This is a genomic window from Pseudoalteromonas sp. SD03 (assembly GCF_040937955.1).
GTDB lineage: Bacteria > Pseudomonadota > Gammaproteobacteria > Enterobacterales > Alteromonadaceae > Pseudoalteromonas > Pseudoalteromonas tetraodonis.
The window spans coordinates 2,189,879-2,247,549 of record NZ_CP162514.1; the positions used below are offsets into that span (position 1 = coordinate 2,189,879).

The window sequence follows — 57,671 nt, forward strand, 5'->3', positions numbered from 1 at the left end:
TGTGTAACATGGGTGTGTATATGCTCTACAGAAAATTTTTCTTTTGCATTACAAGCGAGTAGCTGTGCAAACTTGCCTGCATTAAAATGATACGCGTAAGCCAACTCCCCTTCATATTGAGCATTAGTGATATTTTTAGGTGCTAAGCCTGCCTCACAAATAACATGCTGAGAAGATAAGCCCTGCGCATAACTTTGACTTTCCTCTTTGTTATTTAACCAATAAGAAGTTAAATGCTTGGCATCATAAGGGCTTGGCACATCAAATAAATGATGAAAAAAGTTGCCTTCGCCATGTTTTTTCTTATCCATCCAGTTAATAAACTTTATAGACTGCTTGAACGTTGCATCACATTGCCTAATAAATTCATCTTCACGAATACCAAAGCTTTTTAGGGTATTCCTAATATCGGGGACTGTGCCTTCACCTACACCAATTGGCGGTATATCTGGGGACTCTATTAAAGTAACAGATATACCTTTACGATTGAGCATCTCTTTGCCAATGTGGTTTGCAGCTAACCAACCGGCTGTTCCACCACCTACAATTGCAACTTTTTTTATATCCATAAATCACCAATAAAGTTTAACCTCGCAAAAAAGCCCAGCAATGCTGGGCTTAGGTTATTTTTACTCATTTAGCGTATTAAAAACGCATTGTTACACCAAGTTTGTAACGTGCTTCACCTTCAAAACTCCACACTGGAAAATCATTCAGTAAATCAGGGTTTGGTAATGAGGTAGATGCATCATTGTTACCCAGCTGAACGCTGTCTTCCTCTGTTAGGTTAATCCCTTCGAAAGTGACATCTAAGTAATCAGTTACAGAGTATGTTGCACTGAAATCTAGCTGTCCGTAGTCTTGATGCTCGCGGTTACCGTACCAACCTGGTGCTTCACGAATAATAAACTCTGAACGCCAGTTATATGCTAAACGAGCAGAGAAATCATCATTTTCATAAAAACCAACTACGTTATAGCTGTTTTTCGATGAATCAGAGAATACCCCAACACGGTCTGGGTAGTTTTCTGCTGGTGCTTGCGCATCTGAATAGGTGTAGTTAAATGAATAACCAAAGCCGTTATCGAATGAATCTTGAATTTGGAACTCAATACCTTCGATTGAACCACCCGTACCATTTGTTGATGAGCTTACTGTCCAACAGTCATATTGCTGAGCACCACACGGTGGCTCGCCGGCATCTGGGTTAGTCGTATAAACGGGGATGTCGATACCAATTTGTTGGTTTGTTTGTTGTTGGGTAGAAATAAATGAGCTTACTTCTTTAGTGAAGTAAGTGACGCTTAACATAGCATCGTCATCAAAATACCATTCAACACCAATGTCTGCCTGGAACGCTTTAAATGGGCTTAAACCTACATTACCCGTATTTAACACTTCATTTAAAGGACGGTTATCTGTATAACCCGCTAGATTACGCGTTGCAAATAAATCTGCGTAATTAGGGCGAGAGATAACTTGCGCTGCTGAGGTACGTAAGATTAAGTCGTCAGCTAAGTCCATAACCACGTTTAAGCTTGGTAAGAATTCACTGTAATCGGCTTTGTCTGTAGATAACGTCGAGTCGTAAACACCTTCATCACTTAAATCATAGTAATCTGACGAAATATCAGTTGATATATAACGAACACCTAAATTACCGCGAATACCACCGGTGTCAAAATCAGCCATCGCATATAAAGCAAAGTTTTCTTCTTCTATGGTGCCGTATGCTTGTGGACGTGCTGTATAACCTTCTGTCATTGCTAATGAATCAGCAATCATTAGATCCATATCAGGTTCAGGTATTACAAAACCACCACCGGCAGTCACGGTACCTGGGTAGTATTCATTAGCATTACGTACAGGTACTAAATCGGCATTCACATTGGCTGCATTACCATCTTGTACAACTTTGTGATCGGCATATCTTAAGCCCGTTTTAATTGCGGTAATAACACCAAGCTCAACAGGAATTTCAAAGTCTAAATTTAAGTAACTTTCTTCATCTGAATCAGGGTTGTATTCAGGCGCCCAAGTTTGTGGGCTGATGGTATCAGGTAAAATGCTAGCATCGTATGATTGGTTAGCTAAATTAAATCTAGTCACGTCGCCAGTCATATCAATAGACCCATTTAAGTCGCTATTGTTATTTGCAAACATACCATAGTTTGCCGTTGTTACATCACTGTCTGCGCTTGTTTTACCTACACGACCTTTAAAGGTGAATAACTCTGAGTCATATTTCCAATCTAAGTCAATAGTATCAGACTTCATGCTTGCTTTACGCGCCCATGTTTGGAAAAAAGCCGTGCCATTGCCGTCGATATTACGCGAAACACAGTTACCTGAGGCGTTCGTTTGTTCACATGAACCATCACCTGGGAATATAATGATTTGCGAGTTAGCATTGTTAGCATCTAGCTCTAAACTTGTATAAGTTAGACCTAAAACTAGCGAATCTGATGGCTGATATTGCATAGCTACGTTATACGCAGTACGCTCACGAGCTTGCTGGAAGGTTGTGGGTGCCATACCGCCACTCCAACCACCTGACGATTCAATACCGTTACGTTGATAATCTACTTCTGATAATGAACCCGCAGCTAAGATACCAAATGTTTCACCATCATTTTTCCAGCTGTACAAGCCTGAAAGCTCAGGATCTGTCTCTTCAGATACTGTACCGTAATCAGCTTTAACACTAGCAAATACAGTGTTTGCATCTAAATCTAGCGGTTTACGAGTTTTAACAATTACAGTACCGCCGATACCACCTTCAACTAAGTTAGCTTGAGATGATTTATAAACTTCTAAGCCACCTACTAATTCAGAAGGTAGTAATGAATAATTAAAGCTACGATCGACCGCTTGTTGATCGAACCAGCTAGTTGAGGCAACAGTATGACCGTCAAGTAATGTGCGTGTTAATTGTGCTGATGCACCACGGATAGATACTTGCTGACCCTGTCCAAATTGACGAGATACACTGACACCAGAAATACGACCAAGAGATTCACCTACATCGCCATCAGGAAACTTACCAACGTCTTCAGCTGTTACAACATCAACAACGGCATTTGAAAAACGCTTGCCGTTTAAGTTTTCTTTATTTGAAGCGCGAATACCCGTAACTTGGATTACTTCAACATCTTCTTGAACTTTAGTTTCATCGGCTGCGAATGCAGCACCAGTGAACCCGGCTCCCATTACTAAGCCGATATTTACTGCTAATAAGCTTTTTTTAAAATTTTTAGCTAACACAGGATTCCCCTTGAATCATTTTGTTGGTTTTTGTTTATCATTTTGCCTACCGCCATGACAGCGCTGTCATAGTAGTAACAAACCATACATGCAAAATTACAATTTTGCTACATTTTTCCGCTCTTTTTGTATGAAAAATAGCTAATTCAACATTAAGCAAATGATTTTAAAGAAATTAATTATTGCATGAAAAAGCCGAATTAAATTTGTTTAATTCGTTCACATTTCCAGCATGTACTTGAAGCATTTTTAAATTGATTTTGTTTAAAACAACGTGGTGAGTAGGAATTTTCAAACCGTAAAACATGCTTGTGAGTTAGTGTTTAATAAATATAACCATTTGATTTTTGGCTATAAGTAAAATTTATTCAGTATTTACAATCGGTGTAAAAGCCTATTTTATACTGCTAATTGTGGAGGCAATACTCAGCATTTCATCTTTATCTCTGCGCTGCTTTTTATAATTCAGCAAAGAGTAAAACAGATCAGCAATAAAAAAGGTCAGTAGCAAAAGCGACTGACCTTTCATTAAACCATCAATACAAAGAGGTTTAGCGCACATCTAATTTATATTAAAATTAGGGCGCCCAATACACTTCAATGTTGATCTCAGGGTGATTTAATACCGCACGTAACGGCATGTCATTCACATCGCCCCCCGCTAAAGCTTGTTTATAAACAGCCAACTTTTCATCGCCACTAATTAGCAATTTAACCACTTTAGATTGTGCAATCGCATTTAACGTTAAGCTCATGCGCTCAGTAATACTGCCTGTTACGTCACTTTGTATCGCGTTGATAGCGCACACAAGTTGGCTTGAATCTAAGCCGTTTTTCAGGCCTTGTGCATGTGGGAATAATGACGCGGTGTGGCCATCTGGGCCCATGCCTAAAATAGTCACATCAAAAGGACGTTTTAATGCTTGAAACTGCGCTTCACAGGCATCAACCCCTTGCTCTGCAGTGGCTGCCGTATTTTTCATGCTAATAAAATTAGCCGCTGCACCATGGTTTTGTAACAAAGTACGCTTGATGAATGCTTCATTACTCTTTTCATGACTTGCCTCAACCCAGCGCTCATCAACCATAGCAACATCAATGTTTGCCCAATTTAAATCAAGGGTCGATAAATGTTTATAAGCCGGTTCTGGCGATGAACCGCCTGAAACCATTAATACTGCACGGCCATCACGTTCAATACCATCACGTAAAGCATGCTCTAGTGACTGAGATAATTCATCAGTCAGCGCAGCTTTATCGTCAAAAAACTTTTCTACTATTGTTGCCATCACTTATGCCTTATCGCCAGTATTAAACCAAACATGATTATTCTCTGCTAATAATTCATCTGCATCTTCAGGGCCCCAACTACCGGCTCTATACAGTGCTGGTTTACCTTTTTCTTGCCAACGTTCAATTATTGGATCAATCCATTTCCATGCTTGGCGTACTTCATCACGATGAATAAATAATGATGGATTATTCGCTGCAGCATCAAGCATTAAACGTTTGTAAGCATCTGAGTGAAAGCCATTACTATATGCTTGCGACAGCTCAATGTTCATCGTTACAGGTTCAAGTTGCATGTCTAAATTATCTAAACGCTTCGACATCAGCGTTAATTGAATACTTTCTTGTGGTTGTAAACGGATCACCAAACGGTTTGGCTCGATATTACCTACGCTGTCCTCATACACGTTATGAGATACTTTTTTATATTCAACCACAATTTCAGCGCAGCGCTTTGCCATACGTTTACCGGTACGCAGGTAAAAAGGCACACCTGCCCAACGCCAATTATCAATGTGCGCACGAATAGCCACGAAGGTTTCAGTTTTACTTGCCCCTTCGTTTAGCTCTTCTAAGTAACCTGGGACTATTTTACCGTTTAAATCACCCGGTACGTATTGCCCACGAATAATATTGTCATCAACATCGCTGCCCTCTAATGGGCGTAATGCTTCTAATACTTTTAACTTTTCATTGCGAATACTATTGGCTTTAAGTTTATGCGGTGACTCCATTGCGACTAAGCAAAGTAGCTGTAACAAGTGGTTTTGCACCATGTCACGCAAGGCACCGGCTTTATCATAAAAACCAGCGCGGCTCTCAAGCCCTACCGTTTCTGATAAGCTAATTTGGATGTTATCAATCGATTTAGCATCCCACATGTTTTCAAATAATGAATTTGAAAAACGCAATGCCATTAAGTTTTGAACGGTTTCTTTACCTAGGTAGTGGTCAATACGGAAGATTTGATCTTCGTCGAAGTACTGTGCAATTTTCGCATTAATAACTTCTGCAGACTCGCCACAATAGCCAATTGGTTTTTCTACAACAACACGTGAATTGGCTGTTATTAATTTTTTAGTGGATAGAATTTCACAACAAGTGCCATACACAGCTGGCGGAAGAGATAAGTAAAACACACGAGATTTATCGCTGTCGTCTTCATCAAGAATTTTTTTCAGTACATCCCAGTTATCATCCGCTTCGGTAACATTACTCACTACAGGCACTAAAAACGCTGAGAACGATTTCCAATCCTTAGCGTTATACTCGCCTTCGCTTAAAAATTCTTGTAATGCTTTGTGTGCGGTATCAATGTATTCATCACATTTACTTTGTTCGCGCACGGTAGGCAAAATACGTGAGCCTTGCGGTAAGTTACCTTCTTGATATGCTCGATACATTGCAGGAAGTAATTTGCGTAACGCAAGATCACCACCGCCCCCAAAAATTATAATATCAAAAGGATTAAGCATAGTTACTCTCTACGTTTATGCTACCTGCCACTACCGTATTGGTAATCAGTTATAGCGGTTTATTATCTGGATAATGCAGGCCTTAGCACAAAGCCTACTAATGTTGTTCGTTATATGCGCCATAAAAAATGGGTCTAGGGACACTGTAATTCCTCTCACAAAAATACAGGCCCTAGGACTCCAGCGCTACCCGTTCAAAGGTATTTGGTTACTTATTGTGTAATAAGTGAATGTGTTACTGCGTACGGTGTTGTTTGTAGTACGCCATCAAGCCCTGTGTTGAGCTGTCGTGCTCATTAACCACGTTATCGTCGGTTAATTCAGCTTCAATTTTAGAGGCTAAACCTTTACCAAGCTCAACGCCCCACTGATCAAACGAACATATTTGTAAAAGAATACCGTGGCAAAAAATCTTATGTTCATACAGTGCAATTAAACGACCCACCGCTTTTGCATCAACCGTGTCTAATAATATAGACGTTGTTGGGCGGTTTCCTTGATGAATTTTATGCTTTAGTAGCATTTCAATTTGCGCAGGCGTTTTGCCTTTGGCTGCTAAATCAGCGGTTATCTGCTGCGCATCTACCCCGTTCATTAATGCTTCGGTTTGTGCAAAAAAGTTCGATAATAAAATATTGTGATGCTTATCAACGTTAACCTGTGGTTTTACAGAGCCAATAAAGTCCGCAGGGACAATTACATTGCCTTGGTGCAAACATTGATAAAACGCATGCTGGCCATTTATTCCCGTCATGCCCCAAATAATAGGCACGGTAGTGTAAGGTACGGTTTGCCCGTCAAAAGTGACGTGTTTACCGTTACTTTCCATTTCACCCTGTTGTAAATATGCAGGCAACATATGCAATGCTTGGTCGTAAGGTAAAATAGCTTGCGAATCAAATCCTAAAAAGCTGGTATTCCATACACTCAACAACGCCATAATTAAAGGAATATTCTGCTCAAGCGGTGCCGACTTAAAGTGCTCGTCAACTTCAAACGCCCCTTCTAAAATAGCTTCAAATGCTTCAAAGCCGGCATAAAGTGCAATAGGTAAACCAATGGCACTCCAAAGTGAAAAACGACCCCCAACCCAATCCCACATGGTAAATACGTTTTCGTCACTAATACCAAATGCCGCGGTTTTTTCTAAATTGGTGCTTACTGCCACAAAATGCTTTGCTATGGCGCTTTTATCTTTGGCGCTATTTAAAAACCAATCAACCGCTGTTTTTGAGTTGGTCATGGTTTCTGAGGTAGTAAAGGTTTTTGACGAAATAACAAATAACGTTGTTTCAGGGTCAACTTTATTCAATACTGACGCAATTTGTACGCCATCAGCATTAGAAACATAATGAACGTTTAACGGCTTATCAACCACTGCTTTAAGTGCTTCAGTCGCCGTTTGAGGGCCTAGGTTTGACCCCCCTACTCCAATACTCACTACATCTTTCACCGCTTTACCGGTGTAACCTAACCACTGCCCGCTGCGTACTTTTTCAACAAAGGTTTTAATTTTAGCAAGTTCGCTATCGACCGCCTCAGTAATATTTTCACCGTCAACAATAAGCGGTGTATGGGCGCGATTTCTAAGTGCGGTATGCAATACGGCACGGTCTTCGGTGATATTTATTTTCTCACCGGCAAACATTTTTTCACGCCACGCTTCAATATCACACTCTTTAGCTAATGAGATTAATTGAGCGAAAACTTTCTCATCAATACGTTGTTTTGAATAATCAAACAATACACCAGGAATGTGAGTAGAAAATTGAGAAAAACGAGAATCGTCTTGTGCAAATAAAGTTTTCAGATGTGTTTGTGCCATCTTTTGTGCACTATTTTCTAGTGCTTGCCAACTTACTAACTCAGAACGGCTCGCCATGTAAACATCCCCTAATTTATTAATCTATTGATTTAAAGCGCTTTATTTAATTTCTTACGACGCAAAACAACCGAATTTTGTAAAAAGCAAAGCCCAATATTATAGCTTAAAAAGTCTAATTTGCGTTATTTTTATAAGCTTTGATGCAGATAATAGCGCAATTTTTTGCTTTTGACACCGGTATCATAAAATTAAAAATTGAATTTAACAACTGATCAGCCCCTCTCTTTAATGAAGATTTTATTAATTTCTAACTGATCCAAATTAAAGCGAGCAAAAAAAAGGCCGACAAATGTCGGCCTTTCCTCTAAATAAACAATTAACCGGTTAACGCTAAACCACCCGATAAGTTATAAACACTGCTGTAACCAAGCTCAGTCAAATTTGCTGCCGCAATTTTTGAACGGTTACCACTGCGACACACCAAAATATACTGGTTGTTTTTGTCCAATTGGCCTTGCGTAAGTGCATGAGCCATTCGACTTAAAGGAATATTTAAGGTTTTAGCTATGGGTACGTTTAGCAATGCGCTTAAATTATTAGCGCCGTGTTCATAAGGTTCTCGGGTATCAATTAAATACGCATTGCCCTCTACCAGTATTTCTTTTGCTTGGTTAAAACTTAATTGCGAAGTTTCTACAGCAGGCTTAGCATTAACATAACCACAGAGCGTGTTGGCTTGTGTGTGTTGTTGTAAATCTGCTTGCTGTTTTTGTGCGGTAAATTCAGCGTCATCAATATCACCTTTAAGTAAGGCTTGTAATAATGGCGTTTGCTGCTGTTGAACAGCCCAGTTCATTGCAAAGCACTGTTGGTAATCATGCCCTGAACACACCACACTTTGCGGATTAAGCTCTGCTGCTAACATCGTCAAGGAATGCGCCATTTTCATTGCATCCCCGCCATCAAGCGCGGTATTTCCAAGCCCTGCAGGTAAAATTAAATCACCACAAAAACAGTACTGAACATCTCCATTATTCGCTTTTAATAAATAACTCACGCTATCTTGGCTATGCCCTGGTGTGGCTAGCTTTTCGAGTACGTGAGTGGTTAATTGCAATTTGTCGCTATTCGTTGGCCAGCCTAATTTATCAACCTCTCCAGCGACTAAGTATTCTTTAAGTGCGCTGCGCATTAAATCAAGTGCGCAGTGACGTTCTTGATGCTCATGCGTATTTAAAATAGCGGTAATAGTTAAATTTTGCGTAGTTACTATTTTTTCAAAGCGAGGGATCAGTTCAATAATCGGATCGATAATAAATGCATGTTGATCATCTGTTACATACAACCAACTACATGCACCTTGGTGTCTAAATTGGGTAAGCCCTAAAGCACATAGTTCTTGCAAAGGAAAACTGCTATCAGAAATCACTAAACAGTTAGCTTGTAATACCGTTTTAAGCGCTCTAATTTGTTCACATGCATCATCTATTTGCGCCATCGTAGCAGCAGGGCCAAATGACAAACGAATAGCGTTTTCACTTTGCCACTGTGAGGCTCCCATCGCATCAAGTACAAAGCTCTGCGTAGCTCCCGTGCTGCATGCAGAACCACCGCTTACCCTAATACCTGCAGCGTCAAATAAATCAATAACTTCTTTACTGGTTAAATCGTTAACCGCAAAATTAAGCGTTGTGGGCACAGAGCAGGCAAAGTCATGATTAAAGGTAATACTTCCAAAAGTATCAACTAAGGCGCTATGCAGTTTATCCCGATACAAGTTAAGTACATCTATTGATTTAAAAGTCTCGTCTTGTTTATCTAGCAGCAAACTAAACAGCTTATTGAGCCCAGCTATACCAGGCAGGTTTTCTGTACCAGAGCGCATGCCACTTTCTTGGCCGCCACCGGCTATAAAAGGCGTGTATGGGCTGCCTTGACGAATATACAATAAACCTATGCCTTTAGGTGCATAAAGTTTATGCCCTGAAAAAGGCGCATAATCAATCGTTGTTTCACTTAGGTTGAGCTGTTGTTTGCCAAGCGCTTGTACACAATCAACCATCCAAGTGACTTGGCTATTACGACTACGAATCACCTTTTCTATGGCGCTTAGATCTTGGTAAACACCGGTTTCATTATTAACGGCCATCGTGCAAATCATCAAAGCGTTATCAATATGCTGAGCAATAAAGTCTAAATCTAAAATACCATCACGATTAACCGGAATTGCAATAATGTCAGCGTTAATCTCAAGCACTGTATTCCAATGCTTTAGCGTATTAGGCACCGCTTTATGCTCAGTTGCCCCATATAATAAAACGGGGTTTGGCTTTGTATGGTGTTTTGCATTAATGAGCGTCGATACGATGGCGGTTTGAATCCCCTCAGTGGCACCGGAGGTGAATAAAATATCACCTTGCTGCGCGCCAATGACGGTACGGGCTTTTTGCCTAGTTTGTTCTAATAAGTGCTTGGCTTGAATGCCGGTTATATGAGGACTTGAGGGATTACCAAAACAAATTTGCATAGCATGGCACACCACCTCTGCAATACAGGGCAATACAGGTGTGGTCGCATTTGCATCGAGATAAACTTGAGCTTTGGGTTCATCTGGCAATAAAAACTCTGACATTAAAAACGCACCTTATTACTAAAAAATATATCTTATTCCCAATAGTACATAGTTTTGACAGGAATGAGTAATAATCTTTCGTAATTAAAGTGCGTTTACTATACCTTTTAGTTACCGAGCTCTTGCGCGAGTTCTTCGTGTTTGGATGACCAAGCATTAATAAGTGCTTTGACTAATGATGCTAATGGAATGGCAAAAAACACTCCCCAAAAACCCCATAGCCCACCAAAAAATAGCACCGCAACAATAATAAATACCGGATTTAAATCAACCGCTTCAGAGAACAATAAAGGCACCAATACGTTGCCATCGAGCGCTTGAATAATGCCGTATATAATTAAAACGGTCCAAAATTGAGTTTCTAAACCAAACTGAAACAGCGCTACTGCGGCCACTGGTATAGTTACTAACGCTGCGCCCACAAATGGAATAAGCACCGAAAAGCCTACGAGAACGCCTAAAAGCGCGGCGTACCGTAAGTCCAGTATGGTAAAAGCAATAAACGACACAGAACCAACAATTAAAATTTCAAATACTTTGCCACGAATATAATTCATGATTTGCTGATTCATTTCATGCCACACTTGTAAAATTAAGCGGCGTTGGCGTGGGATCATTTTAGCAATGCTGGCACTGAGCTCTACTTTATCTTTGAGCATAAAAAACACCAGTAGCGGTACCAAAATAAGGTAAATTAACCATGCTACAGCGTCTTTTAATGAATTAAGCGACGCAGACAATACCACTTGGCCAAAGTCGAGTACTTTGGTTTCAACGGTTACTACAATTGACTGTACTTGCTCTGCGCTAATAAGGCTGGGGTATTTATCAGGCAGATCGAGTAAAAACGATTTACCTTGTTCGACCATATGCGGTGTTTCTTGGACTAGGTTACTGCTTTGCTGCCAAAGCACAGGGCCTATAACCAATATTAAAGTGAGCATAATGCCAATAAATATCAGCATTACTATGCTGGTGGCAGTAAAACGCTTAAGGCCAAACCGTTCTAAGTGAACCACAGGCCAATCTAATAAATAAGCTATGATCAGTGCCACTAACACAGGCACAATTAATGGGCCAAAAAAATACAACATGGCAACCAGTGCCAACAATAAAAAAAGTAAAGTGACTGAATCAGGATCAGAAAACTTTTTTTCATACCATGCTTTTACATATTCAAACACGTAACGGCTCCACTAATAACAATCCCTGTTGTTTATTTAACTTGTAATAATACGCTTTTTTTTGCAAATATCGTTCAATATCATCAGTGTTTTGTTCTTGTGAGATATTAAAGGTAATTGCTTGTTTTAACGATATTGCATCACGCAGCCCTAATTTAAACTGAATAAATTGCTGTGGGCATTTATAAGTGCGTAAATTTAGCTCTAGCATACTCGTTTCGCTACCTATTCACATTAATAATAAGTCCTATAACAGGGTCAATTGAGATTAACCGCAGTTAAATTTAACTTTTCCTTAAAACAACCTCTGCAATGGTTTATCCTTATAGCATCGTTAGCTATCAGGATACGTTAATGCCTAATTCGCATAATAAAGCGCAATTGCCTAGCAATCCAACTCTCAAAGAAATTAATTGGTTTAAAAAGCAAATTAATTGGGGGGAGCTGCCGCATTTTTATCATTTAGTGGCTTCATCGGTGAGTGAATGTGAAAGTATTTTAGATCACGGATTTGATAATGCCATCAAGCGTATTATCGACAAACGCAATTGGAATTTAGAAGCGCTGGGAATAGACCCCAACGAACTTTATGAAAAAGAAAGCAATAACAAACCACGAATTTCACTGCATCAAGTGTTTACCGAGCGTGGTTTTGAATTACAAGCCTTCCCTTTTTCTAATGATACCGCCATCGATAGGTACGCACGACATGATGAATCAATGGAGTTTAGGTTATGGGATCCATTGACGATGAAAACCGTTATTCGCATTAATCAGTTACATAAATTCATTGGCTTTTACTTAGACCAAGGTGATGAGGCAGATAAAGCGCTTATATTACATTCTCACAAAGTGGTTCATAAAATTATTGCTTTTTTACAAACTCAATTGAACATTGTTAAGGTTGATGGGGTCACAATAAAGGCGTTTTATCAACTATGTGAAAAGGACAGCCGTTTATACACAGATGATCCTTCAAGTGCTAGTGCCCCTGATAAAAAATAAACAAGGAATATAATGCAGCTAAAATCAGCCTTTATCACTTTATGCAGTGCAGCGCTTACGTTTAGCCTACTGATAAGTGAGCCGTTAAAGGCACAAACCAATCTTCAACTGCCCGACTTAGGCACTTCAGCCTTACAAGCATTGCCAATTGAAAAAGAAAAAGCGATTGGTGAAGTGATGATGATGCAGATCAGAGGCTCATCGCCTTTGATTAACGATCCGGTGCTTGATGAATACCTAACAACCTTAGGTAGAAAGTTAGTTGCTAACGCCAATGATGTGCGTTTTGGGTTTTCATTCTTTTGGTTAAATAATCCCGAAATCAATGCATTTGCATTTTATGGCGGCCATGTTGGTGTACACACCGGATTAATAGCCCAAGCCGATAACGAGAGTCAATTTGCATCGGTTCTTGGCCATGAAATTGCACACGTTACACAGCGCCACTTAGCAAGGCGCATTCAGCAGCAACAAGATAATAGCGGGCTTACCATTGCAGGCATGATTGCTGGTATTTTAGCCGCGGTTGTAGCCCCTGATGCCGGTATGGCTATTATTTCAGCCAGCCAAACACAATCAGCTTTCAGTCAGCTGACACATAGCCGTTCTGCCGAGCAAGAAGCAGACAGAATGGGCATGCAAACCCTCAACAACGCAGGGTTTGATGCCAGAGCATCAAGTGAATTTTTAACTAAACTTGCCGCACAAATTCGTTATAAATATAAACCACCGGCGTTTTTACTCACTCACCCTCTTCCTGAAAGTCGTGTGTCAGATGTTCGCCTTCGCGCCGAGCAATACCCTAAACGCCAAGTAAGCTCGAGCCTTGATTTTGACTTAGCAAAAAGCCGAGTCCTGGCGCGTTACGATAACAAACCCGAAAACGCAGAAGCCTTATTTAGAAAGTTAATGCGCGAAAACACCTATAACAACGTAGCATTACAATACGGTTTAGCTATTAGTTTGCTTGATCAAAAAAAGACGGATGAAGCACAACCTATACTTGATAAGTTACTAGCAGACGATCCTAAAAACTTATTTTATATTGATACCAAAACAGATTTACTCATTGCACAAAAAAAAGCCGCAGAAGCTGTTAGTTACTTAAGCGAGTTAAACAATTATCGGCCAAATAACCAAGTGATCACCTTAAATTACGCCAACGCGGCACTAGAGGCTGAGCAATATGAGTTAGCTGAAAATATATTAAAGTCGTTTTTACTGGAAAAACCCGATCACAGTTTAGGCAAACAGCTTTTAACTGACGCCTACAAAAAACAAGAAAAATTGGCGGCCTACCATGAAGCCAATGCCGATGTATTATCTCAGTATGGCGCGTATTTAAAAGCGGCCGACGAAATACAAAAAGCGCTTAATTTTGTAGAGCCAAGTGAAAATGTTAAGCAACAGCGCTTAAAAGCGTTACTCACACAGTATCGGTTATTGCAAAAAGAGCTTGCGAGGCTTTAAGTCTTTAGTGAGTTCACCTAAAATAGCCACAATTTATACTTTGGATGTATTTTTATGTCAGTTACTATTTATCATAATCCGCGTTGTTCAAAATCACGCGAAACCCTTAACCTATTACAAAGTAAAAACATTGAACCGAGTGTTGTTGAATACTTAAAAACACCCCTTTCTCATGAGCAAATTAGTACCTTAGTTTCTCAACTTGGGTTTAATTCGGCACGTGATTTGATGCGCACCAAAGAAGAGCAGTACAAAGCACTTAATTTAAAAGATGAAAATAGCGAGTCAGTGCTTATTGATGCCATGGTCAATCACCCAAAACTAATTGAGCGCCCTATTGTAGTAAATAACAATAAAGCCGCCCTAGGTCGCCCGCCTGAAAACGTATTAAGCGTTCTATAATGAGCACAACCATCGTGGTGCTGTATCACTCAAGCCATGGCTCAGTAGAAGCCATGGCACATGAGATTGCAGAATCAATAGAGCAACAAGGTGCAACTGCATTACTGCGTACTTTTGTGGCCAAAAACCCGCATGACATTGTGATCAGTAAAGATGATTTAGTTGCCTGTGACGGGCTTGCATTTGGTACGCCGACCCGCTTTGGCATGATGGCCTCACAAGCAAAAACGTTTTGGGAAACCACCAGCGATCTTTGGCTCAAAGGCCAACTTATTGATAAACCTGCCTGTGTGTTTTCATCATCAAGCAGTATGCATGGTGGCAATGAAGCAACCCTACTCAATTTATCATTGCCTTTGTTACACCATGGGATGATGTTGATGGGCGTACCTTACGATGTACCTGAGTTGCTCGGCACCGAAACAGGAGGAACACCTTATGGCGCCTCTCACGTTGCAGGTAGCAATAACAGCTCAACCCTGAGTAAGGATGAAATTAAAATATGTCAAAGCGTAGGAAAACGCCTGACTCAAGTTGCGAGTAAACTTAAATGATTCAAGCAAGCGAGCCTGCTAAAAAACCGATTACCATTAAATTTCAGCGCCTAGCCTTATTTGGTTATATTGGTCTGCTTATTTTAATGCCGTTATGGATGTTTGTATTAGCCCCTAGAGACGGTCACAGTAACACCTTTCTTTTCTTAGTGTATGTATTGCCACTATTACTGCCATTAAAAGGCATATTACAAGATAAAACCTACACCTATGCGTGGGCTAATTTTATTGTTATGTTTTACTTTATTCATGGCTTTACATTGCTGTGGGTCGCACAAGATGAGCTTATATGGGTATTGCTTGAGTTATTATTTGCCTCATCTATGTTTATTGGCTGTACTTATTATGCGCGCCATAGAGGGCAAGAACTTGGGCTTAAAATTCGAAAGCTTAAAGATGAGCTCGCTGAAGAAAAAGCTGCACACGAGCACGATAAAAACAACCCGTAATAAATACCCAACAATGCAAAAACGCGCTAATTAGCGCGTTTTTTTGTAGCAAAACATTAACTTTTAAACTAACTCGCTTAAAGCTGCCAGCCCCACAATACAGGCTAAACCTAGTTGTGCAACAAGACTAAAAACCGACATCATTCGTATTAAAAACAATCCCCATGGGTGTTTTACATGCGGATACAATGAGCAACGCTTTAAGTTCGTTGCAAAGAAAAAACACACCACCGCCGTCATGGTCATAAAAAGAGTAAGCTCACTTTTTATAGTGATGTTTTCATCAAAAAAGAAAAATAACTGTAGCGGTAATAATAAAGCCACAACCGCATGTAGCACATGCACCTTTTTAATTCGCTCTAGCTGCCCCTCTGGCGATAACTCTTTAATACCAAAGTCACGCTCAAGGCACTTAACTAAGTTGCTGGCTTTTATACTAACCGCTAATCGGTAACAACTTAACCCCTCGTTATTTCGCGCTCTAAAGTCATATCCTGCTTTGAGCAGTAAAATCATTAACGATTCGTTTTTACTTATCACCGCGTAATGCAGCGCCGTATTACCTTGGCCGTCTACCGCTTTTTTATCTTGGTACTGCAGGAGTGTTTCTACTACATTTACGTAGCCTTTTTCTGCCGCCCACATAAATGCTGTTTTATCATCTGTATCGGTTAAGGTGCCCGTGGCGCCTTGCTCAATAAAGCGCATCGCCATGGTTTGCTTAGCTTTTTTCTTGTTTAAATGCGCAAGTAAGGCATTTTCTAACAACACAATAGAGTCAACATCAGGAGACACCTGAGTTAACAAAGTAAAGTAATCTTTGCCAGCAGCCACTTTTTCGCTGGTCAGCTCTGCTAAGTGATCAATATCAGCAATCGACTGCGGAATATGCGCACTTAAACGTTCTCTAAAATCGACCTCTTTCCAAATAGATAAGGTATCTTCAGCTGAGAGCTTTGCACCTTGCTCTAGTGCATGCTCTATCAGAGTAAAAAAGCGTTTACTAAAAAATAAGCTAATTAAAGAAAGTGGCGTTTCAATGTTATTTTGTGCCGACACACTTGCATACTTTTCAAGTCGCTGACACAGCATTAGCACAATATTTTCTATGCTGTAATCATTGGCAAAATAATGCTCTTTCAGTGCAGCTATATACTCTTGTGCGTTTTCATCATATTCAGAAATGTGCTGAAAATAACACTCTTCAAATGGCTCTAAGGGGGTTAACCAGGTTAAATAATAAACTGGGGGTAAAACAGTGGTGCATACACCATTATCTTCTTCAGTAGAGCGACAGGCGGGCCAAGCTTCTAAAGCATCTAAAATGAAGGCACCGTTTTGTTCAACCAGCCCTTTGACCAGTAACGGGTATTCCTTTGGCCAAATTAGTACATTTTCCATTAAAACAACACAACTCCAGTGTAGCTCGGGTGAGTAGTCAGTTATAACAGTATTTAGCTGACACCACGCTTAATCAAAGAAGCCAATATTCTACCACAGCTAGGTAGCCAAGCTAGCGTAAACTCATGCAATATAGGCCAAAATACAAAAGCAGCTAACGACATCTGCCATTAGCTGCTTTTAGGTTGGATCTGTTAATTGCAAAAGTACTAACTTTGCTGAAGTTCTGCTGTGACTTGGTCTAATCCCACATCAGAAATACGTTGAATGATCTCTTTTTGCTTAGCACTGAGTAACGAAATTCCCTCTGCAACAATATCGTATACCTTCCACTGATTGTTATTACCTAAACGCAATTTAAAGTGCAAATCAATGGTTGGCTTATTCGGTTCAATAATTTGCGTTTTAACCGTAGAAAATTTAGAGTCGCTTGCAGCAGCGTCTTGCTCAAATATTACATCCTGCCCTGTGTACTTCATAAGCGCACCGGCATAAGTCCCTGTTAAGTAATGCTCTACAGCATTAATAAACGCAACACCTTGGTCGCGGTTAATACCTTTAATATGCTTACCTAATAATTTAAACGACACAAACTTAACATCAATATGTGGCATTAAACGCTGCTGAACAATTAACGACATAGCTTCTTTGCTGGCATCGCCTTTGGCATTTACCTGTCCAATATCGTTAAATAATGATTCTGCTACAGTTTGCAATAACTGCTTAGGTGATGGCTGCGTCTGTGCATACAAAGCGCTACTGAAAAAAACAGCAATAACCACTAAAAGCTTTATAAGTTTCATAAAAAATGCATAGTTTAAATAATTAATTTAAGCGTAATTTACGCAAATAACAGGCAATAAAAAAGGCATAAATAAGCAACTTATTAATGCCTAATTGGCACCAATTGAATTAATTAAATAAATTCAATTGGTTAAATAAATCAGTTAACAAGCCATATACAAGCGGCTTTTTGTCCTCATTGAAAACACCAATTCACCGCCCTTATTATCCCTTTACTATTTTGACTTAAACCCTAGTTGGCCGTTATGAAAACCTCATACAACAGACTTTTTGTTCTTGTTTTTACCCTGTTTATATTGGCTACCAAAGCCGCTTATGCATCCTCTAACCATGGTTATGCCGTCGATTTATTAAAAGGAGAAGGCAATGTAACAGGGGCAAAGCTTGCGTATCAATATCACCCTCAAGGAATGCAAAACTTTGTCGGCGATGCTCGTTTTTATTTAGAAAGCAGCGTTAACGTGTGGCAATACCGCCATGATCAACAATCACAATCCAACGTAGTCTTAGCTGTGTCACCGGTGGTGCAATTTCCAGCATTTAGTGTATACAACACCCCCTTTTATGTAGAGGCTGGCATTGGTTTTTCATTACTTGATGAGCGCTATTTTGCTGGTAAAAACCTAAGTACTCACTATCAGTTTGAAGATAGGATAGGCCTAGTGGCAGATTTTGGTGAAACTAATGTAGCGCTGCGAATTATTCACTATTCAAACGCCGGGTTTAAAGCGCCAAACCCAGGCATTAACTTTTTAACGTTATCGGTGGCACAGCGGTTTTAATTGCTTATTTACAGCCCTAGAGAGGATTGCAGCTTTTATTTAAAGTGGTCATAATTATCGCTTAATAAAAAATAAGAGCATCGCAATGCAAATTTGGCAAATCGTACTCGTTATCGTGATTGTACTGGCTATTGTTATCGGCAATTTAGTACTGCTGCGTTTAAGTGCAAAAAGCGAGTTTAAACCCTCTGCACCAAGCTCATCTGCGCAAAGCAAAGAAACAAAAAAGCCCTGAATAATCAGAGCTTTTTTTCGTTTAAATGATTGTTCTAACCAACTAACCAGTGTGCCATTAAGGCAATAACAGGCAAGGTTACTAAAGTTCTGAGAATAAAAATAACAAATAGCTCAAAAATATTAACCGGTATTTTACTACCTAATAAAAGTGCGCCCACTTCAGACATATAAATAAGTTGCGTTACACTCATTGCCGCAATAATAAAACGTGTTACATCGCTTTCAATTGAGCCTGCGGCTAAAATAGATGGAATAAACATATCTGCAAATCCCACCATAATCGTTTGCGCCGCCATTTCGGCTTCAGGTATTTGTAGTAATTCTAAAAATGGAATAAACGGCATACCTAAATATTGAAATATTGGCGTGTACTCAGCAATAATTAAAGCAAATGTACCCACAGCCATTACCACAGGTAATACTGCAAACACCATATCAAATGCGTTGTGTAAGCCCTCTTCAATTGTGCCTTTTAAGCCTGGTGCTTTTTCTGCTTTAGTTAATGCAACATCAAGTGAATGCTTAAATAATGTTTTGCCTTCAGGAACCAATTCAGCGTTTCCATCGGGCTCTTCACCATCAATAAGCACGTCCTTTTTAAAACGCAGTGGCGGTAAACGCGGAACAATTATCGCAGCCACTACACCCGCTAAACACACGGTTAGGTAAAAAGGTGCAAATAAATATTCAAGCTTTACTTGGCCAATAACAACCAAACAAAAGGTAATTGATACAGCAGAGAAAGTGGTACCAATAATCGCAGCTTCACGTTGAGTGTAGTATTTATCTTCATACTGGCGTGCAGTCATCAAAATACCGACACTGCCATCACCTAACCACGAAGCAACACAGTTAACTGCACTGCGCCCTGGTACGCCAAACAATGGACGCATTACTTTAGTAAGTAAGGTACCCACCAGCTCAAGTAAACCAAAATTAAGTAATAACGGCAGTAACAAGCCCGCTAAAATAAACACCGAAAACAACACCGGTAGTAAATCTTTTAATACTAATAAACCGGTATTTTCTGAGGTAATAGCATGCGGCCCAACTTGAAAATAAGTTAAAAGCACAAACGCCATACCAAATAACCGTGTTACTAACCAAATCCAACTCACATTAAACAAATGATTTAATAAGCGAAATTTGGTTAAGCTTTTCGGTTTAAACACACTAAATATCAACGACATAACGCCAGTAATACAAATAATTGTTGCTATTAGCCCTAGTGCTATTTCACTAAATAAGGCTTGAATTGCTTTTGCCATTACCGCAATAGGGATCGTCATTATTTCGCCAGACGGTACTGGCGTCATGAACAAAAAAACACCGATTAAAGAAGGAATTAAAAAAACCAACCATACTTTCAAATCATAACTTTTTTGGACCGGTGCTGGGCGTGATGAATCTAACTGAGACATATTTTCAACCTGTAAAAACCACAAAAAGAGCTAAGTGCTCTTTTTGTGGGAAGTATTTATATTTATTAAATTTTAATACCGCGCTTGATTAACGCCGCTTCTAATGCTTGTTGTAACCCATTCATTGTACCTGGTTCAAGCGTTTCGCCTTTGTCATCCATCCACGTTAGACTGGTGCCACCTTGTTTGGTTTTGCTAACCAAAATTTGGTATTGACCTTCATCAATTGGAAGCTCTGTTGGTTCATCGCCCCAAATTGAATCCCACACACTGCTTTCTACTTTCGCATAATCTGCTGTAATTAAACCTGTCTCTTGGTTTACTTCAACAATTGTGAACGACAAACGCTCTAAAAATCCAGAAAAGCGATCGAATACGGTGTCATACGTTTGCTCAGTAACAAGTGCGGCATTGCCTTTGTTATCAAACCCGAGTTCTAACGAGATGATCCCTTGACGCTTACGCATATCAACTTCAAGCTGACGGTAGCGGTAATCAAACTCGCTCACTACTTGGTTAAGCGCACGCACTTCAAGCTGTTGTTTTAATAAATCAGTTAGCGGCTTATCACCTTTAAAATCAATAAGCTCAGCGGTTAAAGACGCTGTGCGTTGGTGTTCTTTTTCTTCAATGGTAAATTTAAAACGCTCTAAATCAACGCTTTCATCATTGCCCCATAACCAGCTTTCTTCAGGCTTTACAATAGCGTACCAATCGGTTACGAGTGTTCCTTGCGTTTTATCTAGCTGTGTTGCACTAATGTTATTATCAGCAAGCACCGCTTGAATCGAATCCCAAATAAACACATCTAAATCTTCAATGCCGTCATTTTTATCAAAATAAATACGCGCTTGTTTATCTGCTTCCTCAACCCAACTGCCTTTAGCAATGGTTAAAACTTGCGCCGGCGGACGATAGTTTGTTGCCTCCGGATTATTATCATATTGACCCACATCCATTTTATAAACAGGATCTTGAGCGGGTTGAGATAACGATGCAGGCGCTTTAACCGGCTCATGGGCGCGGTAATTACGCTCATTATGAGCATCACTTGTAAATACACTACACCCTGACAAACTTACCAATACACTTACTGCTAGTGCTTTTGGGATCCAATACTGCACAGATAATTCTCCTTAGCATACCCTTAATTGTTTTAACAAATATATGAGTGGGTAATGCCGATTTGGTTCAGTGTAAAATCAATATTAACTTTACATTTATAATTTGCTTGCCTAACTGCATTCAGCCTATGAGATAACAAACGGACTAGGCTACAAATAGACACATTTTTGCTATGGTACTTTCACAAGCTTGTAAAAACAAGAAACACTGCACTATTAACCGCCTAAAATTAACCGCTGCTATAGTTTAACGCGGGTTTTGTGTTAAACTTTGCCGCCGTGCAACGCTACGTGTTTATTTTTTTGTTGCCAAGTCGGTTGTTTTCATCCAAGTAACTTAGGTACTTTAAAACCCATGACTGCATTTTCAAATCATCAAATTGTTTTAACCGCAATTGGCGAGGATAGATCGGGCATCGTCAGTGAACTTACGCAACTCGTAAGCGATTGCCACTGTAATATTATAGATAGCCGTATTGCAATTTTAGGCAACGAATTCACCTTTATTATGCTACTTAGCGGTGATATGTCAGCCATTAGCCGCATAGAGCATACATTACCGACCAAAGGCATGGAGCTTGGACTACTCACTATGATGAAGCGTACTTCAAGCCATAATCAAAGCGAGTTTTGTGCAGGCTATACCTTAGAATATACCGGCATAGACACCCCTGGCACATTAAGTAAAGTAACGCGTTTTTTTGCAGATAATAATATTAATATTTGCTCATTAAAATCAGACACCTACGAAGAGGAAACTGAGCTTAAAATGCGCTGTGAACTTGAATTTAATATTCCCGTTGACGTTGATATTGACCAATTTAAAATTAGTTTTGAAAACCTTTCGCACGTTTTAAACGTAGATTACATCTTTCGACGTATTCGCTAAGGAGTTTAGCATGAACAAAATTACCCCATTACAAAGTGGCGACACAGCACCGGCTTTTAGCTTACAAAACCAAAATGACGAAACCGTCGTGCTCAGCGAGTTATTAAAAGAAAAACAAGTACTGGTGTACTTTTACCCTAAGGCGTCAACGCCTGGCTGTACCGTACAAGCCGAAAACCTGCGTGACCAACAAGCAGAACTTGCTAAATTTAACACACATGTAGTTGGCATAAGCCCAGATCCGATTAAGCGTCTTAAAAACTTTGAAACAAAAAAAGAGCTTAACTTTGACCTACTTTCAGATGAAGATCATGCCATTGCTGACGCATTTGGGGTGTGGGGCTATAAAAAGTTTATGGGCAAAGAGTACGACGGTATCCACCGCCTCACTTTCTTAGTAGGCCAAGACGGTAAAATTAAACACTTGTTTGATAAATTCAAAACCAAAGATCACCACCAAGTGGTATTAGATTATTTAGCAGCTGAATAAAGGCTAAAGGCTAAAGGCTAAAGGCTAAAGGCTAAAGGCTAAACAAGATAAAATAAAAGCGTTGCTCAAGGGCAACGCTTTTTTGTATTTATCGCTTTAGTACTTTAGCATTCCTGCCGATAGTTAAATTAGTAACAAATAACATTATGGATAATAAACCGTGATACAGCTAAATAAACACTCAGCCTTTGACGTTAAAATTACAGCCGAAAAAACAAATATTACACAACAAACAAAAGACACAACAAAAAATCAGGACAACACTGATTATCAATTATCAGACAAAGAACGCAATAAACTCTCAGGAAAAGAGGCTGAGCAAAACGCTGAAAAAACAGCAAATTCAGAAATGCCTGAATATATCGCAAAAATGATAGAGCAACTTAAAGAGCTTAAACAGCAGCTTGAACAACAAAAAGAGCTACTCTCTCAATTAAAAACTCAATCCGATCCGGAAGACGAGGTCATACAAGCACAAATTGAAGCACAGGCAAATATCGTTTCATCAACACAATCTCAAGTAGTCGCGCTGGTACAAATGATTAGCCAAGCCATGAAAGACGCCGGTATTACTGACGCGGGTGCACTTGTTAGTGCCATTGTTTGAATTTTCAGAGCCAAGTATTCAGCGTTATACTAATCTACCTTACAAAGGCGGCTTTATTTTTATCATCGGCTTATTATTTCAATGATAAATATGCCTACCCTAGCGGTTAAACAACCACGTTATGTTTGCGTTCTCACTCTTCATCTAACAGTGCTTGCTGATAAATTTTATTAAACTGTTCAGCAGGTAAGTCAGCCGCAAAGTGGTATATAAGCGCTTTATATTCATCGCTTTGAATTAATTTTGAAAGTGTATTATTAAAGTTCTGCATAAATTTTATATTTTCTTCACTGCGCTCACACATTAAATGCCCAACAGTAAACGATGTTTTTAATTTCAAATCAAAGGAGTGAATATCAGCATCTGTTATATCGTGCCAATACGTGGCTACATCACTGGGGTATTCAATAGACGCATCAAACTCTTGCAACTTCGCTAATTGTTGTAATCTAGAGAATATATTAGTGGGAGCTGGTTTTATTTTAGTTTTATCTACCTCTTCAAGTAGAGACATAATGTCTTCGGAGAATATTCTGAATTTTGATAACCCCAACCTTAATCCACTTTGTGACACCAACTCGTCTAAATTTTTTATATGTTTAAATTGAGCCAAGTTATTTGGAGAATAAAGTCGCGGTGCGAGATACAAAGAAAACGGCTTTGATATTAAATAGCGGCTTGCTCGTTCTGGCGTGTTAATTTTATTGGCGAAACAATGACTAATGCCAAATTGCACCTCAACATTGGTATCTGGCGCTTTTACAAACTCAATTCTGTAATCTCGCATTTCAGCCAAAATTAACTTATAAAGCTGCGCGTCGAGTGACTTTCCTTCGGTAACTGAGTTCAGTCGTAGCAAAGACTCATCGTTACTACTTAATACGATTTTTGTTTTATTTGCGTCAAACTCTGCAAAACGCGTATTTTCATAATCTAATTTATATAATGCCTGCAACCGTCCCGATGATTTTAATTTTGGCATTGTTTGGTCAAATTTTCTCGCCAAGGCTTTCCCTTTTTCATTATTCGAAAAGGCTAAATAAATAGGCCTTGCTGGCACAACCTCTACATAATTAAGCTTTGATTTGTACTCTTTGGGAATGTTGTAGTCAAAATCAACGAAAGCATCTATGCGTTTATTGAGTAGCAGTGCCATTGCGTTTTCAATAGTAGAAGCCGGGTAATAATCGTGTGGGTATTCAATAAACTTATCGAAATTGTAGCCATCGAGCCAGCTTAATACTTTGTTGTTTAAATCAGACAGTTTATTAAACTTATGAGCAGAATCTACAAAATACGCATTAATTGGGTAATCGTAGTCTAAATACCAATTAGGATAATAAGCTAAAGGAATATCCTCTTTAGCAACACCAACAACAATATCATATTGTTTTTGTTCAAATAAATTGGTAATTCGTTTGTAAGTACTAAAATCAAACTCGAGCTGTTCATCCGCATAAACTTCTTTTAATAATTCAATATAAACGCCTGTTTCATCCGGATTAGTGTAATCAACCCAGTGAGTCACGCCCACTTTTACAGTAGCAAAAGCCGAGTTTATAAAAACATAAGAAAAAACAAACAACAGTAGTAGGTATTTAACCAAGCGCATTCTCCCAATCACTTAGTTTAATATATGCACCACCAGTGCACTTTGCAAACTTGGGTTTTAGTTTGGTACTTTAAAAAGGTTCAAGGTTCAAGGTTCAAGGTTCAAGGTTCAAGGTTCAAGGTTCAAGGTTCAAGGTTCAAGGTTCAAGGTTCAAGGTTCAAGGTTCAAGGTTCAAGGTTCAAGGTTCAAGGTTCAAGGTTCAAGGTTCAAGGTTCAAGGTTCAAGGTTCAAGGTTCAAGGTTCAAGGTTCAAGGTTCAAGGTTCAAGGTTCAAGGTTCAAGGTTCAAGGTTCAAGGTTCAAGGTTCAAGGTTCAAGGTTCAAGGTTCAAGGTTCAAGGTTCAAGGTTCAAGGTTCAAGGTTCAAGGTTCAAGGTTCAAGGTTCAAGGTTCAAGGTTCAAGGTTCAAGGTTCAAGGTTCAAGGTTCAACAAAATAAAAACAAAAGCGCTGCTCAATAACAACGTTTTTTAGTATTAGCTTTGCTTAAAAGTCATAGAAAAGTTTGTGATAGTAATATCTTAGGTAATTTGTTAAAACTATATAAATTAAATAAATGAGCGTGACATAGTAGAAACCTGCGCGACGCGCGGACTAGAAAATAGTAAGGTGCAAGGAGTAAATATTAAGCGAATGAGCAATATTAATTTAATTGATTTACGCATTAAAATAATGCTAGAAGTTTTAAGCTTATGCTCAATAAACATCTCTGATGATTTTAATTCTCAAATTATTTCAATACTCGAATTAGACAATATCCGTGACTATGGATTTGTAATAGATTCTTTGTATCTGCTCGAAGATACTCAACTAGCTAAGGATGACTTCTACAATCATGGAATCAATATACATGAATCGAGAAACGAAAAATTTGGTGAAGCATACTTACGCATGTACGGAATATTCAATGCCTGTTATCTTCAGCTACAAGCTTTAATAGCACTATCTTCTAAATTAAAAATACCATTTTCAAAGAGTGAGGCGGACGAGTTACCAATCTTTCTATTTAGGACGTATTACGCTTCACACACCGTAAACACAGGATATAGCTCTGATAGACGTTCTTATATTCTCGACCGACATGCACTATTAAATGGTTCTGTTGAAGGCTATTCGTCAAATACAAATGGTGAAGATCATTTTGTAAAGGCAGACATCCTCGAACTCTTATATGAGTGGGATCATTTCCTAGCCAAAAATCTTAAATCCATGTCATCAAAGTTTACTGATAAAATTGAAATTATTCCTCACGATGAATTCGATTTATCTAAGATCTCGGAGCTTATTAAGTCAGAAGCTGAAATAGAATCATAATGCACCTAACAAGCAACTAATCAGGAGAAATAACTATTGGTTTTAGGTAAATCGATAATGCGATGTTTATTTTTATTATATCTGTTTAGATTTGGCTCTTCTGCTGCATCATGCATTCAAACTGATGATCAAGTTGCAGCATGGAACTTAAAATACAATCATTTATTTAATGTAAGTGTACAGAAAAATAATAGTTCATTTTCCGTTACAGTATATTTACCAGAGAAAATTAAAGAAGAGATGTTTAATTTTGTTTGGGTTGCAGTAGGTGAGCAAGATGACCCACTATTTGCCATACCAACAACTGTGGTCAAAGAAGAAGGAAAGACAAAAGCTTGGTTTATTGCTAAACCTCTTAATGGCGAAAAGTATGCATTTATTTTTAGCTATGGAAAAGGTTGCGGCATTGAAATTGAAGTACCTGTTGAGTTTAAAGAAAAAACATAACAACCATAATGGAGTTTGAAAATGAGAAAAGAGTTCGAATTCACGGTCAAGGGTCATAAAATTAAAATTGTTAACTCATGGTTTGGTGGTGCAAAACTATATGTTGATGGCGATTACCGTGATCAAGACTCTACCTTTATTGCTAACGGCAAAACGGCACTTCTTTCAGCTAAACTTGCTGACCTTGGTATTTTAGAGATTTTCCCCATATCTGCTTTAATATCTGTAGAAATGGATGCATTTTTAATTACGGACGATGAAAGGTTGCAAGTATACAGCTCACATAAGCGTTTAAACTTAACACAGCAGCGATTAGCAAAATAAACACATAGGTAAAATATGAAACTATTAATGGCCCCTTTATTACTCCTTATTGCTGGATGCAGTAGTGTTGCGCAAAAAGATGAACAATATTCGCCGTGCTCTGAGGCATGGTTTAACTATGTTGAACAGCAAATTAATACCGGTGACGGTTATGGACATGGGCCAGACATTGGCTCTTTAGAATGGCGCTCTGTGATCATGTTTAAACTCGGTATTAGAGATAAGCCAAATGTACCAGAATTAAATACACAGCTGTGGTGTCAGTTTATTGATGAAAATTATATTTAAAGCCAGCTTAACTTTATGAGTTGAAATTTGTTTAGTTAGGTTGGGTTTATAACCCAACCTTGTATCTACGTAATATAACTTAACGCAGAGCAGCTTACAGCTGCCCTTTAACTAATCCCCAAATACTTATGTACTTGAATTGATAAGCGCCAGTTTTTGACGATACAAGTATCAATGGCTAATTTAGTGGCTGAGGTTTTTTGGCTGATTGGCTGCAAATATACCAGTTTTGGGTTTACGCCGGTGGCGGTAAATAGCTCTTCCAGTTCTTCTACGTGTTTTTGCATAGCAACCGGGTGTTTAATTTCATCGGCGCGTTGCATAGCACTGCTCAATACTTTGTAACCACCGCGCATATTAATTTTTGGCGATACCGTGACCCACGTTTGTGCAGGGGCGAGTATTTCGAAGGTGCCACTGGTTTCTATTTGTGTGCTAAAGCCATGATCATGCAGTAAATTACATACTGGGTTCAAATCATACATGCAAGGTTCGCCACCGGTTATAACAACATGCTTGGCGGTATAGCCACGGGATTTAAATAACTCAAGTACCTGCGCTGCACTGGCCTCGGCCCAATGATCTGAGTCGGCTTTTTTTTCTACCGTGTCATCAAGTGATACTTTATATACGTTATCAACATCCCAGGTTTGCTTTGTGTCGCACCATGAACATCCCACAGGGCAACCTTGCAGGCGTAAAAAAATAGACGGCGTACCAGTAAAACTCGCTTCACCTTGAATGGTTTCAAACACTTCATTAATTTTGTACAAAAGAAATCTCACTTACAACCTGACGGCAAAATTGTTACTATTAGAAATCACAAAGCACGGTGCAAAAATTGTCATTTATGCCTTGGCCGTGTAGTATATCGCGCCCTGATATAAACCTCTATCAAAACTAAAGAGCAAACCACGTATGACGCAAAAAGTAGTTGTTATTTATTCCGGCGGTATGGACTCATTTACTGTATTAAATAAAGCCCTGCAGCAAGGCCATGATGTTTATGCCCTCTCGTTTGATTATGGTCAGCGTCATGTTAAAGAACTTAAAGTCGCCGCCAGCGTATGTGAAAAGCTAAATGTACCGCACAAGATTGTTGATATATCGGCAATTAATCAGCTTATTGGTGGTTCGTCGTTAACAGACGATATTGATGTGCCAGAAGGCCATTACGAAGAAGAAAGCATGAAAAGCACCATTGTGCCTAATCGCAACATGATTTTACTTTCTTTAGCGGTAGGTTATGCGGTGTCGCTTAAAGCAAGCAAAGTATATTACGGTGCGCATTCGGGCGATCATGCTATTTACCCAGATTGCCGCCCTGAGTTTGTTAAAAAGATGGATGATGTGTGTCGTATTGCTAATTACGATGCGGTAGAAATTTTTAGCCCGTATTTAAATAATACTAAAATCGATATTTTAACCGATGGTATTAAAATGGGATTAGACTACAGCCAAACATGGACCTGTTATAACGGTCGCGATAAGGCCTGTGGCAAATGTGGCGCTTGCCAAGAACGTTTAGAAGCCTTTGAGCTGAACAACGTAACCGACCCGCTTGAATACGAGTAAAGTTTAAAATAAGCACACTATAAGGCTACCAAGGGTAGCCTTTTTTAGTATGAAAAAACATTAAAGCCAGCGTTTTACCCGCGATTTGTAATCCTCAAATTGCTCACCAAATAACTGATGTAACGCCCGCTCTTCGGGAATGATTTGAAACAGCGTTAAATAACCAACGTAGCCCACAATACCTAAAAAAGCCCAAATAGAGCTTAGCCACACGCCCCACCCCGCCAGTATAAAAGCAAAGCCTAAATACATAGGGTTACGTGAGAGTTTATATACCCCTGAGGTAACTAAGCTTGTTGCTTGCTCAGGTTTATTTGGTAGTACCGTGGTTTTGGCTAAACGAAAACTGACGACCCCAGCAATACAAAAGAAACAACCTATAGCGACTAATCCTAATGCTAGGTAAGTTATGAAGGCGGTAAAGTCTATTACTGTGTAATGCGCAATCAGTGCCATAACAGCAGCGAAAAATACCACAACGACAACCGGTGGAATTTTATTATTTAACATACCTATTCCTTGTATCGATTAAAAAAACTACATGGTTACTATATGGTGGCGGCACAAATAATAACAATGACTTTATAAATACAAATAAAGTTACAATTAATTAGCTTTATCGGCGCTTAATTATGGTTATAATTTAAACTTAAAATAAAATTAAAGGAAGTAATTATGTCTGGCACAACAATGATAGTTCTCATTGTACTTATTTCTGTAGGTTCGGGGGTTATTTACGATATGTATAAAAAGCACCTTGAATTTAAACATAAAGTTCAAGACAACAATCAAGATGCTCATAAGCAACTAGCAGAAGTAACCGCGCAAGTGACTGAACTCAAACAGCGAGTACAAACACTTGAAGCCATTGTTACCGACTCAAGCTATAGCGTAAAACAAGAAATAAACAAACTATAGCCGTCCCTTAGTTATAAATAATTAGGGTATAAATGTGCATTTTCTGGCTGCTCTATACCATGGGCAGCTAAAAACCCGCCAATGGCTTGTCCACACCCTTGGGGTGCCCTGCCGCTGTCTATTTCAAAGTTTAACTGATTCGCCTCTTGCTTACCCATAGAACATAAACTAACTGAACTTGGTGAACGCATGGCAATGCTTAGCTCCCCTACCTGCTCTGCGTGTACATGTTTACTAAAGCGCGCAAAGCCTTGGTATTTAAAATGCTCACTCACATACTCGTTACTTACAGCAACCAGTGCGGCAATAAAGCTATGTAAAAAGCTGTTGGTTGTTGCATCAGGTGCTAAAAATGACAAGGTTTTATTATTAAATTCGCTTAGCTGACAACTATCGCAATGAAGTTTAACCGTATACACCTGCTCGCCGGTGATTATGGCTTGGCAGTTAATTAGCGCAATTTTATTATCCGCAAACACCAGGCGCTCTATCAGGTCGTTCAATGGAATATTTTTAAACGATGTGCTTTTAACAAGCTCAGGGTTTTGCGCCATAACGGGTAAGTCATGATGATTATTAAATGGCGTGCTGGTTGCGCCTTGATGCTGCAGCTGAAAAAGCTCTCTTACTTCATGCTCGCGTGCCACTTTCAATGCTAAAAATGCTGTTTGAATAAGCTCTGAGGTTGGCAAATTTTGCTCTACTGGCCAGCGACGACCAAACAGTAACTTTTTTGCTTTGTTCTCAGCACGGTAATTATCTGGACTAAGTACCGCCACTTGCAGATAAATATCACTGTTTTTTTCTGCAGCTAACACACTAAAGTGAGTAGAAAAACTAATGTCGTTAAGCACTTCATTAACGCTGGCTAGCGTATGTTTGTAACGTAAAAAATGCTGGGGAACAATCCAATTATTATTGGCCAATTGCACTAACGGTGCATACGAAATCGGTTGCTCGTAACTGTGTTGCCACTTTTGCCCATCGCCTAATAATGGCTCAATTTTTATATTTTTATCTGACATATTTAAACCAAATAAATCCGCCTGATGGCAAGATATTAACTATGAAGCACTTTACGTAGTTAATCACAAAAACCGATCACACTGACAGGAGTATTTAGCATTCAAATACTCGTTGATACTCTGTTATAACTTTTTGATAGTAAAGTCTATCTTTATTGAGCATTCGAGTATAATGGTTAAGCAATTGCTGCTGATATTGATGATGTTGTGGATTGTGTTTATCCCACATTTGAGCACCGGTTTGAGTGAGTGTTTGGCTGGCATTTACACTAACGTGTAATACTTCGTAAAAACGTTTGTTTTCAACAATAATTTGCTCGTTTTCGAGCTTTAAATTACAGGCTTTTAAACCTTCGCGCACTTTGTAAAGATGCTGAATGGGGCAAATAATAAAACTGAGTTGGTGCAAGCTTTGCGGGTTGTTGGCAATAATTTGTTCAATAAGCTTTAAACATAAATCGCCCCCCACACCAGCAATAACCACCACTTGCTTTGCAGCTGTTGGCAATTTAATTTGCGCAACATCTTCGCAGCGCACTTGCCATGAAGGTAAAGATTTACCTTGCTCAAATTGTTGCAGCGACTGTTCGAGCGCTTCCATTAACGTTGGAATAATATCCACAAAATTTATATGTTTTGCTATACCGCGCTCAAGTAACGCCATCCCTAAAAAGCCATGATCGCAGCAACAATCCCAAACAATATCGTAAGGCTCTGTAATTAATGAATTGATGGCGTTTAAACGTTTACTCAGTTTCATTTAACTCACTATGTTTTTGTTTTGTACACCAATGCTTTTAAGCTTTTATCGCTATCAATTTCAATAAAGCGATCAGTCGGTTCTAGGCGTTTAACAAACTCAATAGCACCTTGAGTATGTTCTTGAATAAGTGCTTTAAAGTCGTTTTCTGAAAGCTCTGGGCTATTAGCGCATAACAACAGCTGTGTAGTATCGTTTAAAAGCTCAGGAAGTCTGCGCAGCACTTTTTGGTAGTCTTTTGTTAATATGAAACTGCCTTTTTGAAAGCTGGGTGGATCAACAATAATTAAATCAAACGGTGCGGCTTTTTTTAGCTTACCAAACGACTTTAAAATATCATGCGGTAAAAAACTGACGCCCCTATCAACATTGTTTAGTTGATGGTTTTGCTTACCGACTTTTAACACGCCTTTGCTCATATCCATGTTCATCACATGATCAGCACCGCCGTGCATAGCCGCTACCGAAAAACCACAAGTATAAGAAAACAGGTTAAGTACTTTGGCATGTTTACTATTGTCCATGACAAACTCACGGCCTTTTCGCATATCTGGAAAAATACCGGTGTTTTGCTTACTCATTAAATCAACCAAAAAACGCACACCATTTTCGGCTACGCTATGGCGCGCGGGCAATTGCCCGTGAACAAGGGTGTTATGGCTTTGCAGCCCCGCTCGCTGCTGATACACCAATGCAGTAATTAGCTCTGGATGATGTTGTTGTGCCCACTGCCATAACATATCGGTGAGCGTAGTGAGTGTTATCTCATCAATTTCACTGTATGACACCAAAAACAAACTCGGTGGATAAAAGTCTAAGTTAATATGGCTTAGCGCTTCTACGCTGTGGCCGCGACCATGAAATACGCGGCATAATTCGTTATCTGCAAAAGGCGTGTCTGCTAATGCATTAATAAGAGGAGTAAAATCGATTGTCATTTAATTAATCAACTGTTGTTGTAGTTCATGTATTTCGTCGCGTACAGAGGCGGCTTTTTCAAATTCTAAATCACTGGCGTAGGCATGCATTTTGGTTTCAAGCTGCTTAATTTGCGTGGCAATTTCTTTCGCACTAAGAATTTTTTTAGACTCTTTACGAATAAGCTGTAAGTTATCTTGCGGTGAAGCATCTTCACCTACATCCATTACATCGAGTATCTTTTTGATCAGTGCTTTAGGCTCAATACCGTGCTTAACATTATAAGCATGCTGTATATCGCGGCGGCGCTGGGTTTCATCAATGGCTTTGGCCATCGACTTAGTGATTCTATCACCGTATAAAATAGCACGACCATCAAGGTGGCGCGCAGCACGGCCTATGGTTTGAATAAGCGAGCGAGCTGAGCGTAAAAAGCCTTCTTTATCGGCATCTAAAATAGCTACTAATGCCACTTCTGGCATATCTAAACCTTCACGTAGTAAGTTAATGCCTACTAACACATCAAACACACCGGCACGTAAATCACGAATAATTTCGACCCGCTCTACGGTGTCTATGTCAGAGTGTAAATAGCGTACTTTTACATTATGTTCGCTTAAATAATCAGTTAAATCCTCAGCCATGCGTTTGGTCAGTGTTGTTACTAACACGCGCTCGCCTTTTTCAACACTTTTATAAATTTCTGAGAGTAAGTCATCAACCTGATCGCCAACCGGACGCACTTCTATTAATGGATCAAGTAAGCCGGTTGGACGAATAACTTGTTCAGCAACCTCGCCATTGCTGCGCTCTAATTCAAAATCACCCGGTGTGGCCGACACATAAATAGTTTGCGGTGCAATGGCTTCAAATTCTTCAAAACGCAGTGGACGGTTATCCATGGCCGAGGGCATTCTAAAACCGTATTCAACGAGGTTTTCTTTACGACTTCTATCGCCTTTATACATAGCGCCAATTTGCGAGACAGTTACGTGCGATTCATCAATAATCATTAATGCATCGTCGGGTAAATAATCAAGTAATGTCGGCGGTGGATCGCCAGGTGTGCGCCCCGATAAGTAACGACTGTAGTTTTCAATGCCTGAGCAATAACCAAGTTCGGTCATCATTTCTATGTCGTATTGTGTACGCTGCGCAATACGTTGCTCTTCAACTAATTTATTAGCGCTGAGTAATTGTGCCCTGCGCTCTTTAAGCTCAACTTTTATTTTTTCGATGGCTTCGAGTATTTTTTCTCGTGGCGTTACATAGTGAGTTTTAGGGTAAATAGTAGCGCGCACTATGTGTTTTTCAACAGCACCAGTGAGGGGATCAAAAATACTTAGGCGTTCAACTTCATCATCAAACATTTCTACACGTACTGCATAGGTATCTGATTCAGCGGGAAATATATCCACCACTTCGCCGCGAACACGATATGTACCACGACTAAAATCAATATCGTTACGGGTGTATTGCAGCTCTGCAAGGCGGCGCAGCATATCGCGCTGGTCGACTTTTTCGCCCACTTTTAAAAGCAGCATCATTTTCATGTATGAATCAGGATCGCCCAGACCATAAATCGCCGATACCGACGCAACGATTATGGTATCGCGACGCTCTAATAGCGCTTTAGTGGCGCTGAGCCGCATTTGCTCAATGTGTTCATTGATGGATGCATCTTTTTCAATAAAGGTGTCGCTGGCTACCACGTAGGCTTCTGGTTGGTAGTAATCGTAGTAAGATACAAAGTACTCAACTGCATTATGCGGGAAAAATTCTTTCATCTCGCCGTATAATTGCGCCGCTAAGGTTTTATTGTGCGCCATAATAATAGTGGGGCGATTTAAATCACTAATGATGTTAGCCATCGTGAAGGTTTTTCCCGTCCCTGTTGCGCCCAATAAGGTTTGATGAGCAAGCCCTGCTTCTAAACCTTCGCACAACTGAGCGATAGCGGTAGGCTGATCCCCAGCGGGTTTAAATTTTGATTCTAACTGAAAATGATCGCTCAATGACTACACTCCTGTAATGCTTGACTGCTTAACGCTTCAATTTCTTTCATAAACCACTTATAGGCTACAAGGGCTGTGAATAAATTACCAATGGCCGCGCCAATAAACAAGCCGATTAAACCTGCCAGTTCATTCCCGATATACGCAAAGGGAACATAAAAAATAAATAACCGAATGACGCTCAAAACTAAGGCGTTCATGGGTTTGTGTAAAGCGTTAAACGAGGAGTTGGATAAAATGATCACTCCTTGCAAGCCATAACTTAATGGGATGGTATAAATAAACAGTTTTATGACATCAACAACGGCTTGCTCCTTACCAAATATTTCACTGATGACGCCTGAGAACATAATTAATAAAATATAAATAACAAACTGCCATAACATCACAAATTTTAAGGTTCCTAGGTAGGCATCCTTTACGCGAGAAAAATGACTGGCTCCAAAGTTTTGACTAATAAAAGGTGGCAAAGTCATCGATAATGCTAATACCACCAAACTCGCTATTGATTCTATTCGACTCCCTACTCCAAAAGCAGCCACAGCCTCTGGACCATGATGTGCAACCAATGCCGTCATTACTGCCATAGCAACCGGTGTTAGCATGTTAGCACCTGCTGCGGGTAAGCCTATTTTTAATATTTTACGAATTGCTCCAATAACCGTTTGCGACCCTGCCTTTAAACTCAATAAGCGCTTTTTAGCAATTAATAAGTATAAAATAATTGCCACAGCAACTGCCCATGCTATAACACTGGCGATGGCGGCTCCTTTAATGCCAAACGCAGGAATGGGGCCAAAACCAAAAATAAGTACAGGATCGAGTACCGCATTGATAAGCCCCGCTCCACCCATAATAATACTCGGTGTTTTAGTATCGCCACTGGCACGCAGTACAGAATTACCAATCATCGGGGTAATTAAAAATACACTGCCTAAAAACCAAATACTGATATATTCATGAATGAGCGGTAATACTTGCTCCCCAGCTCCGAGTAAAGTAAAAATAGGATCAATTAATAAATAGCCACACGTAGATAAAACCAACACTAATACCACCGCAATCAACAACGATATACTGGCATCAAAACGCGCTTCTTCAATATTGTTACTGCCTAATGCTTTTGCTATTACCGCTGAGGTACCTATGCCTAAACCAATCGCTAAACTAATAACAGTAAAAGTGACGGGAAATGTAAAGCTCACTGCAGCAAGCGGCTCTGTACCCAATAAGCTAATGAAAAAAGTATCAACTATGTTGAACATCATTAGGGTGATCATCCCAAAGATCATCGGAATGGTCATTTTCTTTAGTGTAGGCAAGATTGGGGCGGTGAGTAAATCAGGGCGAGTATGTGATTGAGAATGTGCGCGCATAAAATAAATAAGCCTCTTTTACTGAACGGCATATTTTAAAGCATCCGAGCTGTTCAAGCCATGCTTTATTAAATCTAAACAATTAATTAAACGTTTAATCTACAAACTGTTATTTTTATGCCTTTGTAAACAAATTTTGCGCTAACACACTAAAAACCAAATAAAATACATTTATGTAACTTTTGCAACATTTATTTTTTAGGTTTTGTTGATTTATCACACAGTCAGAGACTGTGTTTTCTCGTCACGAAAAGTTTTATTTATCGATTAAGTGAGTAACTTAGCTGAATCGTAAGCTGTTGTTTTTAAATGTATAAAAAAAAAGCTTTTAAATACTTGAAATCGTTGTAGCGCCCTACAATGCTGGGGGTGCTGATGTTCTTAAAGTTTCATAAACAGAGTTATCCACAGAAACCGTGGATAACTCAATCAACCCCACGTTTATAAAGGGCTACAACCGGGTGCTAGATTGTCTGATCATTTGGTTTTTTCCGTTACCAATATGCAAACAGCATTGTATGCCCCTGTTATGTGTATGAAGGTGATTTTTTCTTAGACTAATAACAGTGAGTAGCACACTCAAACAGGTAGCTAACTCATTGATTGTTTTATTTTTGTACAAAACGTTATTGGTGCGGTCAAAATTTATATTATGTTTTAGCACTAGTTTTAGTTTACGTAACTAATAGGCATTTAGTTCAACCGTTTTAACGTACCAAAATAAAAAGGAGCCATTTATTTTAAATAAGTTAATTATCGCTTTATAAAAATACAGGAAATAGAACGCGTTTTTGCTATTAAAAGCCGTTTTCTTAAATTTTACTCATCACTTTATTAGCTCAAATTACAAACTTCATGCAAATATTACCCTGTTTTTATAAAACAATATCACTGCGCTTTACTTAAATAGTGTTACAAAACGCGCAGATTGCACATAAAAACAACGAATAGACCTCTTTTTTGAATTTATGATCTTTTATATGTTGACACTTTGCTATGCGGTCATTAATATTTCGCCCCGTTGAAAGGCAAGACGCTTCCCCCTTAGCTCAGTTGGTTAGAGCGACGGACTGTTAATCCGCAGGTCCCCCGTTCGAGTCGGGGAGGGGGAGCCAAGTTTTTCAGCCATAAACGATTCCCCCTTAGCTCAGTTGGTTAGAGCGACGGACTGTTAATCCGCAGGTCCCCCGTTCGAGTCGGGGAGGGGGAGCCAAGTTTATGTTTATGATGTAGTTCCCCCTTAGCTCAGTTGGTTAGAGCGACGGACTGTTAATCCGCAGGTCCCCCGTTCGAGTCGGGGAGGGGGAGCCAAGTCATAAAAAGTATATTTTAGTTCCCCCTTAGCTCAGTTGGTTAGAGCGACGGACTGTTAATCCGCAGGTCCCCCGTTCGAGTCGGGGAGGGGGAGCCAATTTACTACAATCACATAGACATACCCTTCAATTTGCTCTACCATTCTTCTTTTAAAATAAAAACTTTTTTGCTTAAAAAACTAACCATTTGATAACTATTGATATCGAGCTATAATTAGTTTAATAATCATGAGGTTGTGTCCTCCCCCATTTGACATAAAAAGATTAAATAATGGCAGCTTTCAAAAAACTTATTCTTATACAACTGTTAGCTTGGCTGGTACTTGTTTCCACTGGTAGTTATTTTATTAGCCAAAATTTTGATAATGCCATCGGCAACGCTCAAAAAAATGCACAAGCGACCGTTGAGCAATACATTAAAAATCTCTCTGCGACAGATATATCAGCAGAAAATCTTAAAAACACGCTTGCAACTAGTGAAACCTTTTCAAATTTTGTTTTACGTGACTATCAAGGCGTTGAAGTATTTTCGGTTAACAATGCAGTGCAATTACCTTTTATTGCTGAGCTTATTCAATCTAGTAGCAACTCAGTACGTCCTCAGTACGCCACAAATAATAACGCCGATATAAAAATTGAATTTAAATTAAACATTACTCACTTGGGTGAGCAGTTTCAAACCGCGTTTTTTGTTATTTTAATTGTTAGCACCCTACTCGCCCTAATACCTATTATATTGATGAAAACCATTGTTAAGCACATTAACGACAATATATGTACGGACGTTGCTGATGTTATTGATGTATATATCAATCAAAACCAACTAGGTGATGATTTTGCAACTAAAATTGATTCACCTGAGTTAGCTAAGTTGGGGAAAAGTTTAATTCCTAGCTTTAATCGTTTATCGCACTTTTTAAAAAGCAAAAACGACAATATAAAAAATGCAGCCCACGATATTAAACGTGAAGCCTACAAAGACGGCGTTACTGAATTAGGTAATCGCAATATGTTTGTTGATTACTACGAAAAAAATATAGAAAACACCGAAATAAGTACATTTGGCTCTTTAGCACTTGTCCGCTGTAGTGAGTTACAGTCAATTAATCAAAGTCGAGGCTATCAAAAAGGTGATGAGTACATTAAGTCGGTTGCAGATATCATAGTAAATATCAGTGGTACCTATTCCGGCAGTCAAGTTTTTAGAGTAAACAGCTCTGACTTTATAATTATATTGCCGAATACCCCGTTAAAAGAAGCTGAAAAATTTGGTGAAAACTTACAATCTCGCTTTACTCAATATATGCAAAACCAAGAGCTTAGCTCGGTTGCAAACACAGGTATTGTGGGGTACGAAAAAGCCAAACCTTTAGGTGAGTTGCTCTCTATCGTTGATAACGCAATGAGTATGGCGCAATCTAAGCAAGCTAATGCGTGGCATGTACAGCGCGATACTGATCTTGTTAATAATGTGAGCGCAGGGTTTGGTAACCAAAACTGGCGTAAAGTGATTAACGAAGTGATCGAGTCTAAAAGCGTCCATTTAGTGATCCAAAATATTATGCCATTAGGTAAAAGCATTAAAGCCTATGCTGAAATTCAAGCCCGCTTCAAAACAGAAGAAAATCAAGCTTTGCCTACCGCTTCATTTTTAGCAATGGCTGAAAAGCTCGATATGGCAATAGAAATTGATAAGTTAATTATAGAATCGTCATTAGAAAGAATAAAATCGAGTAATTTATCTGAAAAATACTTTGGCTTAAATATTACCCCTTCAAGCGCGCACAGTGACCAATTTATGATTTGGTTAGAGCGTCGTTTGCTTAAAGATACCCATATTGCTTCTAAGTTAATTTTTGAGGTGAGTGAATTTGGTCTGCAACAAAACATTAAAGCAAGCAAACGTTTTATTGATATGGTGCATCGCGTTGGAGCCAGAATTACTGTTGAACGCTTTGGTGTAGGACTCACATCATTTAAGTTTTTCAGAGATTTAAAACCAGACTTTATTAAAATGGATGCAAGTTATACCCGAGGCTTAGAGGATGATAAAAATAATCAGTACTTTATGCGTTTAATGGTCGACCTTGCTCATCGAATTGGCGTCAGTGTTTTTGCAGAGGGCGTTGAAAGCCAAGAAGAAAAACACATTGTAGAAACGCTATGCCTAGATGGTGTTCAAGGTTACTACATTGAAAAGCCCAAAGACATCTAACGCCTCTACTCCAATTAACGTAAAAAAGAGCATGTATGCTCTTTTTTACGTTCTAAAGTGTGCTTTTATGAATTTTCAGCCGTTAAAATGCTGACAGTTTTTTAATTGCAATGTCCCTTGATTTTAACCCTTTACAATTAGCCCATTATTTAACGTTGTTTATTTAACTGATAATCACTCAACGTGTTGTTAATCACAGTAGAAAAAAGGATAATACACGGGATTTTATTAGCGTGAGGCACACATGACAGAATACGTCTTGTTATTAATTGGAACAGTGTTAGTCAACAACTTTGTATTAGTACAATTTTTAGGCCTTTGCCCGTTTATGGGTGTGTCTGGGAAACTTGACACAGCCATAGGTATGTCTTTGGCAACTACCTTTGTGCTAACGCTTGCCTCTGTGACAAGCTATTTAGTAAATGAGTATATTTTATTACCATTGGATATTACCTATCTGAAAACAATGAGCTTTATTTTAGTGATAGCTGTTGTTGTACAATTTACTGAAATGGTTGTCAGAAAAACCAGTCCAACGCTTTACCGGTTACTGGGAATATTTTTACCTTTAATAACCACTAACTGTGCGGTATTGGGTGTTGCTTTATTAAATATCAAAGAAGATCACACGTTTTTACAATCGGCCGTTTATGGCTTTGGTGCTGCGGTGGGTTTTTCATTAGTATTGGTTTTATTTGCTGCATTGCGCGAACGTTTAGCCGCAGCAGACGTACCAACCCCATTTAAAGGTGCCTCAATCGCAATGATAACGGCAGGTTTAATGTCAATGGCCTTCATGGGTTTTACTGGATTAGTGAAGTTTTAATATGACCTTGTTGTACGCTTTAATAGCGCTGGGTTTGCTGGCGTTAATTTTCGGATTAATTTTAGGGTTTGCAGCAGTACGCTTTCGAGTTGAAGGTAATCCTGTTGTAGAACAAATCGACACCATTTTACCGCAAACACAATGCGGCCAATGTGGTTACCCGGGCTGTCGTCCTTATGCAGAAGCCATTGCCAATGGCGATGAAATAAATAAATGCCCTCCAGGTGGTGAAGCGACCGTTAAAAAGCTAGCTGATTTAATGGGGGTTGAGGCTAAACCCCTCGCTGGCGGCGAACAAGCAGATCCGGTTAAAACAGTGGCGTATATCCGCGAAGATGAATGTATTGGCTGTACTAAATGTATTCAAGCCTGCCCTGTTGATGCCATTGTGGGTGCAACACGTCAAATGCATACCGTTCTAATTGACGAATGCACTGGCTGCGATTTGTGCGTTGAACCTTGTCCGGTCGATTGTATTGACATGCTACCTGTTGCACCAACAAAACAAACCTGGAAATGGCAATTAGACGCTATTCCTGTTACCCAAATAGATTAGAGGTTTGAGTGGAAAAGTTACTTGAACAAATAAAAAAAGGCACCGTTTGGGCATTTCCTGGCGGCGTACATCCTCCTCAGCAGAAATCATTATCTAATAGTGCGCCTATAGCCAGACTCCCTTTGCCTGAAAAACTTGTTCTGCCTTTAAAGCAGCACATTGGCGCTAGTGGTAAATTAATAGTTGAAAAAAACCAGCACGTGTTAAAAGGCCAAGCGTTAACAAAGCCATCAGCTAATTGGTCGGTGCCAATACATGCACCTACATCAGGTACTATTATTGATATTACGCCTATGCCATCAGCGCATCCTTCGGCATTACCTGAATTGAGCATTATTATTGAACCCGATGGCAACGATACCTGGTGTGAATTATCGCCTTTAGCAAACCCAGCCACTGCATCACACGATGAACTGGTTGATGTTATTCATAATGCGGGGATCTCTGGCATGGGCGGCGCAGGCTTCCCAACCTATGTAAAAGCTGATATTAAACAACCTATTGAATTTTTGATTGTTAATGCGGTTGAGTGTGAACCTTACATCACGGCTGACGATACCTTAATGCGTGAGCACGCCGCTGAAATAGTCAAAGGTATTGAGCTAATGCAGCATTTACTCAATCCGACGCTGTGTATTATTGGCATTGAAGACAATAAGCCCGAGGCTATCACAGCCATGACAGAAGCGGCGAAGCATAACGAGCATATCTTAATACAAACCGTGCCTACTGTTTACCCTTCTGGCGGTGAAAAACAGCTAATAAAACTGCTCACTAACCGTGAAGTACCAAACGGCGGTATCCCTGCTGATATCGGCATTTTAGTACATAACACCGGCACTTTATTTGCGATTCAGCAAGCTGTATACGAAGGTAAACCGTTAATTGAACGTGTCGTTACCGTTACCGGCAATACTATACATAATCCAGGCAATGTATGGGCGTTATTAGGTACTGAAATTAAGCACTTACTTGATTGCCAAGGTTTTTCACCGGTGCCACAACAACGCGTGGTCATGGGCGGCCCTATGATGGGCTTTACCTTACCCACAGTTCGTATTGGCGTTGTTAAAACAACAAACTGCATACTTGCCCCAGATCATAAAGAATTAGCAGAGCCTGGCCCAGAAAAAGCCTGTATTCGCTGCAGTGCCTGTGCCGATGCCTGCCCTGCCTCGTTATTGCCACAACAATTACAATGGTTTGCTAAATCAAAAGAATACGACAAACTCCAAGAGCATAACTTATTTGACTGTATTGAATGTGGTGCCTGTGCCTATGTATGCCCTAGTGAAATACCACTTGTTCAGTATTACCGCGTTGCAAAAGTTGAAATTAAAGAGCAAATTGCCGAGAAGATAAAATCAGATCGCGCTAAAGAGCGCTTTGATGCACGTAAAGCGCGTTTAGAGCAAGAACAAGCTGAGCGAAAAAATCGCCACAAACGTAAACCTGCCCCTAAATCGACCGAAGAGCAGCAAAAAGTAGCCGATGCCCTTGCTCGCGTTAAAGATAAAACCAGCGATGGTGACAATAAATCAGCTGTAGCAGCGGCAATTGCGCGTGCTAAAGCTAAAAAGCAAGGTGGCGAACTCGAGCCAGATAACAGTGAAGTTGCAAAAGAGCGTGCAGCCCGTAAAGAGCAAGCTCGCCTATATAAAGAGCAAAAGGCACAAAACAATGATGATGACGAGCCTGTAGATGATAAAAAATCAGCCGTTGCTGCCGCTATTGCCCGCGCTAAAGCTAAAAAAGCAGCACAAGCTAATGAGCAAGCAGCAAGCGATGACACTGCAAGTGAATCTCCAGTTGCTGCTGATGATAAAAAAGCCGCGGTAGCCGCTGCTATCGCCCGCGCAAAAGCTAAAAAGGCAGCACAAGCAAATGAGCAGACAGCAACTGATGACACAGCAAGTGAATCTCCAGTTGCTGCCAATGATAAAAAAGCTGCCGTCGCTGCCGCTATTGCCCGTGCTAAAGCCAAAAAAGCAGCACAAGCAAATGAGCAAGCAGTAAGTGATGACGCAGTAAGTGAATCACCTGTCGCTGCCGATGATAAAAAAGCTGCCGTCGCTGCCGCCATTGCCCGTGCTAAAGCCAAAAAAGCAGCGCACGCTAATGAGCAAGCGCCAAATGATGACGCAATAAGTGAATCACCAGTCGCTGCCGATGATAAAAAAGCTGCGGTAGCTGCTGCCATTGCTCGTGCTAAAGCTAAGAAATCAGCGCAAGCTAATGCATTAGCACAACAGAATGAAAATGCTGAGCCACAAGGCAACGATGAATCTTCAGAAAATTCACAGCAAACAGCTCAAGAAAAAAAGAAAGCCGCCGTAGGCGCCGCCATTGCCCGTGCTAAAGCTAAAAAGCAACAAAAAGAAGGAAACGATCAGTCATGAAACTAACCATGGCCAGTTCACCCCACAATCATAGTCACAAGTCTGTGACACGGTTAATGCTAACTGTGATTGCGGCCTGTATTCCTGGTGTTATTGCACAAGTTGTATTTTTTGGTACCGGTGTACTTATCCAATTATTATTAGCGTTAGTGTGTGTAAGCGCATTTGAAGCAGCCATTATGCTAATGCGTAAGCGCCCTATTTGGCCATCATTAAGCGATGGCAGCGCATGGCTAACCGGCGTGCTATTAGCGATTAGTATTCCACCTTTAGCGCCGTGGTGGGTTATTGTTATAGGGTGTTTGTTTGCCATTGTTATTGTTAAGCAACTTTATGGTGGTTTAGGCTTTAATTTATTCAACCCAGCAATGGCAGCTTATGTACTTTTATTAGTGTCGTTCCCTGTGCAAATGACGGCCTGGTTACCAGTTTCAGAGTTACTCAATACGGGCATTACTTTTAGCCAGCAGCTTAGTCTAATATTTAGTGACTTTACAACTCTTGGATATAGCTTAGATCAGCTCAGAGTGGGTATTGATGGCAGCACGATGGCCACCCCTCTTGATACGTTAAAAACAGATATTGCTCATAGCCTTACCGTCACTGAAAGTATGCAAAAACCGGTATTTAATGAATGGGTTGGCCTAGGTTGGGGTTGGGTTAATTTAGCCTTCTTACTCGGTGGCCTTTATTTATTAAAAACAAAAGTGATTAACTGGCATATACCAGTGAGTTTTATTGCCAGTTTAAGCCTATGCGCTGCAATTGGTTATATTGCCTCGCCAGGCACTGAGCCGGGTCTGGTGTTTCACTTATTTAGTGGTGCGACTATGCTCGGAGCCTTTTTTATTGCCACCGATCCTGTATCAGCTGCAACCACTAATCGAGGCCGCCTTATTTATGGTGCCGCGATTGGTTTAATTGTGTATTTAATTCGTACATTTGGTGGCTTTCCGGATGCGGTTGCATTTGCCATATTACTGATCAATATTGCAGTTCCGCTTATTGATTACTACACACAACCAAGAACCTATGGCCATGGAGCAGTAAAATGATTATTTCTTCAATGGTAAAAAATGGCGCAATATTATGCGGCTTCGCACTCCTTACAACAGGGTTAGTGGCCACCATAAACTCGTTAACGGCCGATAAGATTGCAGAGCAAGAGCAACTGCAATTAACTAATCAGTTACAAGAAGTATTACCGCACAGCAAGTACACTAATGAACTTTCTCAAGATTGTGTGATTATATCTGATCCACTACTGGGGCCATACGACAACCAAGTAATTTACCGTGCACGTAAAGATGACGAACCCGTTGCATTAGTCATTCGTCATGTCACTCCTAGCGGCTACAGTGGCGATATAAACTTACTTAGCGCGGTATATCGCGATGGCAGCGTTGCTGGTGTAAGGGTTACTAAGCATGAAGAAACCCCTGGTTTGGGCGATAAAGTCGAAATTAAAAAGTCAGACTGGATCACCTCATTTAATTCAAAAACAGTACAAAGCGAAAGTGACACGCGTTGGGCCGTTAAAAAAGATGGCGGTCAGTTTGATCAGTTTACTGGCGCAACCATTACGCCTCGCGCCGTTGTTGGCTCAGTTAAAAATGCGGTAGTGTATGCACAAAATAACTTTGATGATCTTTTTGCAGCAGCGAATGCTTGCCCTGAGGTAACACCATGAGTGAATTAAAAACCCTTTACAAAGAAGGCTTATGGGGAAATAACCCCGCCTTAGTACAGTTATTAGGTTTATGTCCTTTACTTGCTGTTACCTCCACGATTACTAATGCGCTAGGTTTAGGCTTAGCAACCTTGTTAGTTTTAGTGGGCTCTAATATTACCGTATCATTTGTGCGCAATTGGGTGCCTAAAGATATCAGAATACCGGTTTTTGTAATGATCATTGCCGGTTTTGTGACGATCGTGCAGCTGTTAATGAACGCCTACACTTTTGGCCTTTATCAATCTCTGGGGATTTTCATTCCGTTGATTGTGACTAACTGCGCCATTATTGGTCGTGCTGAAGCATTTGCCTCTAAAAATCCAGTGCATTTATCTGCCTTTGATGGCTTGATGATGGGCTTAGGCTTTATGCTGGTACTAGTTGTACTTGGCGCTATGCGAGAGCTGATTGGCCAAGGCACCTTATTCGATGGCGCCGATTTATTACTCGGTCCTTGGGCTTCAGCTTTACGCATCGAAGTATTTAGCTTTGATAGCCAGTTTTTACTGGCCATTTTACCACCAGGCGCATTCTTAGGGCTTGGGCTGCTGATCGCCGCTAAAAACGTCATTGATGCACAAATAAAATCAAAACAAGTAACGCCGCCAGAAGCTGAAAAAGGCCCACGTGCACGTGTTACTAGCTTAACTTAAGGGGAAAACGCATTAACTGAATAAAGCTAATGCGTTTTAAGTTACATGAATAAAGAAAAACGTTACCAAATACTCACGCGCTTGCGCGATGACAACCCACATCCTGAAACGGAGCTTGAATATTCAAGCCCGTTTGAGTTGCTAGTTGCCGTAACACTCTCAGCACAAGCCACCGATGTAGGGGTAAATAAAGCCACTCGTAAATTATTTCCGGTTGCTAATACACCACAAGCCATTTTAGATATTGGCCACGACACGCTGCGTGATTACATAAAAACCATTGGGTTGTTTAATTCCAAAGCAGCCAATGTATATAAAATGTGCCAAATATTGGTAGATCAGCATAACGGTGAAGTGCCAGAAAATCGTGAAGCCCTAGAAGCCCTACCCGGCGTAGGCCGTAAAACTGCTAACGTAGTATTAAATACAGCCTTCGGCTGGCCCACAATCGCCGTAGACACGCATATTTTTCGTGTATCTAACCGTACCAAGCTTGCCATGGGTAAAGACGTGGTAGCGGTTGAGCAAAAGCTCGAAAAAGTGATCCCTAAAGAATTTAAAGTCGATGTACACCACTGGCTGATACTGCATGGTCGTTATGTTTGTACAGCCCGCAAACCAAAATGCGGCAGTTGTATAATTGAAGATTTATGTGAGTTTAAAGATAAGACTGAGTAATGTTTAGACTGCTTTGATACGATAACGGACATTAGCATCAATAGTTTTCAGAGATATTTTTAGTATCCATTAAACGTAGAGCTATCATCATCTTGACAGTCAACTAAGCCGCCACATTGATCATATAAACTTTAATTAAAAACACCAGTAGAAACTAAGACTTCACTTTAGAATTCATTACTCTAAGATATATAACCCTAATCATAATGAAATAAGGCAATACGTTTTCTATTATTATGAAAAATCTATTATCCATCCGCTCCTATAGCACAAAGCCAGTTCGTCACTCACATCAATTTAATCAGTTGGTTCTACCTTTACGTGGTGTCATAAATATATGTGTTGGTGATTTCAATGGAAAAGTTGCACCAAGTGAATGTGTTGTAGTTAAAGCCAACGAAGAGCACCTGTTCACTGCAAACACTGAAGCTAGGTTTGTAGTCGTAGATATGAAAAATCTTCCGTTAAATATTTCATCTTCACAATGTATTGTTTTTGCAATTAACTCATCTCTTAGAAGTTACTTAACTTTTATCGAAAACCAACTAGAAAACAAAGTTAATGCTCAATTAGAGCAGGCGATGTTCGAAATGTTCAGCTTACTGCTGGCAGAGCAAACTTTATTACCAAAGGTAGATAGTCGCATTGGTACAGCAATATCCTTCATAGAGCAAAATATTGCAGAGCAGCTTCAAATTAAATGTTTAGCTGAATCTGCTTTCCTGAGTGAAACACAGTTTAAGAAACTATTTAAAATACAAACAGGTATGACCGTGATGAAGTACGTAACAAAACTTCGAATGGAAAAAGCCCAAGCATTACTTACGCATACAGATTATCCGTTACCAATTATTGGTGAAAAAGTAGGTTATAAAGAACCCTCAGCCTTTAGCCGAAAGTTTTCACAATACTTTGGTCTATCACCAACTAAATTCAAAAAGTAAACTTAGTCGGAATTGTTAACTATTGCGTCTTAATTGTTAAAAACACCCTACATAATTAGCATACTATTTCTATATTGAAGTTATTATAAATAAGTCTCATTGTGGAAAATCATCACGGAAGTTTTAAAGGTGTTATGGCGATTATTGTTGCTAGTTTCTTGTGGGGGACAACTGGTACTGCTGCAAGCTACTCCCCAGATGTAAGCTCTTTGGCTATTGGTGCATTCTCTATGGGGATAGGAGGAGTGTTACTTGTAATCACAGCTCGAAAAAAGCTACTTATAGATTATAAGCTGATGCTCGAACAGCCTAAAATATTTCTCTTAGGTGCCGCTTCTGTCGCTATTTACCCATTAGCATTCTATACCTCAATGCGCTTATCAGGTGTTGCCATTGGTACTGTAGTATCTATAGCCACTGCACCTTTTTTTGCTGGAATCCTTGAACGTCTTATTAGCAAAAAGGACATTTCATTGCAATGGATGTTGAGCTTTGTCATTGGTGCTATAGGTATTGCTCTGTTAACTTTAGGTAAAGACCAGAGTAATAATAATGCTTACAGTATCAATCAACAGGGTTTGGGGATTATTTTAGGTTGTATTGCTGGTTTAACTTATGCAGGTTATTCATGGGCGGCAAGGTGTTTAATTGAAAGTGGCGTTCACTCAACATCGTCCATGTCTGGGCTATTCGGTTGTGCTGCACTATTGTTACTTCCTTCATTATGGTTTACGGGTGATAACTTATTTTCAAGTTCATCTAATGCTTTCGTATCTTTATATATGGCAATAATTCCAATGTTTTTAGGATATTTATTATTTGGTTTTGGCTTGAATTATATAGATGCAAGTAAAGCGACATTAATCACCTTAATTGAACCATTAGTTGCAACTGTTTTAGCTATAGTCATTATTGGGGAAAAATTTAAAGTAATAGGTTGGGCAGGCGTAGCTTTAGTATCACTATGCCTATTGATGCAAACAATCAAACCTCAAAAAAAACTAAGGTTAGCCGTCAAAACAATGTAGATATATAGCCCTAAATATGCTCCTGAATTTGCTAAGGCTTAATGTCAGCATATGGCTAAAAGCAGTCCATAGGTTTTCCTTTTGCTATCTACCTTAATTATCTTTTGGCTGGCCGACAATTGCAGTTGATACGCATATTTTCCGTGTATCAAACCGTACTAAGCTTGCTATGGGTAAAGACGTGGTTGCGGTTGAGCAAAAGCTCGAAAAAGTGATCCCTAAAGAATTTAAAGTAGATGTACATCACTGGCTTATTTACATGGACGTTATACCTGTGTGGCGCGTAAGCCAAAGTGTGGCAGCTGTATTATTGAAGACTTGTGCGAGTTTAAAGATAAAACTGAATAGCTCCCACCTGTTAAGATACGAAAGCGGACCTTAGCTTTGGCTTACCCAGCGACAAGTTGCGACATCGCTGGCTTAAGTTGTGTCGATTTCCACCCAAAAAAAGAACAGATAGGTAGCAAACTGATCTTTTAAATAAATTAACCACAAGATGTGCTTAGTAACTGTCTTCAGTAAATTAATGTTACATCTATATTCTTGCAGGGGGTTATGAAGCAACCCCACTCTTGAACGATAAAAAAGCTAAATGTGCTGCCTTACCTGAACTGTAATTATCTAGATGACTCATCTTGTAACCTGCGTACAATAAACCTTCAAAAAAATAAAAACCCCAATCAACACAGAAGTGCTTACTTAATAACCCCTCATCTTTCGCAAGTTTTATCAATTCTCGTATCTCGTTATCTTGCTGTTGTATACGAACTTGAAGCTTTTCACTTTTCTGAAACATCTTCTCGAATTTTTGCAAAAAAGCGAATTCCTCGTATAACGGCAAAGTATTTTCGAATACAAGCCTAATAGCATCCAATGAGTCTTTAGCTTTATTTTCAACGGACATATTTACTTCATCAAAGCGGTCTAAACAATATAACGCAATCTCTTCTTGAAGCGCTTCCTTATGCTTAAATTGGCGGTACACCGTTGCTCTACCAACTTCAGCCATTTTAGCCACGTCAACTAGCGTTGAGTCCTCGTTTTGAATAAACAGTTTTAACCCCGATTGAATAATTTTTTTTCTCGAATTATTTGTTCTTGCATCCATTTTATGAGACAGCCTTGTATCATCTATTAAGTTCCATTATGATACAGCAATGTCTCAAAAGTTAAAAATGAATTCTGTGGAGCAAGAGAGTGAATAGACTAATCGGTATTGACTTTGCAAGAGCGTTAGCGCTCTTTGGTATGGTTATTGTCAACTTTAAGTTAGCCATGAACGCCGATATTGGCACACCACAATTAATAGAGTTTGCGGCTCTATTCGAAGGTCGGGCTTCGGCTTTGTTTGTTATATTAGCGGGTATAGGTATTGCGTTTTTAACTAAAAAATGTGTTACCAGTGAATCACTTGAACACATCAAGCAAGTAAGAACCTCTTTGATAAAAAGGTCTGTTTTACTACTTTTGATTGGCTTGGCTTTTACACCTATTTGGGAAGCCGACATCTTGAAATTCTATGCATTCTATTTTTTGATAGCTGCATTATTATTTACTCTTAGCAGCAAGAAACTGCTCAGTGCATCTATCGGTTTTGTTTTTGCATTTCCATTAATGTGGCTATTCTTTGATTACGAAAAAGGATGGGATTGGCTTGAGCTTAGTTATTCTGGTTTTTGGACAAATGAAGGAGTGATTAGACACCTTTTCTTTAATGGTTATCACCCAGTTTTACCATGGTGTGGTTTCTTGTTATTTGGCATATGGTTGGGTAAACAAGATTTATCCAATGCTAATGTAAGGAAGTCTTTGTTTACATGGTCTTTAAGTATTTTACTTATTGTAGAAGCAAGCTTCTATATGCTGAGAATGTGGGCAGGAGATGACCCGTCTATTGGCATGTCAAAAGATGAAATTGAGTTTTTGTTAACCACGTCAATAATACCGCCGTTGCCACAATATATGTTTTCAGCTGCAAGCTCTGCCGTTCTTGTTTTGCTGGTTTCTCTAAAACTAGCAAGTGTATTTCCTACCAACCGGTTAATTGAGTGGCTAAGCAAAACTGGGCAGTTAACGTTAACTCTGTATGTAGCACATGTCATTATTGGCATGGGAATTCTTGAGGCAACTGGCTTACTCGTTAATCAAACCATAGACTTGTCAATATTTTCCGCATTGGTCTTTTGCATAATTAGCATAATTTTCAGTGTGTCTTGGCTCAAGTATTTTAAACACGGGCCTTTAGAATGGATTTTTAAAAAATGCACTTAGTAGGCCAAAACATTGTTCTAAAAAACTAAAACTATTGAGACTGTTAGCTGTTTAATTAGGGTAAATAATGCTATGTCGATAGTAACAGTCAGGAAGTTAATAAAAGCATCCTATAGGTATTACCTTTTGCATCTACTTTTATTATCTTTCGGCTGGCCGACTCAAACCTTGATAAGTTTGCTATGGGTAAGAACGTTGTTGAAGTAGAAAAGAAGCTCGAAAAAGTAGTGCCTAAAGAGTTTAAAGATAAAGCAGAATAGATCCGTAAATAAAAAACGTTCATTTAGCACGATTGTTAATACTAAACCTCAATTATCAGGCTTATAAGAATAAGCTCAATGATTAATTCGTATTCCAGTGTTACTTTTTTGTTTATTCAAAGTAGGTGTCTAACTTTGGCACCTTTCATTTTTCATACCTTGTAAATCAATTCAAATAAAATCTGTTTATTCGTGATTTGCCGTAATTATTGGAACATTTTCAAAGTATTAATTTCACAAGCGTCAATCCTTTAGTTATGCTGTTGAGCATTATGAAATTTTACTACGAGAATTCCTATGCTACCAATACTTCGTATCTTGTTAATTGAGCAAGATCCAGTCACCTTACAAGAGCTTTCAACGAATCTATCGAAGACCATTGTCAATTTTGAGCGAGATGATATTCATATCGATATTATTGAGCGTCTTGAGCTAAAACAAGCGTTGGACATTGTAGAGGAAGATGGTGATATTCAGGCTGTAGTGCTTAGCTGGGATTTGCAAAATAAGGTTGGCGAACGCACTTATAGTCGCTTTATCGAGCAGTTAAAAGGGATCCGCCTTGAGCTGCCAGTTTATGTTATTGGCGATGATACGAAGGGGCTTGAAATCGTTAATGAGTCGGAGGAGATTGAGTCTTTCTTTTTTAAAGATGAGGTAATTTCTGATCCTGAAGCAATTTTAGGCTATATGATCAACGATTTCGATGACCGCTCAGAAACCCCATTTTGGACTGCGTACCGCCGTTATGTTGGCGAAGCAAACGATTCTTGGCATACACCAGGTCACAGTGGCGGCTCGAGCTTTAGAAATTCTCCTTATATTAAAGATTTTTATCAGTTTTATGGTCGTAATGTGTTTGTGGGTGACTTGTCGGTGTCAGTCGATTCGTTAGGATCATTATCAGATAGCACCAATACCATTGGCCGTGCGCAAGAGTCAGCAGCGGCGACGTTTGAAGTCAAGCATACCTATTTCGTTACCAATGGGTCGTCTACCTCAAATAAAATCATCTTGCAGACATTGCTGCGTAAGGGCGATAAAGTGATCATCGACCGCAATTGTCATAAATCTGTGCACTATGGCATTTTGCAATCAGCGAGTTTACCTGTTTATTTGTCGAGTATTTTAAATCCTAAATATGGCATTTTTGCGCCGCCGTCGTTGGCCGATATAAAACAAGCGATAGAACAAAATACCGATGCAAAATTGCTGGTTCTCACCGGTTGTACTTACGATGGCCTACTGAGCGATCTGAAACAGGTGGTCGATTTTGCCCATCAACATGGTATTAAAGTATTTATTGACGAGGCATGGTTTGCTTACTCGCTGTTTCATCCAAGCCTACGATACTATTCCGCCATTCATGCTGGCGCTGACTACGTCACTCATTCGGCGCATAAAGTGGTATCGGCGTTTTCTCAAGCGTCTTATATTCATGTTAACGACCCTGATTTCGATGCTGATTTCTTTCGTGAGATTTACAGTATTTACGCCAGTACATCGCCAAAATATCAGCTTATCGCGTCGCTTGATGTGTGCCAAAAGCAATTAGAGATGGAAGGCTATAAGTTACTCAATGCTTTGTTGAACCATGTGGAAGAATTTAAACAACAGATGGCTTCACTCAAACAAATTAAAGTACTAGGTAAGCAAGACTTTATGGAAATATTTCCGCACTTTAGTGGTGATAACATGGGTCACGATCCGCTAAAAATTCTCATCGACATAAGCGAATTACCTTATTCGTTAAAGGATATTCATAAATACCTGCTGGATGAAATTGGCCTAGAAATAGAAAAATACACTCACAGCACCATCTTAGTGTTACTGACGCTTGGCGGCACGCGCTCAAAAATAATTCGTCTTTATAATGCGCTCAAAAAACTCGACAGCGGTAAAGTGAAGTTGTCAAAATCGACGCGACGATCTCGCTTGCCTGAAAACCTACCCGCTATAGACCTTGCGTGTATTCCAAGTGATGCTTTTTATGGCGAGCGCGAATCTGTGCCTATCGGTAAAAGTAACAACCGCATTTGTGCCGGTTTAGTTACCCCCTATCCGCCAGGTATTCCGCTTTTGGTGCCTGGGCAGCATATTACAGAGGAACACATAGAGTACCTTAAAGAGCTAGCAGGACAAGGTTTGACGATTCAAGGGAGTTTTGATGGTGAAATCTATGTTCTTAAGGGCAAAGTTAATAAGTAAAAATATACTTTAATACAGTCAAACTCCCCATAACTAAACAGCAATATCACATGATATTGCTGTTTAGTAGAGTAAAAAGCTGATCCTCACACTCCAAAAATAAATGAAGCCAGAATGCAATGATACAATTGAAGAACAAAAAAGCGCTTACACTTCTGCGGATTGCAGCTCTCATTGTTACTCTTACTAGCATATACATTTTTGCCCCTTGGCAGTTTGCTTTATATTACTTTCACCCACTGCCCGCTAACGTTCAAGCACAAACACAAGAGGCTATTGAACAAGGAGTCGATGGCATTATTGTGTATATTCATAAACAAGGGCAGCAACCTGAATATTTTGCAAATGGTTGGCATAATAGAGAGCACAAAATACCCGCTTACCCTAGTGCACTTTTTAAAATTGGCAGCATTCGAAAGTTATATGATGCAGCCGCTTTAACCAAACTTTCAGCCGCTGGACGTATTGATGTAGATAAAACACTGGCTGATTATCTTCCATCATTAATTGGACGCATTGAAAACGCAGATAAAATAACACTACGAATGATGGTAAAACACAAAAGTGGCATACCCAATTACACAGACACTAATAATTTCGATTGGTCAATCACCTACCCTGACCCACTTACATTAGTGCTCGATAAACCCGCTGATTTTAGCCCTGATGCTGACTATGGCTATTCTAATACCAATTATTTGTTGCTGCGAAAAATTATGTCAAACGTGCTGGGTTATGATCATAACCAATTTATTAAAGATGAAATTTTAACGCCACTGGGCCTAACGCATACGTTTTCATCTGTACATGAAATCAATTTAGTAGATTTGATGAGTGGTTACTACGTAGGTTATGAGAATGATTTTAAAGCGCTCGATCAAGGCTATGTGGCAACCGCACAAGATGTAGGCGACTTTATTTTTGCTTTAAACAAAGGCACTTTTTTCGACGAACAAGAGCAAGCTTTGTATGCATCACTTTATAAGTATGAACACACAGGTTGGGTATTAGGGTATTCAAGCATTGCTCGTTATTATAAAGATATCGATACAGTCGTTGTGCAGTTTATAAATACTAATGGCGATGATACTGTGATGCTCACAGAAATAATTTATAATCGGATTATTGATATTTTAACTGCGCAGCAATAGTAGTTAAAACTAGCTGCGTTATAAAAATTTATATGAATTTTAAAGAGGATTTAAATGCGTTTACTACACACCATGTTACGGGTTGCTGATCTAGATAAATCAATTGCGTTTTATACTCAAGTACTTGGTATGAAAGAGTTACGCCGTGCTGATAACGAAGAGTACCGCTATACCCTCGCCTTTGTAGGCTACGGTGATGAAACTGACACAACAGTGCTTGAACTGACCTATAACTGGGATACCGACAGCTATGATTTAGGCAATGCCTATGGTCATATCGCGATTGAGTTTGATGATATCTATAAAGCCTGTGCTGATATCAAGGCCGCTGGCGGTAACGTAAGCCGTGAACCAGGTCCAGTAAAGGGTGGCACAACAGAAATAGCGTTTGTAAAAGATCCAGATGGCTACTCAATTGAACTTATTCAGAAAAAAGAAAATATGAATAAATTTTAGTAAATATATTTAATAGGTTTACTAAGCGGCTTTTTAATTATTTAAGCTTAACTCTGATACAATTTTAAAAAAGGTGCTGTATGCACCTTTTTATCGTAATTGACTATCTTTACTGCCACGCCGATTAAGCCCTTTAGAAAGTGCGCCTTTACCTTCTAGTTCAACTTGGCAGCTTACACAATACTTAACACCTGGTAACGCAAGTCTTCGTGCCTGTGGTATTGGTTCATCACATTCTTCACATAGCTCGGCACTGGCTCCAGAAACTAAGTTACTTCTAGCATATTGCACAGCATCATTAACGCTGGCGTCGATTTGATCTTGAATTGCACCATCGCGTGCCCATCCACTTGCCATATAACCTCCTATTTATTTGGACGTTTATATGTAACCTAACATAGGTGAAGTTTATTTAAGCTGAATATAAGAAAGGGAAAGATGCTAATAAAATTTAGGAGTTATTATATAAAATATTTAATTTTGAGATTTTAACTTCACTGAATAATTCTGAGGTAATAGTAGAAATGCAGATAAATTGATTTTAGATATTTTTAGTAAAAGCTGTCTTACTAATAAATAGTAGGTGGCGTATCAAGAGATTTTCACTCTTTTTAAAGTTGCGGATAGAGAGTGCGGTGTCACACTGCTGTATATATTACTTAAAGTAAGTAAGTGGCGTCCCCAAGGGGATTCGAACCCCTGTTACCGCCGTGAAAGGGCGGTGTCCTAGGCCTCTAGACGATGGGGACGCAGAAATTGATTTGCAAATCACTGATTTGCTATTTCTGCGTAAGATGAGCCGGCCTGCGAGGCGAATGGCATTATCTTCTCAGAAACATTTTCTGTGTCACTAGGACAACTGAATGGTTTAACTCGTTTCAGGCGAGCTGCTTAATAACACTGCACTTCCCTATTTAAAATAGGTAAGTGGCGTCCCCAAGGGGATTCGAACCCCTGTTACCGCCGTGAAAGGGCGGTGTCCTAGGCCTCTAGACGATGGGGACACAGAATATGTGTCACTAGGACAACTGAATGGTTTGACTCGTTTCAGGCGAGCTGCTTAATAACACTGCACTTCCCTATTTAAAATAAGTAAGTGGCGTCCCCAAGGGGATTCGAACCCCTGTTACCGCCGTGAAAGGGCGGTGTCCTAGGCCTCTAGACGATGGGGACACAGAATATGTGTCACTAGGACAACTGAATGGTTTGACTCGTTTCAGGCGAGCTGCTCAATAACACTGCACTTCCCTATTTAAAATAGTTAAGTGGCGTCCCCAAGGGGATTCGAACCCCTGTTACCGCCGTGAAAGGGCGGTGTCCTAGGCCTCTAGACGATGGGGACGCAGAAATTGATTTGCAAATCACTGATTTGCTATTTCTGCGTAAGATGAGCCGGCCTGCGAGGCGAATGGCATTATCTTCTCAGAAACATTTTCTGTGTCACTAGGACAACTGAATGGTTTAACTCGTTTCAGGCGAGCTGCTTAATAACACTGCACTTCCCTATTTAAAATAGGTAAGTGGCGTCCCCAAGGGGATTCGAACCCCTGTTACCGCCGTGAAAGGGCGGTGTCCTAGGCCTCTAGACGATGGGGACACAGAATATGTGTCACTAGGACAACTGAATGGTTTGACTCGTTTCAGGCGAGCTGCTTAATAACACTGCACTTCCCTATTTAAAATAAGTAAGTGGCGTCCCCAAGGGGATTCGAACCCCTGTTACCGCCGTGAAAGGGCGGTGTCCTAGGCCTCTAGACGATGGGGACACAGAATATGTGTCACTAGGACAATCGATTAGTTTAACTCACATCCTGAGCTTTTAAGGTAATGGCGTATAGTACAAATAAAGACTCGAGCTTTATGTGTTACGCTTTTTTCTCGGTAAAACCGCCTTTAACTAAAAAGTTAAATGGCGTCCCCAAGGGGATTCGAACCCCTGTTACCGCCGTGAAAGGGCGGTGTCCTAGGCCTCTAGACGATGGGGACACAGAAAACTGTTACCCTAGGACAAACACTAAAAATTGGTGGAGCTATGCGGGATCGAACCGCAGACCTCTTCGCTGCCAGCGAAGCGCTCTCCCAGCTGAGCTATAGCCCCAACTTATTCAATACGCTCGGTGATAATCACGTCGTGTATCGCTTAGTGCGGGGCGCATTCTATGCACCCCCCAAAATAAAGTCAACAGTTTTTTATGCGACATTATTTAAATGGTTTAAATTTCAACAAACTGGCTATCATACGTGCTAAAAAACAGATTTTCATACTAATTTAGATGTCATGTTGCGCTTTACGTTGTTGTACTCGCCACATGTATACGACTAAGTACCCTATTCAACCGATAATATGAGTTTGAATATGATTTAAAGGGTATACATTTATATGCAAATTAGCTTGGTGCTGTTTTACTACTAAAAAAGCGCTGTTCATTGGCATGTTAAACTTTAAGTAACTTTTTATTATCCGCTAATTTGTATCACGCAATACAATTATTGAAAGTTAGCCTTTTATTACATAAATATTTTATTGTTTATCCGACCACTAATGACATCTATTTAGTCTACGCCGCCGACTTTAAATAAACATTAAGCTTAACAATTGTTCGTTTAATATTAGTTTGTTGATAAAGTGAACACCGTTCGCACTGTATTGTTTATAAAAGCTTCACTCAGCACATTTTTATCATTCAAGTGTTGACACATTTGCAACTCTATCTATAATAGCGCCCCACAACAACGCAGCAATGTGGTGTTGTTTAGATGCGGGTGATTAGCTCAGTTGGGAGAGCATCGCCCTTACAAGGCGAGGGTCACTGGTTCAAGTCCAGTATCACCCACCACATTTTAATGTGTCGTATCTAAGATTCTATATGGGCGTTAGCTCAGTTAGAAAAAAGAGAGCTCACCGTTATTTACAAGTAACGGCAAGGTTCACTGGTTAAAGTCCAGTACTACTAAAATTTAATAGTAGCGTTTGAATTTATATGTGGGTGATTAGCTCAGTTGGGAGAGCATCGCCCTTACAAGGCGAGGGTCACTGGTTCAAGTCCAGTATCACCCACCACATATAAAACCTATTGTTATATTAATAGTGATATGTATTAAAATTGT

Annotated in this window: 53 protein-coding genes, 14 tRNA genes and 2 pseudogenes (1 of these 69 cut by a window edge); 39 read left to right on the forward strand and 30 right to left on the reverse strand. The window is 39.7% G+C overall.

Features of this window, described 5'->3' with window-relative positions; translation table 11 throughout:
* The 8 genes from ABZP26_RS10130 to ABZP26_RS10165 all read right to left on the reverse strand — a co-directional run.
* A protein-coding gene (locus ABZP26_RS10130) for a tryptophan halogenase family protein (protein ID WP_350655000.1) crosses the window boundary here: on the reverse strand, positions 1 to 569 show its 5' end (the start). Its footprint begins 967 nt before the window's first position; only the first 569 of its 1,536 coding nucleotides appear in the window; the start codon lies at positions 567 to 569; the stop codon falls past the left edge of the window.
* A gap of 76 nt (positions 570 to 645) precedes the next feature.
* Positions 646 to 3,264, reverse strand: a complete 2,619-nt coding sequence (locus ABZP26_RS10135; protein ID WP_028835031.1) for a TonB-dependent receptor — start codon at positions 3,262 to 3,264, stop codon at positions 646 to 648.
* Between the two features lie 578 nt (positions 3,265 to 3,842).
* Positions 3,843 to 4,553 (reverse strand): 6-phosphogluconolactonase, encoded by a 711-nt coding sequence (gene pgl / locus ABZP26_RS10140; RefSeq protein ID WP_013465246.1) that lies wholly within the window; start codon positions 4,551 to 4,553, stop codon positions 3,843 to 3,845.
* Positions 4,554 to 4,556: 3 nt separating this feature from the next.
* On the reverse strand, positions 4,557 to 6,029 hold the full coding sequence (gene zwf / locus ABZP26_RS10145) for a glucose-6-phosphate dehydrogenase (RefSeq protein WP_013465247.1): 1,473 nt from the start codon (positions 6,027 to 6,029) through the stop codon (positions 4,557 to 4,559).
* 235 nt (positions 6,030 to 6,264) lie between these two features.
* Complete coding sequence (pgi, locus tag ABZP26_RS10150; RefSeq protein ID WP_028835030.1) at positions 6,265 to 7,911, reverse strand: glucose-6-phosphate isomerase; 1,647 nt, start codon at positions 7,909 to 7,911, stop codon at positions 6,265 to 6,267.
* Positions 7,912 to 8,230: 319 nt separating this feature from the next.
* Entirely contained in the window at positions 8,231 to 10,486 is a 2,256-nt protein-coding gene (locus tag ABZP26_RS10155; protein WP_368484925.1) for an aminotransferase class V-fold PLP-dependent enzyme, read from the reverse strand.
* 107 nt (positions 10,487 to 10,593) lie between these two features.
* Positions 10,594 to 11,670 carry an AI-2E family transporter gene (locus ABZP26_RS10160; protein WP_016900418.1) on the reverse strand — a complete coding sequence of 359 codons (1,077 nt, stop codon included), beginning with the start codon at positions 11,668 to 11,670 and terminating at the stop codon, positions 10,594 to 10,596.
* The gene (locus ABZP26_RS10165) at positions 11,663 to 11,881 is read right to left on the reverse strand and encodes a hypothetical protein (RefSeq protein WP_033104406.1); all 219 of its coding nucleotides are present in this window, start codon (positions 11,879 to 11,881) and stop codon (positions 11,663 to 11,665) included. Before ABZP26_RS10165 ends, ABZP26_RS10160 begins: the two co-directional genes overlap by 8 nt.
* A gap of 143 nt (positions 11,882 to 12,024) precedes the next feature.
* Between ABZP26_RS10165 and ABZP26_RS10170 the strand changes: the two genes are divergently transcribed.
* From ABZP26_RS10170 to ABZP26_RS10190, 5 genes are read left to right on the forward strand one after another with little or no spacing between them, the layout of a single operon-like run.
* On the forward strand, positions 12,025 to 12,675 hold the full coding sequence (locus ABZP26_RS10170; protein WP_016900419.1) for a hypothetical protein: 651 nt from the start codon (positions 12,025 to 12,027) through the stop codon (positions 12,673 to 12,675).
* A gap of 12 nt (positions 12,676 to 12,687) precedes the next feature.
* Positions 12,688 to 14,145: a M48 family metalloprotease gene (locus tag ABZP26_RS10175; RefSeq protein ID WP_013465253.1), complete on the forward strand. Its 1,458-nt coding sequence runs from the start codon at positions 12,688 to 12,690 to the stop codon at positions 14,143 to 14,145.
* A gap of 54 nt (positions 14,146 to 14,199) precedes the next feature.
* A complete protein-coding gene (gene arsC / locus ABZP26_RS10180; protein ID WP_024601122.1) occupies positions 14,200 to 14,547 on the forward strand; it encodes an arsenate reductase (glutaredoxin) in 348 nt (115 codons plus the stop codon).
* Positions 14,547 to 15,101, forward strand: coding sequence for an NAD(P)H:quinone oxidoreductase (gene wrbA / locus ABZP26_RS10185; protein WP_013465255.1), 555 nt, complete (start codon positions 14,547 to 14,549; stop codon positions 15,099 to 15,101). Before arsC ends, wrbA begins: the two co-directional genes overlap by 1 nt.
* Positions 15,098 to 15,550, forward strand: coding sequence for a DUF2069 domain-containing protein (locus ABZP26_RS10190; RefSeq protein ID WP_013465256.1), 453 nt, complete (start codon positions 15,098 to 15,100; stop codon positions 15,548 to 15,550). Before wrbA ends, ABZP26_RS10190 begins: the two co-directional genes overlap by 4 nt.
* A 63-nt stretch (positions 15,551 to 15,613) precedes the next feature.
* On the opposite strand, the gene ABZP26_RS10195 is transcribed toward ABZP26_RS10190, so the two are convergent.
* Positions 15,614 to 16,951 (reverse strand): ankyrin repeat domain-containing protein, encoded by a 1,338-nt coding sequence (locus ABZP26_RS10195; RefSeq protein ID WP_368484926.1) that lies wholly within the window; start codon positions 16,949 to 16,951, stop codon positions 15,614 to 15,616.
* Between the two features lie 209 nt (positions 16,952 to 17,160).
* Positions 17,161 to 17,754, reverse strand: coding sequence for a phospholipid-binding protein MlaC (locus tag ABZP26_RS10200; RefSeq protein ID WP_368484928.1), 594 nt, complete (start codon positions 17,752 to 17,754; stop codon positions 17,161 to 17,163).
* A gap of 246 nt (positions 17,755 to 18,000) precedes the next feature.
* Between ABZP26_RS10200 and ABZP26_RS10205 the strand changes: the two genes are divergently transcribed.
* Together ABZP26_RS10205 and ABZP26_RS10210 are read left to right on the forward strand one after the other, a co-directional pair.
* Positions 18,001 to 18,537, forward strand: coding sequence for an acyloxyacyl hydrolase (locus ABZP26_RS10205; RefSeq protein WP_350314789.1), 537 nt, complete (start codon positions 18,001 to 18,003; stop codon positions 18,535 to 18,537).
* Positions 18,538 to 18,622: 85 nt separating this feature from the next.
* Complete coding sequence (locus ABZP26_RS10210) at positions 18,623 to 18,772, forward strand: DUF2897 family protein (protein ID WP_096040836.1); 150 nt, start codon at positions 18,623 to 18,625, stop codon at positions 18,770 to 18,772.
* Positions 18,773 to 18,806: 34 nt separating this feature from the next.
* Here the strand turns inward: ABZP26_RS10210 and ABZP26_RS10215 are convergent, their stop codons facing one another.
* Together ABZP26_RS10215 and bamC are read right to left on the reverse strand one after the other, a co-directional pair.
* Positions 18,807 to 20,195: a YjiH family protein gene (locus ABZP26_RS10215; protein WP_024601116.1), complete on the reverse strand. Its 1,389-nt coding sequence runs from the start codon at positions 20,193 to 20,195 to the stop codon at positions 18,807 to 18,809.
* Between the two features lie 65 nt (positions 20,196 to 20,260).
* Positions 20,261 to 21,319 (reverse strand): outer membrane protein assembly factor BamC, encoded by a 1,059-nt coding sequence (gene bamC, locus ABZP26_RS10220; protein ID WP_368484929.1) that lies wholly within the window; start codon positions 21,317 to 21,319, stop codon positions 20,261 to 20,263.
* 355 nt (positions 21,320 to 21,674) lie between these two features.
* On the opposite strand from bamC, the gene ABZP26_RS10225 reads away from it, so the two are divergent.
* The 3 genes from ABZP26_RS10225 to ABZP26_RS10235 all read left to right on the forward strand — a co-directional run bounded on the left by ABZP26_RS10225 (position 21,675) and on the right by ABZP26_RS10235 (position 23,305).
* Complete coding sequence (locus tag ABZP26_RS10225) at positions 21,675 to 22,208, forward strand: glycine cleavage system protein R (RefSeq protein WP_013465263.1); 534 nt, start codon at positions 21,675 to 21,677, stop codon at positions 22,206 to 22,208.
* A 10-nt stretch (positions 22,209 to 22,218) separates the two neighbouring features.
* On the forward strand, positions 22,219 to 22,698 hold the full coding sequence (gene bcp, locus ABZP26_RS10230) for a thioredoxin-dependent thiol peroxidase (RefSeq protein WP_013465264.1): 480 nt from the start codon (positions 22,219 to 22,221) through the stop codon (positions 22,696 to 22,698).
* A gap of 160 nt (positions 22,699 to 22,858) precedes the next feature.
* Positions 22,859 to 23,305, forward strand: coding sequence for a hypothetical protein (locus ABZP26_RS10235; RefSeq protein WP_024601113.1), 447 nt, complete (start codon positions 22,859 to 22,861; stop codon positions 23,303 to 23,305).
* Between the two features lie 133 nt (positions 23,306 to 23,438).
* Here the strand turns inward: ABZP26_RS10235 and ABZP26_RS10240 are convergent, their stop codons facing one another.
* Entirely contained in the window at positions 23,439 to 24,917 is a 1,479-nt protein-coding gene (locus tag ABZP26_RS10240) for a substrate-binding periplasmic protein (protein WP_368484930.1), read from the reverse strand.
* A 42-nt stretch (positions 24,918 to 24,959) separates the two neighbouring features.
* Here ABZP26_RS10240 and ABZP26_RS10245 point away from each other — a divergent pair, with 42 nt between their 5' ends.
* The 5 genes from ABZP26_RS10245 to ABZP26_RS10265 all read left to right on the forward strand — a co-directional run bounded on the left by ABZP26_RS10245 (position 24,960) and on the right by ABZP26_RS10265 (position 27,286).
* Positions 24,960 to 25,352, forward strand: coding sequence for a hypothetical protein (locus ABZP26_RS10245; RefSeq protein WP_368484931.1), 393 nt, complete (start codon positions 24,960 to 24,962; stop codon positions 25,350 to 25,352).
* Between the two features lie 194 nt (positions 25,353 to 25,546).
* Positions 25,547 to 26,227, forward strand: a complete 681-nt coding sequence (locus tag ABZP26_RS10250) for a hypothetical protein (RefSeq protein ID WP_024601111.1) — start codon at positions 25,547 to 25,549, stop codon at positions 26,225 to 26,227.
* 57 nt (positions 26,228 to 26,284) lie between these two features.
* Entirely contained in the window at positions 26,285 to 26,674 is a 390-nt protein-coding gene (locus ABZP26_RS10255; protein ID WP_064662982.1) for a hypothetical protein, read from the forward strand.
* 21 nt (positions 26,675 to 26,695) lie between these two features.
* Positions 26,696 to 26,998 carry a hypothetical protein gene (locus ABZP26_RS10260; protein ID WP_036954105.1) on the forward strand — a complete coding sequence of 101 codons (303 nt, stop codon included), beginning with the start codon at positions 26,696 to 26,698 and terminating at the stop codon, positions 26,996 to 26,998.
* A 15-nt stretch (positions 26,999 to 27,013) separates the two neighbouring features.
* Positions 27,014 to 27,286 (forward strand): hypothetical protein, encoded by a 273-nt coding sequence (locus tag ABZP26_RS10265; RefSeq protein WP_036954102.1) that lies wholly within the window; start codon positions 27,014 to 27,016, stop codon positions 27,284 to 27,286.
* Between the two features lie 107 nt (positions 27,287 to 27,393).
* Here the strand turns inward: ABZP26_RS10265 and queE are convergent, their stop codons facing one another.
* On the reverse strand, positions 27,394 to 28,059 hold the full coding sequence (gene queE / locus ABZP26_RS10270) for a 7-carboxy-7-deazaguanine synthase QueE (protein ID WP_036954123.1): 666 nt from the start codon (positions 28,057 to 28,059) through the stop codon (positions 27,394 to 27,396).
* Between the two features lie 145 nt (positions 28,060 to 28,204).
* Here queE and queC point away from each other — a divergent pair, with 145 nt between their 5' ends.
* Entirely contained in the window at positions 28,205 to 28,861 is a 657-nt protein-coding gene (queC, locus tag ABZP26_RS10275) for a 7-cyano-7-deazaguanine synthase QueC (RefSeq protein WP_013465272.1), read from the forward strand.
* Between the two features lie 60 nt (positions 28,862 to 28,921).
* Here queC and ABZP26_RS10280 read toward each other — a convergent pair whose 3' ends face one another.
* Positions 28,922 to 29,371, reverse strand: a complete 450-nt coding sequence (locus tag ABZP26_RS10280; protein ID WP_013465273.1) for an isoprenylcysteine carboxylmethyltransferase family protein — start codon at positions 29,369 to 29,371, stop codon at positions 28,922 to 28,924.
* Between the two features lie 165 nt (positions 29,372 to 29,536).
* Between ABZP26_RS10280 and ABZP26_RS10285 the strand changes: the two genes are divergently transcribed.
* Entirely contained in the window at positions 29,537 to 29,779 is a 243-nt protein-coding gene (locus ABZP26_RS10285; RefSeq protein WP_013465274.1) for a hypothetical protein, read from the forward strand.
* A gap of 11 nt (positions 29,780 to 29,790) precedes the next feature.
* Here the strand turns inward: ABZP26_RS10285 and ABZP26_RS10290 are convergent, their stop codons facing one another.
* The 5 genes from ABZP26_RS10290 to ABZP26_RS10310 form a co-directional block, all read right to left on the reverse strand.
* Complete coding sequence (locus ABZP26_RS10290; protein WP_028835016.1) at positions 29,791 to 30,804, reverse strand: hypothetical protein; 1,014 nt, start codon at positions 30,802 to 30,804, stop codon at positions 29,791 to 29,793.
* 94 nt (positions 30,805 to 30,898) lie between these two features.
* Complete coding sequence (locus ABZP26_RS10295; protein ID WP_036954099.1) at positions 30,899 to 31,564, reverse strand: tRNA (adenine(22)-N(1))-methyltransferase TrmK; 666 nt, start codon at positions 31,562 to 31,564, stop codon at positions 30,899 to 30,901.
* A gap of 8 nt (positions 31,565 to 31,572) precedes the next feature.
* Positions 31,573 to 32,502, reverse strand: a complete 930-nt coding sequence (locus ABZP26_RS10300; protein WP_036954096.1) for a class I SAM-dependent methyltransferase — start codon at positions 32,500 to 32,502, stop codon at positions 31,573 to 31,575.
* The gene (uvrB, locus tag ABZP26_RS10305) at positions 32,503 to 34,497 is read right to left on the reverse strand and encodes an excinuclease ABC subunit UvrB (RefSeq protein WP_013465278.1); all 1,995 of its coding nucleotides are present in this window, start codon (positions 34,495 to 34,497) and stop codon (positions 32,503 to 32,505) included.
* Positions 34,494 to 35,873 (reverse strand): MATE family efflux transporter, encoded by a 1,380-nt coding sequence (locus ABZP26_RS10310; RefSeq protein ID WP_033104422.1) that lies wholly within the window; start codon positions 35,871 to 35,873, stop codon positions 34,494 to 34,496. Before ABZP26_RS10310 ends, uvrB begins: the two co-directional genes overlap by 4 nt.
* Before the next feature lie 1,038 nt (positions 35,874 to 36,911).
* On the opposite strand from ABZP26_RS10310, the gene ABZP26_RS10315 reads away from it, so the two are divergent.
* From ABZP26_RS10315 to ABZP26_RS10385, 15 genes and pseudogenes are all read left to right on the forward strand, one after another.
* Positions 36,912 to 36,988, forward strand: a tRNA-Asn gene (locus ABZP26_RS10315).
* Between the two features lie 21 nt (positions 36,989 to 37,009).
* A tRNA-Asn gene (locus ABZP26_RS10320) sits at positions 37,010 to 37,086 on the forward strand.
* A 21-nt stretch (positions 37,087 to 37,107) separates the two neighbouring features.
* Positions 37,108 to 37,184: transfer RNA gene (locus tag ABZP26_RS10325), tRNA-Asn, on the forward strand.
* Between the two features lie 23 nt (positions 37,185 to 37,207).
* Positions 37,208 to 37,284, forward strand: a tRNA-Asn gene (locus ABZP26_RS10330).
* Between the two features lie 173 nt (positions 37,285 to 37,457).
* Positions 37,458 to 39,401, forward strand: coding sequence for a GGDEF domain-containing protein (locus ABZP26_RS10335; RefSeq protein WP_036954093.1), 1,944 nt, complete (start codon positions 37,458 to 37,460; stop codon positions 39,399 to 39,401).
* Positions 39,402 to 39,645: 244 nt separating this feature from the next.
* Positions 39,646 to 40,227 (forward strand): electron transport complex subunit RsxA, encoded by a 582-nt coding sequence (gene rsxA, locus ABZP26_RS10340; protein WP_008115244.1) that lies wholly within the window; start codon positions 39,646 to 39,648, stop codon positions 40,225 to 40,227.
* A gap of 1 nt (position 40,228) precedes the next feature.
* Entirely contained in the window at positions 40,229 to 40,783 is a 555-nt protein-coding gene (gene rsxB / locus ABZP26_RS10345; RefSeq protein WP_013465282.1) for an electron transport complex subunit RsxB, read from the forward strand.
* An 8-nt stretch (positions 40,784 to 40,791) separates the two neighbouring features.
* Positions 40,792 to 43,182: an electron transport complex subunit RsxC gene (gene rsxC, locus ABZP26_RS10350; protein WP_036954090.1), complete on the forward strand. Its 2,391-nt coding sequence runs from the start codon at positions 40,792 to 40,794 to the stop codon at positions 43,180 to 43,182.
* On the forward strand, positions 43,179 to 44,237 hold the full coding sequence (rsxD, locus tag ABZP26_RS10355) for an electron transport complex subunit RsxD (RefSeq protein ID WP_036954087.1): 1,059 nt from the start codon (positions 43,179 to 43,181) through the stop codon (positions 44,235 to 44,237). Before rsxC ends, rsxD begins: the two co-directional genes overlap by 4 nt.
* Positions 44,234 to 44,872: an electron transport complex subunit RsxG gene (gene rsxG, locus ABZP26_RS10360; RefSeq protein ID WP_036954083.1), complete on the forward strand. Its 639-nt coding sequence runs from the start codon at positions 44,234 to 44,236 to the stop codon at positions 44,870 to 44,872. The genes rsxD and rsxG overlap by 4 nt, the downstream gene beginning before the upstream one ends.
* Entirely contained in the window at positions 44,869 to 45,567 is a 699-nt protein-coding gene (locus tag ABZP26_RS10365) for an electron transport complex subunit E (protein WP_028835009.1), read from the forward strand. The genes rsxG and ABZP26_RS10365 overlap by 4 nt, the downstream gene beginning before the upstream one ends.
* A gap of 45 nt (positions 45,568 to 45,612) precedes the next feature.
* Positions 45,613 to 46,245 (forward strand): endonuclease III, encoded by a 633-nt coding sequence (nth, locus tag ABZP26_RS10370; RefSeq protein ID WP_013465287.1) that lies wholly within the window; start codon positions 45,613 to 45,615, stop codon positions 46,243 to 46,245.
* Positions 46,246 to 46,481: 236 nt separating this feature from the next.
* Positions 46,482 to 47,189, forward strand: coding sequence for an AraC family transcriptional regulator (locus ABZP26_RS10375; protein WP_016900424.1), 708 nt, complete (start codon positions 46,482 to 46,484; stop codon positions 47,187 to 47,189).
* 134 nt (positions 47,190 to 47,323) lie between these two features.
* Positions 47,324 to 48,217, forward strand: a complete 894-nt coding sequence (locus tag ABZP26_RS10380) for a DMT family transporter (protein WP_200877588.1) — start codon at positions 47,324 to 47,326, stop codon at positions 48,215 to 48,217.
* A 100-nt stretch (positions 48,218 to 48,317) separates the two neighbouring features.
* Positions 48,318 to 48,565, forward strand: a pseudogene (locus ABZP26_RS10385) (endonuclease III); the annotation flags it as partial.
* A gap of 205 nt (positions 48,566 to 48,770) precedes the next feature.
* Here the strand turns inward: ABZP26_RS10385 and ABZP26_RS10390 are convergent.
* A complete protein-coding gene (locus ABZP26_RS10390; RefSeq protein ID WP_036954076.1) occupies positions 48,771 to 49,325 on the reverse strand; it encodes a TetR/AcrR family transcriptional regulator in 555 nt (184 codons plus the stop codon).
* An 89-nt stretch (positions 49,326 to 49,414) separates the two neighbouring features.
* Here ABZP26_RS10390 and ABZP26_RS10395 point away from each other — a divergent pair, with 89 nt between their 5' ends.
* From ABZP26_RS10395 to gloA, 5 genes and pseudogenes are all read left to right on the forward strand, one after another.
* Positions 49,415 to 50,488 (forward strand): DUF418 domain-containing protein, encoded by a 1,074-nt coding sequence (locus ABZP26_RS10395; RefSeq protein ID WP_036954073.1) that lies wholly within the window; start codon positions 49,415 to 49,417, stop codon positions 50,486 to 50,488.
* A gap of 173 nt (positions 50,489 to 50,661) precedes the next feature.
* Positions 50,662 to 50,733 (forward strand): annotated as a pseudogene (locus ABZP26_RS10400) (endonuclease III); the annotation flags it as partial.
* A 312-nt stretch (positions 50,734 to 51,045) separates the two neighbouring features.
* Positions 51,046 to 52,956, forward strand: a complete 1,911-nt coding sequence (locus tag ABZP26_RS10405) for an aminotransferase class V-fold PLP-dependent enzyme (protein WP_013465293.1) — start codon at positions 51,046 to 51,048, stop codon at positions 52,954 to 52,956.
* Positions 52,957 to 53,075: 119 nt separating this feature from the next.
* Positions 53,076 to 54,107 carry a serine hydrolase gene (locus ABZP26_RS10410; protein ID WP_036954070.1) on the forward strand — a complete coding sequence of 344 codons (1,032 nt, stop codon included), beginning with the start codon at positions 53,076 to 53,078 and terminating at the stop codon, positions 54,105 to 54,107.
* A gap of 54 nt (positions 54,108 to 54,161) precedes the next feature.
* Positions 54,162 to 54,563, forward strand: a complete 402-nt coding sequence (gene gloA / locus ABZP26_RS10415) for a lactoylglutathione lyase (RefSeq protein ID WP_024602990.1) — start codon at positions 54,162 to 54,164, stop codon at positions 54,561 to 54,563.
* Positions 54,564 to 54,653: 90 nt separating this feature from the next.
* Here gloA and ABZP26_RS10420 read toward each other — a convergent pair whose 3' ends face one another.
* The 9 genes from ABZP26_RS10420 to ABZP26_RS10460 form a co-directional block, all read right to left on the reverse strand.
* Positions 54,654 to 54,920 carry a DksA/TraR family C4-type zinc finger protein gene (locus tag ABZP26_RS10420; RefSeq protein WP_024602991.1) on the reverse strand — a complete coding sequence of 89 codons (267 nt, stop codon included), beginning with the start codon at positions 54,918 to 54,920 and terminating at the stop codon, positions 54,654 to 54,656.
* A gap of 316 nt (positions 54,921 to 55,236) precedes the next feature.
* Positions 55,237 to 55,312 (reverse strand) — tRNA-Glu (locus tag ABZP26_RS10425).
* A gap of 179 nt (positions 55,313 to 55,491) precedes the next feature.
* Positions 55,492 to 55,567 (reverse strand) — tRNA-Glu (locus ABZP26_RS10430).
* Positions 55,568 to 55,660: 93 nt separating this feature from the next.
* Positions 55,661 to 55,736: transfer RNA gene (locus ABZP26_RS10435), tRNA-Glu, on the reverse strand.
* 93 nt (positions 55,737 to 55,829) lie between these two features.
* Positions 55,830 to 55,905: transfer RNA gene (locus ABZP26_RS10440), tRNA-Glu, on the reverse strand.
* Positions 55,906 to 56,084: 179 nt separating this feature from the next.
* A tRNA-Glu gene (locus tag ABZP26_RS10445) sits at positions 56,085 to 56,160 on the reverse strand.
* Positions 56,161 to 56,253: 93 nt separating this feature from the next.
* A tRNA-Glu gene (locus ABZP26_RS10450) sits at positions 56,254 to 56,329 on the reverse strand.
* A 144-nt stretch (positions 56,330 to 56,473) separates the two neighbouring features.
* Positions 56,474 to 56,549 (reverse strand) — tRNA-Glu (locus ABZP26_RS10455).
* A 36-nt stretch (positions 56,550 to 56,585) separates the two neighbouring features.
* Positions 56,586 to 56,661, reverse strand: a tRNA-Ala gene (locus ABZP26_RS10460).
* Between the two features lie 663 nt (positions 56,662 to 57,324).
* Here ABZP26_RS10460 and ABZP26_RS10465 point away from each other — a divergent pair.
* A tRNA-Val gene (locus tag ABZP26_RS10465) sits at positions 57,325 to 57,400 on the forward strand.
* Positions 57,401 to 57,548: 148 nt separating this feature from the next.
* Positions 57,549 to 57,624: transfer RNA gene (locus ABZP26_RS10470), tRNA-Val, on the forward strand.
* Positions 57,625 to 57,671: the final 47 nt, after the last annotated feature.

Coding starts and splice junctions, on each gene's coding strand:
- pgl (WP_013465246.1), bottom strand. CDS start 4,553: ATGGCAACAATAGTAGAAAAGTTTTTTGACGATAAAGCTGCGCTGACT.
- zwf (WP_013465247.1), bottom strand. CDS start 6,029: ATGCTTAATCCTTTTGATATTATAATTTTTGGGGGCGGTGGTGATCTT.
- pgi (WP_028835030.1), bottom strand. CDS start 7,911: ATGGCGAGCCGTTCTGAGTTAGTAAGTTGGCAAGCACTAGAAAATAGT.
- ABZP26_RS10155 (WP_368484925.1), bottom strand. CDS start 10,486: ATGTCAGAGTTTTTATTGCCAGATGAACCCAAAGCTCAAGTTTATCTC.
- ABZP26_RS10165 (WP_033104406.1), bottom strand. CDS start 11,881: ATGCTAGAGCTAAATTTACGCACTTATAAATGCCCACAGCAATTTATT.
- ABZP26_RS10170 (WP_016900419.1), top strand. CDS start 12,025: ATGCCTAATTCGCATAATAAAGCGCAATTGCCTAGCAATCCAACTCTC.
- ABZP26_RS10175 (WP_013465253.1), top strand. CDS start 12,688: ATGCAGCTAAAATCAGCCTTTATCACTTTATGCAGTGCAGCGCTTACG.
- arsC (WP_024601122.1), top strand. CDS start 14,200: ATGTCAGTTACTATTTATCATAATCCGCGTTGTTCAAAATCACGCGAA.
- wrbA (WP_013465255.1), top strand. CDS start 14,547: ATGAGCACAACCATCGTGGTGCTGTATCACTCAAGCCATGGCTCAGTA.
- ABZP26_RS10190 (WP_013465256.1), top strand. CDS start 15,098: ATGATTCAAGCAAGCGAGCCTGCTAAAAAACCGATTACCATTAAATTT.
- ABZP26_RS10195 (WP_368484926.1), bottom strand. CDS start 16,951: ATGGAAAATGTACTAATTTGGCCAAAGGAATACCCGTTACTGGTCAAA.
- ABZP26_RS10200 (WP_368484928.1), bottom strand. CDS start 17,754: ATGAAACTTATAAAGCTTTTAGTGGTTATTGCTGTTTTTTTCAGTAGC.
- ABZP26_RS10205 (WP_350314789.1), top strand. CDS start 18,001: ATGAAAACCTCATACAACAGACTTTTTGTTCTTGTTTTTACCCTGTTT.
- ABZP26_RS10210 (WP_096040836.1), top strand. CDS start 18,623: ATGCAAATTTGGCAAATCGTACTCGTTATCGTGATTGTACTGGCTATT.
- ABZP26_RS10215 (WP_024601116.1), bottom strand. CDS start 20,195: ATGTCTCAGTTAGATTCATCACGCCCAGCACCGGTCCAAAAAAGTTAT.
- ABZP26_RS10225 (WP_013465263.1), top strand. CDS start 21,675: ATGACTGCATTTTCAAATCATCAAATTGTTTTAACCGCAATTGGCGAG.
- bcp (WP_013465264.1), top strand. CDS start 22,219: ATGAACAAAATTACCCCATTACAAAGTGGCGACACAGCACCGGCTTTT.
- ABZP26_RS10240 (WP_368484930.1), bottom strand. CDS start 24,917: ATGCGCTTGGTTAAATACCTACTACTGTTGTTTGTTTTTTCTTATGTT.
- ABZP26_RS10250 (WP_024601111.1), top strand. CDS start 25,547: ATGAGCAATATTAATTTAATTGATTTACGCATTAAAATAATGCTAGAA.
- ABZP26_RS10255 (WP_064662982.1), top strand. CDS start 26,285: ATGCGATGTTTATTTTTATTATATCTGTTTAGATTTGGCTCTTCTGCT.
- ABZP26_RS10260 (WP_036954105.1), top strand. CDS start 26,696: ATGAGAAAAGAGTTCGAATTCACGGTCAAGGGTCATAAAATTAAAATT.
- ABZP26_RS10265 (WP_036954102.1), top strand. CDS start 27,014: ATGAAACTATTAATGGCCCCTTTATTACTCCTTATTGCTGGATGCAGT.
- queC (WP_013465272.1), top strand. CDS start 28,205: ATGACGCAAAAAGTAGTTGTTATTTATTCCGGCGGTATGGACTCATTT.
- ABZP26_RS10280 (WP_013465273.1), bottom strand. CDS start 29,371: ATGTTAAATAATAAAATTCCACCGGTTGTCGTTGTGGTATTTTTCGCT.
- ABZP26_RS10285 (WP_013465274.1), top strand. CDS start 29,537: ATGTCTGGCACAACAATGATAGTTCTCATTGTACTTATTTCTGTAGGT.
- ABZP26_RS10290 (WP_028835016.1), bottom strand. CDS start 30,804: ATGTCAGATAAAAATATAAAAATTGAGCCATTATTAGGCGATGGGCAA.
- ABZP26_RS10295 (WP_036954099.1), bottom strand. CDS start 31,564: ATGAAACTGAGTAAACGTTTAAACGCCATCAATTCATTAATTACAGAG.
- ABZP26_RS10300 (WP_036954096.1), bottom strand. CDS start 32,502: ATGACAATCGATTTTACTCCTCTTATTAATGCATTAGCAGACACGCCT.
- ABZP26_RS10310 (WP_033104422.1), bottom strand. CDS start 35,873: ATGCGCGCACATTCTCAATCACATACTCGCCCTGATTTACTCACCGCC.
- ABZP26_RS10335 (WP_036954093.1), top strand. CDS start 37,458: ATGGCAGCTTTCAAAAAACTTATTCTTATACAACTGTTAGCTTGGCTG.
- rsxA (WP_008115244.1), top strand. CDS start 39,646: ATGACAGAATACGTCTTGTTATTAATTGGAACAGTGTTAGTCAACAAC.
- rsxB (WP_013465282.1), top strand. CDS start 40,229: ATGACCTTGTTGTACGCTTTAATAGCGCTGGGTTTGCTGGCGTTAATT.
- rsxD (WP_036954087.1), top strand. CDS start 43,179: ATGAAACTAACCATGGCCAGTTCACCCCACAATCATAGTCACAAGTCT.
- rsxG (WP_036954083.1), top strand. CDS start 44,234: ATGATTATTTCTTCAATGGTAAAAAATGGCGCAATATTATGCGGCTTC.
- ABZP26_RS10365 (WP_028835009.1), top strand. CDS start 44,869: ATGAGTGAATTAAAAACCCTTTACAAAGAAGGCTTATGGGGAAATAAC.
- nth (WP_013465287.1), top strand. CDS start 45,613: ATGAATAAAGAAAAACGTTACCAAATACTCACGCGCTTGCGCGATGAC.
- ABZP26_RS10375 (WP_016900424.1), top strand. CDS start 46,482: ATGAAAAATCTATTATCCATCCGCTCCTATAGCACAAAGCCAGTTCGT.
- ABZP26_RS10380 (WP_200877588.1), top strand. CDS start 47,324: ATGGCGATTATTGTTGCTAGTTTCTTGTGGGGGACAACTGGTACTGCT.
- ABZP26_RS10390 (WP_036954076.1), bottom strand. CDS start 49,325: ATGGATGCAAGAACAAATAATTCGAGAAAAAAAATTATTCAATCGGGG.
- ABZP26_RS10405 (WP_013465293.1), top strand. CDS start 51,046: ATGCTACCAATACTTCGTATCTTGTTAATTGAGCAAGATCCAGTCACC.
- ABZP26_RS10410 (WP_036954070.1), top strand. CDS start 53,076: ATGATACAATTGAAGAACAAAAAAGCGCTTACACTTCTGCGGATTGCA.
- gloA (WP_024602990.1), top strand. CDS start 54,162: ATGCGTTTACTACACACCATGTTACGGGTTGCTGATCTAGATAAATCA.
- ABZP26_RS10420 (WP_024602991.1), bottom strand. CDS start 54,920: ATGGCAAGTGGATGGGCACGCGATGGTGCAATTCAAGATCAAATCGAC.